This window comes from Nonomuraea sp. NPDC003754, assembly GCF_053605785.1.
This window is the reverse complement of the sequence record NZ_JBSGJX010000016.1, coordinates 1-57,671: the sequence shown is the minus strand read 5'-3', so window position 1 is coordinate 57,671 and position 57,671 is coordinate 1. Positions and strand designations below refer to the sequence as shown.

Sequence of the window (57,671 nt, the reverse complement as noted above, 5' to 3'; positions counted from 1 at the left end):
GTCGAGCTCGTCCGGTTCCTCTATGCCGACCACGGTGGGGTGATCCGCGGCAAGGCGGTGTCCCGCACCCGGCTGGGCGAGCGGCTCGCCTCCGGCATCGGTCACACGGTGGCCATGATGGCGATGAACATGCTCGACCAGCTCCAGGAGGTCGAGCAGTTCGGGCCGGTCGGTGAGGTCCGGATCATGCCGGACCCGTCGACGTTCGTTCCTCTCCCCTACTCTCCTGGCGCCGCCGCCATGGTGTCCGACCTGGTCCAGCTGGACGGCACGCCGTGGGGCGCCTGCCCCCGCACCTTCCTCAAGGAGGCGATCGCCGAGCTCGGCAGCGAAGGCTACGCGCTCGTGGCCGCCTTCGAACCCGAGTTCACCCTCGGCCGCCGCCTGCCCGACCCGGCGGGCGGGGGCGACCGGCTGGTCCCGCTCGACGACAGCCTCTGCTACTCCACCACCGGCTTCGACCTGGCCCACGACTACGCCATCACGCTGGTCCGCGCGCTGGAGACCCAGGGGCTGCGGGTGGAGCACTACCACCCCGAGCTCGGCCACGGCCAGCAGGAGCTGTCGATACGGCACGCCCCCGCGCTCAGGGCCGCCGACAACCACGTCCTCTACCGCGAGACGGTGCGCGGCGTGGCCACGCGCATGTCCCTGTGGGCGTCGCTGGCTCCCAAGCCCATCGCCGACCAGGCCGGCAACGGCGCCCACCTGCACATGTCGCTGTGGGACCCCTCCCTGCACACCAACCTGTTCGACGAGCGGCCCGAGCTGATGAGCCGCTTCGTCGGCGGGCTGCTCGCCCACATGCCCGCGCTCACGGCGCTGACCTGCGGAAGCGTCAACAGCTTCCGGCGGCTGGCGCCGCGCATGTGGTCCAGCGCCTACGCCGTCTACGGGCCCGACAACAGGGAGGCCGCGGTGCGGGTCTGCTCGCCGGTCGGCGAGGAGGGCACGGCCAACCTGGAGCTCAAGCCGTCCGACTCCTCGGCCAACCCCTACCTGTCGCTCGGCGCGGTCATCCACGCCGGCCTCGACGGGATCCGGCGGGAGCTCGACCCCGGCGACCCCGTGCTCGTCGACCCCGACACCAGGCCGGGGGCCTACCCGCGGCTGCCCGCCACCCTCGACGAGGCGCTCGACGCCCTCGAGGCCGACCCGCTGCTCATGGCGGCGCTCGGACCGCTGCGCGCCGGCGCCTACCTGGCGGTCAAGCGCTCCGAGGCGGCCGCGTTCAAGGAGCGCGACGCGGCCTTCGAGGTCGCCCGGCACATGGGCGTCTTCTAGGACGGCCGGCCGTCAGGGCGCCGGCCGTCCGCGACCGTGGGACGGCCGGCTACCTGACCGGGTGGCCGGCCTGGCGCAGGCTGTCCTTCACCTCGGAGATCTTCAGCGTGCCGAAGTGGAACACCGACGCGGCCAGCACCGCGTCGGCGCCCGCGGCGACGGCCGGCGGGAAGTGCTCCAGCCGCCCGGCGCCGCCGCTGGCGATCACCGGCACGCTGACCGCGGCCCGCACGGCGCGCAGCATCTCCAGGTCGTAGCCGTCGAGGGTGCCGTCGCCGTCCATGGAGTTGAGCAGGATCTCCCCCACACCGAGCTCCTGGCCGCGCGCCGCCCACTCGACCGCGTCGATGCCGGTGCCGCGCCGCCCGCCGTGCGTGGTGACCTCGAAGCCCGAGGGCGTGCCCGGCGCCCTGCGGGCGTCGACCGACAGCACGACGCACTGGGCGCCGAACCGCCGGGAGGCCTCGGTCAGCAGCTCCGGCCGGGCGATGGCCGCGGTGTTGAGCGACACCTTGTCCGCGCCGGCGCGCAGCAGCCTGTCGACGTCGTCGACCGAACGGACGCCGCCACCCACGGTCAGCGGGATGAAGACCTGCTCGGCGGTCCTGCGGACCACGTCGAACATCGTCTCCCGCTCCCCCGACGAGGCGGTGATGTCGAGGAAGGTCAGCTCGTCGGCGCCCTCCTCGTCGTAGCGGCGGGCCAGCTCCACCGGATCACCCGCATCGCGCAGGTTCTCGAAGTTGACGCCCTTGACCACCCGTCCCGCGTCCACGTCCAGACACGGGATGACTCGAACCGCGACAGTCATGCTCGAAACGCCTCGATCTCGATCTCCACCAGCATCCGCTTGTCGATCAGCCCGGCCACCCTGACGCCCGTGCACGCGGGCCTGACGTGCCCCAGCACCTCCGACAGCGCGGTGCCGACCGCGTCGTAGTGGCCGTCGTCGACCACGTAGTAGCGCACCATGACCACGTCCTCCCTGGTCAGCCCGGCCGCCTCCACCGCGTCGAGCGCGATGTCGAAGGCGGTCATGGCCTGCCGGTAGGGGTCGCCCTCGTGCTGCACCTCGCCGTCGACGGTGGCCGTGCAGCCGGAGACCACGACCCGCGGCCCCGCCACGACGGCGCGGGCGTAGCCGTACCTGTCCTCCCAGACGCCGCCGGAGAAGATCCTCGTCCCTTCGCGCACGCAGCCTGCCTGGCCCATCACGCGTCCCTCCCTCAGGTCCTAGCCGCGTACCGCGGCCAGGGCGTCTTCCAGCGTGAAAGCCTGCGCGTACAGTGCCTTGCCCACGATCGCGCCCTCCACGCCGTGGGGCGCGAGAGAGGAGAGGGCGACGAGGTCGTCGAGGGAGGAGACCCCTCCACTGGCGACGACGGGCTTGTCGGTTCGATCGCAGACCTGGCGCAGCAGGTCCAGGTTCGGTCCGCGTAGTGTTCCGTCCTTGGTCACGTCCGTCACCACGTACCGGGGGCAGCCGTCGGCATCGAGCCGGTCGAGCACCTCCCAGAGATCGCCGCCCTCCTCGGTCCACCCGCGGGCGGCGAGCGTGGTGCCGCGCACGTCGAGCCCGACCGCGATCTTGTCACCGTGCTCGGCGATGACGCGCCTGCACCAGTCCGGGTTCTCCAGCGCCGCGGTGCCGATGTTGACCCTGCGGCAGCCGGTGGACAGCGCCGCCGCCAGCGAGGCGTCGTCGCGGATGCCGCCGGTCAGCTCCACGTTGATGTCGAGCTTGCCGACCACGTCGGCCAGCAGTTCCCTGTTGGAGCCGCGGCCGAAGGCGGCGTCGAGGTCGACCAGATGGATCCACTCGGCGCCCGCCTCCTGCCAGGCCAGTGCCGCGGTCAGCGGGTCGCCGTAGCCCGTCTCGGTGCCGGCCTCCCCCTGCACGAGGCGTACGGCCTGGCCGTCGACGACATCCACGGCGGGCAGCAGTACGAACGACATGTTCCTCAGGTCCTCCGGTCAAAGGCGAGCGTGACGATCACAGGGACGAACAGCAGGGAGAGCACGAACACGGCCAGGCTGACCTGCCACGACGACCACAGCAGCCAGACCAGCAGCTGGGCGACGAGGAAGAGCACGGCGACGAGGCCGTTCTGCGCCCGCTGGCGGCGGGCGATGAGCCCGCCCTGCCTGGCGTAGCGGACCGGGCGCGGGACCAGCCGGGCGAGCAGGGCGCTGCGGCGCGACCTGCGCGCCATCCGCTCGGCGTTCAGCAGGGCGGCGCGCTCGCGCTCGGCCTCGCGGGCGGCCCGGCGCCGGGCCCGTTCCTTGCTCACGGCACCGCCCCCGACCTGCCGGTGGGCGGGGGCGCCATCACCGCGGCCCGTTCACAGCGTGCCGACCCAGTTCTTCAGCAGGGCCGCGCCCGCGTCCCCTGACTTCTCCGGGTGGAACTGGGTGGCCATCAGCGGGCCGTTCTCCACCGCGGCCACGAACGGCACGCCGTGCTCGGCCCAGGTGACCAGTGGTGGGGCGAAGCCCTCGCCCGGATGCAGCTCCCATTCGCGCACGCCGTAGGAGTGGACGAAGTAGAAGCGGGTGTCGGCGTCGATCCCGGCGAACAGCACGCTGCCATCGGGCGCCTTGACGGTGTTCCAGCCCATGTGCGGCAGCACGGGGGCCTCCAGGTGCTCGACCGTGCCGGGCCACTCGCCGCACCCCTCGGTGACCACGCCGTGCTCCACGCCGCGCTCGAACAGGATCTGCATGCCGACGCAGATCCCCAGCACGGGACGGCCGGCCGACAGGCGGCGGCCGATGATCCTGTCGCCGATGACGCTCTTCAGCCCCACCATGCACGCCGCGAAGGCGCCCACGCCCGGCACGACGAGGCCGTCGGCGGCCATGGCGGCGTCGTAGTCGGCGGTGACCGTCACCTGGGCGCCGGTCCTGGCCAGCGCCCGTTCGGCCGAGCGCAGGTTGCCCGAGCCGTAGTCGAGGACGACGACGTTCTTGCTCACCACCACAACACCCCCGCCACCAGCGCCATCGCGGCGCCGACGCCGCAGACCACCGCGCCGATCCGCAGGCCCTGCTTGATCAACGACACCACGCCGCCGACCAGGAAGAGGCCGATGAAGACCATCACGATCGCCGTCCAGTTGTCGCTCATGCAGCCTCCCCCCGTGCCGGCCCGGTCGTCCGGCGGCACTCGGTCACAGCACGCCCTTGGTGCTCGGGACCCCGATGGCACGCGGGTCGCGCTCGCTGGCCTCGCGCAGCGCCCTGGCCAGCGCCTTGAACTGGGCCTCGACGATGTGGTGGGCGTTGCGCCCGTACGGCACGCGCACGTGCAGGCAGACGGCCGCCTGGGCGACGAACGACTCGAGGATGTGCCGGGTCATCGTCGTGTCGTACTCGGGACCGATCATGGGGGCCATGCCGTCGGGCTCGGAGTGCACCAGGTAGGGGCGTCCGGACAGGTCGACGGTCACCTCGGCGAGCGCCTCGTCCAGCGGGCAGGACGCGTTGCCGTAGCGCCTGATGCCGGACTTGTCGCCCAGCGCCTCACGGAAGGCGGCGCCCAGTGCCAGCGCGGTGTCCTCGATGGTGTGGTGCGAGTCGATGTGCAGGTCGCCCTCGGTCTTGACGGTCAGGTCGAACAGACCGTGCTTGCCGAGCTGGGCAAGCATGTGGTCGTAGAACCCGACCCCGGTGGCGACGTCGACCACGCCGGTGCCGTCGAGGTTCACCTCGACCAGGACCGACGTCTCCTTCGTCACGCGCTCGACACGTCCGACTCGAGCGCGGCCGCCTTCGTCGGCCACCTTCGATGCCGAGCTGTGTCGATCGGTTCGCTCGCTGCGCTCACTCACAGGACCCCCTCCAGGGCTGCACGGAATGCCGTCATCTCCTCAGTGGTGCCGATCGACACCCGCAGCCACTCGGGCGGCCCGACCTCGCGGATCAGGACGCCTCGCTGGAGCAGCCCCTCCCAGATCGTGCGCCGGTCACCGAACCGGCCGAACAACACGAAGTTCGCGTCCGAATCGGCGACCGTCAAGCCCTTGCCGCGCAACCATTCGACGATGTCGTCGCGCTCGCGCCGGAGCGTGTCGACGGTGCCGAGCAGCTCGGCCCGGTGCCGCAGCGCGACCCTGGCCGTGGCCTGCGTGACCGTCGACAGGTGGTACGGCAGCCGGACCAGCAGCATCGCCTCGACCACGGCCGGGTGCGCTGCCAGGTAGCCCAGGCGGGTGCCCGCCATGGCGAACGCCTTGGACATCGTCCGCGTCACGATCAGCCGGGGGTGGTCGGCCAGCAGCGTCAGCGCCGACGGCGTGCCGGTGCGGGCGAACTCGGCGTAGGCCTCGTCCACCACGACCATGCCGGGAGCGGCCGCGGCGACCCGCGCGATGGTCTCCAGCGGCAGCGCGGTGCCGGTCGGGTTGTTGGGCGAGGTCAGGAAGACGATGTCGGGCCGGTGCTCCTCGACCGCGGCGACGGCCTTGCCGGGGTCGAGCGAGAAGTCCTCCTCGCGCGCGCCCGAGATCCACTCCGTGCTGGTGCCGGTGGTGATGATCGGGTGCATGGAGTAGGACGGCTCGAAGCCGATCGCGGTGCGCCCATGGCCGCCGAAGGCCTGCAGGATCTGCTGGAGCACCTCGTTGGAGCCGTTGGCGGCCCAGACCATGTCGCGGGTCAGCCCGTGGCCCAGGTAGTCGGCCAGGTCCTGGCGCAGGGCCAGGGCGTCCCTGTCGGGGTAGCGGTTGAGCGCCGCCGCGCCGCGCCTGATCTCCTCGGCCAGGTCGTCGACCAGCGCCTGGGAGGGCGGGTAGGGGTTCTCGTTGGTGTTGAGCTGCACCGGCACGTCGAGCTGGGGAGCGCCGTACGGCTTGCGCCCCCGCAGGTCGTCGCGGATCGGCAGGTCGTCGAACCTCATGAGGGGATCTCCCAGTCGAACCTCGCGCGGATGGCGGCGCCGTGGGCGGGCAGGTCCTCGGCGTCGGCGAGCACGCAGGTGTGCTCGGCCGCCCCGGCCAGCGCCTCGCGGGTGTAGTCGATCACGTGGATGCCGCGCAGGAACGACTGGACCGACAGCCCGCTGGAGTGGCAGGCGCACCCGCCGGTGGGCAGCACGTGGTTGGAGCCGGCGAGGTAGTCGCCCAGGCTCACCGGGCTGTAGGGACCGACGAAGATCGCGCCCGCGTTGCGCACCCTGGCCGCCACCTCGGCCGCTCCGGCCGTCTGGATCTCCAGGTGCTCGGCGGCGTAGGCGTCGACGACCCTGAGCCCGGCAGCCAGGTCGTCGACCAGCACGATGCCCGACTGCCGGCCGGCCAGCGCCTCGGAGATCCGCTCGGAGTGGCGGGTCGCGGCGACCTGTCCCGGCAGCTCCTTCTCGACCGCCTCGGCCAGCTCGACGCTGTCGGTGACCAGCACGGCCGCCGCGATGACGTCGTGCTCGGCCTGGCTGATGAGGTCGGCGGCCACGTGCCGGGGGTCGGCGGTGGCGTCGGCGAGGATGGCGATCTCGGTGGGGCCCGCCTCGGAGTCGATGCCGATGACGCCCTTGAGCAGCCGCTTGGCCGCGGCCACCCAGATGTTGCCTGGTCCGGTCACCATGGTGGCGGCCGGGCACTCCTCGGTGCCGTAGGCGAACATCGCCACGGCCTGCGCCCCGCCGACGGAGTAGACCTCGTCCACGCCGAGCAGCGCGCAGGCGGCCAGGATCGTGGGGTGCGGCAGCCCGCCGAACTCCTTCTGCGCGGGGCTGGTGACGGCCAGCGACTCGACGCCCGCCTCCTGGGCGGGGACGACGTTCATGACCACGCTGGAGGGGTAGACCGCGCGCCCGCCCGGTACGTAGAGGCCGACGCGCTCGACCGGCACCCACCGCTCGGTGACCGTGCCGCCGGGGACCACCTGGGTCGTGGTGTCGGTGCGCCGCTGGTCGCGGTGCACCTTCCTGGCCCGCGTGATCGACTCGACGAGGGCGGCCCTGACCTTGGGGTCAAGGTCGTCCAGCGCCTGCCGGATCGCCTCGGCGGGAACCCTGGCGGACGTGATCTCGACACCGTCGAACCTGGCGGTCAGCTCGCGAACGGCTGCCGCCCCGCGATGGCGCACCTCGTCGCAGATGGGCCGCACCTTCTCCAGGGCGGCCTCGACGTCGAGTTCGGCGCGGGGCAGCACGTCGCGCAGGTTCTCCGGCAGAGAGCCGCGCAGGTCGATACGGGAAATCACCCATACAGTCTACGGACAGTCTCAGGCACAACCGCTTCTGTCCATATTGCGGGACCGCCAGGGCATTCGCCGTATTTCTCCATGCATGGCGGGGCATTTCCGCAGGCACGGCGTGGCCGCCGATCCTCTACGATCGGCACCGTGAGCAAGGCGAAGAAGGGCGGGCAGGGCACCCCCGCGACGGTCGCGCTGGCCAAGGCACAGGTCGACTTCACGCTCCACCCCTACGAGCACGACGCCAACGCCCAGGCCTACGGCGAGGAGGCCGCCGACGCGCTGGGCCTGCCGTACGACAGGATCTTCAAGACGCTGGTGGCGGAGGTCGAGAGCGGGCTCGCGGTGGCGGTCGTGCCGGTGGCGGGCAAGCTCGACCTGAAGGCGTTCGCCGCGGCGCTGGGCGGCAAGCGGGCCGCGATGGCCGACGCGGCGAAGGTCGAGCGGGTCACCGGCTACGTGGTCGGCGGCATCAGCCCCCTCGGGCAGCGCAAGCGGCTGCCCACCGTGGTCGACGCCTCCGCGCTGGACTTCGAGACGATCTACTTCTCGGCCGGCAAGCGCGGCCTGCAGATCGAGACCGCGCCGGCGAACCTGGTCGCGCTCACCGGGGCGGCCACCGCGCCGATCGCCAAGACCGGTTGAGGGCCGGTCAGCTGGCAATCCTTGCCATCGCCGGGCGCGGGCGCATGCGGCAGGATCGCAAGAGTGACCGAACTGCACTACCTCACCGCCACTGAGATGGCCCGCCTGGTGCGGGCCCGCGAGGTGAGCGCCGTCGAGCTGCTCGAGGCCCACCTGGCGCGCATCGAGCAGGTCAACCCGGCCGTCAACGCCATCGTGACGCTGGTCGCCGAGCGCGCGCTCGACCAGGCCAAGGCGGCCGACGCGGGCGAGCCCCGAGGTCCGCTGCACGGCGTGCCCGTGGCCCACAAGGATCTCGTCGACACCGCGGGCATCAGGACCACGTACGGCTCGCCGCTGTTCGCCCATCACGTCCCCGGCCAGGACGACCTGCTGGTCGAGCGACTCAGGAAGGCCGGGGCGATCACGGTGGGCAAGACCAACACGCCCGAGTTCGGCACCGGCTCGCACACCGTCAACGAGGTGTTCGGCGCCACCCGCAACCCCTACGACCTGTCCAGATCCGCCGGCGGCAGCAGCGGGGGCGCCGCGGCCGCGCTGGCCACCGGGATGGTGCCGCTGGCCGACGGCTCCGACATGGGCGGCTCGCTGCGCAACCCGGCCAGCTTCTGCAACGTGGTCGGCCTGCGCCCGACGCCGGGCCGCGTTCCCGACATCTCCGACACCGCCGCCTGGTACACGCTGGCGGTCTCGGGGCCGATGGCCAGGACCGTCGAGGACCTGGAGCTCATGCTGTCGGTGATGTCCGGCTTCGACCCGCGCTCGCCGTACGCGATCACCGAGCCGTACACCCCCGACCCGGAGACCTCCGTGCGCGGCCTGCGGGTGGCCTTCAGCCCCGACCTCGGCGGCCTGCCCGTCGACCCCGAGACCGCGGCGGTCACGGAGGCGGCGGTGCGGGTGCTCGACCGGCTCGGCGCCGTCGTGGAGCGCGTGGACCTCGACCTGTCCGACGCCGACGACGCCTTCAGGACCTACCGCGCCTGGTATTACGCGCTGAGCTTCGGCGAGCTGGAGAGGCTGGGCGCCAACACCGCCTGGAACGTCGAGCAGGGCCGTACGGTGACCGGCGCCGACCTGGCCCGCGCCGAGAAGCTGCGCAGCGGCCTCTACCAGCGCATGGCCGCTTTCTTCGACACCTACGACGTGCTGGTCGCGCCGGTCAGCCAGGTGCCGCCGTTCCCCGTCGAGCGGCCCTACGTCGACGAGATCAACGGTGTGAAGCTGCCCGACTACCTGGCCTGGATGCGCTCGGCGTACTGGATCAGCGTCCTGCACGCCCCCGCGGCCTCGGTGCCGGCCGGCTTCACCTCGACGGGGCTGCCGGTGGGCGTGCAGATCGTCGGCCGGCCGTTCGCCGACGCCAGGGTGCTGCGCGTGGCCCGCGCCTTCGAGCAGGCCACCGGGTACGGCTCGCGCCGCCCCGATCTGTAGCCCGGCCTGTAGCGCGGCCTGAAGAGCGGTCTAGAGGCCCTCGATCTCCCCGTACGGCCGGCGCAGCGGCGACTCGCGGTAGGCGACCACGGCCTCCATCGTCCCGTAGAGCCCCACCGCGAGCAGCGGCCAGGCCACCAGCACGCCCTTGGCGGTCAGGACGAGCGCTCCGGCCACCACCTTCACGCCGGGCACGGCGGCGGCGGCCTCCACGGTGACCGTGCCGAAGGTGAAGGTCGTGCCGGCCCACTGCGCGACGAAGGCCGCGGCGGCGCCGCCGGCCGCCAGCCCGAGCAGCACCTCCAGGCGCCTGTCACGGGCCAGGTTCCACGCCACGACCGCGCAGACCAGCCCGATGCCACCCGTGACCACGGCGAACCAGCCGTCGGCGGCGATGAGGGCCTGGGTGGAGGGGTCGGCCAGCACCGGCCGGCCGTTGACGATCGCGTAGGGCGCCCGGGGCGCGAGCAGGGACCAGGCCAGACCCGCGGGGACGCCGAGGGCGGCCAGCGCCAGAACGGTCACCGCGAAAGCCCGCACATGCCCCACGAGGCCACTCCCCCTCACAAGTGTGTCCGAACCTGCTCGATGGTATCCCCCGGCTAGGCTCATGCCGTGATTGAAGACAAGGTCTGGCTGATCGAGCCCTCCGGTCCGCTGCGTGGCGATGTGGAGGTCCGCGGATCCAAGAACGCGGTGTCGAAGCACATGGTGGCGGCCATGCTCGGCACCGGTGAGAGCTCCATCCACAACGCCCCCGAGGTGGGTGAGGTCGGCATCACCGCGGCGATGCTGGAAGCGCTCGGCATCCACGTGGAGATCACCAAGAAGGAGATCAGGATCGCGAAGGGGCAGGAGATCCAGCCCCGTGTGCCCAACGCCTTCAGCGGCCTGAACCGCATCCCGATCCTCATGCTGGGCCCGCTGCTCCACCTGGCCGGCGAGGCGTTCGTGCCGCTGGTCGGCGGCGACCCCATCGGACGCAGGCCGGTCAACTTCCACGTCGAGGCGCTGCGCACCATGGGCGCCGAGGTCGAGGTGGGCGAGGACGGCATCCACGCCAAGGCGACCAGGTTGCGCGGCGCCAGGATCCAGCTCCCCTACCCCAGCGTCGGCGCGACCGAGACGATCCTGATGTCGGCGGTGCTCGCCGAGGGCAAGACCGTCATCAAGAACGCCGCCATGGAGCCCGAGGTGGTCGAGCTGGCGCTGTTCCTGCAGCGGATGGGCGCCAGGATCGAGCTGTCCCCCGACCGGCGGATCGTCATCGAGGGCGTGCCCGAACTGCACGGCGCGCAGACCTGGCTCGCGGGCGACCGCATCGAGGCCTTCTCCTACCTGGCGGCGGGCCTCATCACCAGGGGCGAGGTGCGCGTGCACGGCTGCCCGCAGGACCGCCTGGTCACCGCGATCACCACGCTGGCCAGGATGGGCGCCCAGTTCGACATCAACGACGACTACATCTGCGCCACCGCGCCGCCCGAGGGGCTGCGTTCGGCGGCCGTGCAGACCGACACCCATCCCGGGTTCATGACCGACTGGCAGACGCCGCTGATGGTGCTGTTCACCCAGAGCCAGGGCATGTCGGTGCTGCACGAGACGGTCTTCGAGAACCGCCTGGTCTACGTGCCCGCGCTGCAGCAGATGGGCTGCGAGATCGAGGTCTTCGACCAGTGCCTCGGTGGTCCCGCCTGCCGCTACCACGACACCAACGCCAAGCACTCGGCCGTGGTGCGCGGGGTGTCCAAGCTGCGCGGCGCCGACGTGATGCTGCCCGACATCAGGGCGGGCTTCTCGGCGGTGCTGGCCGCCGCGGTGGCCGACGGCTCCTCCAGGCTGCGCGGCGTGCACCACATCGAGCGCGGCTACCACCACCCGTTCGAGCAGTTCCGCTCGCTCGGCCTGGACCTCCACCGAGAGGGCTGACCGGGCACGGCCGTCAACCGGACAGAGGAGGCTGACCGGGCACGGCCGTTAACCGGACAGAGGGGGCCGATCGGGCGCGGCGCGCGTTCCATGAGCGCGTTTGCAGATCGCAAAGGCTGCTGAAGCAGGCGTTTGGCGCCCTCGTCCGCGTTGCAGATCATCTGAGTGACTGTGCTCAGATGCGTCGTCGGGCTCGGCATGGCGGGCGCGATCGGCGGCGTGCTGACCGCGGCGGTGGCGGTCCCGGCGGTCAGCGGGGCCGGAATCGCCGTCCGCGAAGCCGCCGCCACCTTCACCGACCTGCCGCCCGCCCCGCGCGAGGAGCCGCTGTCGCAGGTCACCACGCTGCTGGACAAGAACGGCAAGCCGTTCGCGCAGTTCTACAAGGCCAACCGGACGCCCGTGACGCTCGCCCAGGTGGCGCCGGCGATGCGCGACGCCATCGTGGCCATCGAGGACGCCCGCTTCTACGAGCACGCCGGCCTGGACATCAAGGGCACGCTGCGCGCGATCATCACCAACACCCAGGCGGGCGGCATCAAGCAGGGCGGCTCGTCGCTGACCCAGCAGCTGGTGAAGAACATCCTGGTCGAGAACGCCGACACCGAGAAGGAACGGCAGGCCGCCCGCGCGCCCAATCTGTCCCGCAAGATCAGCGAGCTGCGTTACGCCCTGGCGCTGGAGGACAAGTACCGCAAGGACGAGATCCTCGAGCGCTATCTCAACATCGCCTACTTCGGGGCGGGCGCCTACGGGGTCGAGGCGGCGGCCCGGCGCTTCTTCTCCACCACGGCCGGCAGCCTCACGCTGGCCCAGGCGGCGACGCTGGCGGGGGCGGTGCGCCTGCCGTACACCACCGATCCTTCACTGGGCCCTGAACGGCGGGCACGGCTGCTTGAGCGCCGCGACATCGTCCTGGACCGCATGGCGAGCCTGAACATGATCTCCGCCGAGACGGCGGCGGCCACCAAACGGCAGCCGCTGGACATCAGGCTGCGGCCCGAACCCGGCGGGTGCGCCGAGAGCGAGTACCCGTACTTCTGCCTCTACGTGCAGCGCGAACTGCTGACCAACCCCGTCTTCGGCGACACCACGGCCGAACGGGAGCGCCGCCTGTCCATGGGCGGGCTCGTGCTGCGCACCACGCTCGACCCCGTCGCGCAGCGCGCCGCCGAGCAGGCGATCAGGCAGCGGGTGCACCCCGTGGACACCGAGGTCGCCGCCGAGGCGATGGTCGAGCCCGGCACGGGCAGGATCAGGGCGCTGGCGGCCAGCAAGAGGTTCGGCCGCAATCCCGGCGACCGCAAGAACGGGCCCAGGACCACCTTCAACCTGCCCGCCGACGTCAAGCACGGCGGCGGGATGGGACTGCAGGCCGGCTCGACGTTCAAGGCGTTCACCCTGGCCACCGCGCTCAAACAGGGCTGGCGCTTCGACCAGGGCTTCAAGACGCCCGGCAGCTTCGTCCCCGCCGACGGCTACCGCAACTGCGCGGGCCGGCCGGTCAACGCGCCGACCACCACGATCTACAACGCCAGCGGCGAGGGCAAGGGCGGCCCGCACAGCCTGTCCACGGGCACGTGGAACTCGGTGAACATCTTCTACATGATGCTGGAGCGCAGGGTCGGCCTGTGCGAGGTGGTCAAGACGGCCAAGTCGCTGGGCATCGTCAGGGCCGACGGCACCCCGCTGCGCGAGGTGCCCACCTTCACGCTCGGTGTCAACGAGATGGACCCGCTCACCGTGGCCGCCGCCTTCGCCGCCTTCGCCGCCCGCGGGCGCTACTGCCGTCCGATGGCGCTCGTCGACATCACCGACAGCCAGGGGCTTCGCACCACCGTGCGGCCCACCTGCTCGCAGGCGTTGGAGCGGGACGTGGCCGACGCGGTCAACCACGTGCTGTCCGGGGTGTTCACCAAGGGCACGATGAAGGGGCAGGGCATCGGCAGGCCCGCGGCGGGCAAGACCGGCACCACCGACGGCTACACCGCGGCCTGGTTCGCCGGATACACCCCTGACCTCGCGGCGGCGGTGAGCGTGGGCGACATCCGCGGCTCCTACCGCTATCCGCTGCAGGGGGTGACGATCGGCGACGAGTCGTACGGCTCGGTGCAGGGCGCGTCGCTGCCGGGGCCGATCTGGGTGGCCTCGATGGAGTCGGCGCTGCGCGACACCGACGCGACGCCGTTCACCCGCCCCGACATGAGCCGCTTCGGCGGCGGACACACCCCGGGGCTGGCCAAGGCGGAGGCCGCGGCCCGGCGCGCCGAGATCCGCCGCTACGTGCAGAAGTACCGCGAGCGGTACCGCCGGTTCTACCGGTGGATGACCAGACACCAGGCCCGCCGCCGCTGACCGGAGGGGTGACGACGGCGGGCCGCCGATGCCGGTGTCAGCCGCCCAGGCAGGCGGGGCCGAGGAGTTGTTTGAGGTCGCCCATGAGGGCCGGTGAGGGTGTCACCCGCAGCCGGTCCTCCACCCGCATGACCGTGGTCTTGGGGCCGTTGTGCACCTGTAGGTGCACCTCGGAGGTGCCGGGGTGGGTGGTCAGGATCTCCTTCAGCCGGCCGACCACCGGCGGCGTGCACCGGCTCAGCGGCAGGCTGACCAGCAGCGGGCCGCCCGCCTCCTGGGTGAGGTCGGGTGCCGTCACCTCCATCGCGATGATCTTGGCCACGTCTTCGCGCTTGTCGATGCGCCCCTTGACGAAGACGATGGCGTCCTCGGCCAGGATCGTCGAGCACAGCTGGTAGGCCGACGGGAAGATCATCACCTCGATCGCGCCCTCGAGGTCCTCCAGCTGGGTCAGCACCCAGGTGTCGCCCTTCTTGGTGACCTTGCGCTGCACGCCCGACAGGATGCCGCCGACCGTCACGACCTGACCGTCGGCGCGGCTCTCGTCCTGCAGCGAGGCGATCGAGCAGTCGGCACCGGAGGCCAGGATGTGCTCCACGCCGAACAGCGGGTGGTCGGAGACGTAGAGGCCGAGCATCTCCCGCTCGAACTGCAGCAGGGTGTTCTTGTCCCACTCGCCGACCGGGATCTGCACGTCGAAGGTCTGGTCCTCGCCGCCGTCGACGGCGCCGAACAGGGAGTCCTGGCCGATGGCCTCGTTCTTCTTGATGTCGATGATCGCGTCGACGGCCTGCTCGTGCACCATGACCAGGCCCTTGCGGACGTGGCCGAGGGAGTCGAAGGCGCCCGCCTTGATCAGCGACTCGATCACCCGCTTGTTGCAGACGATCGCCGGCACCTTGCGCAGGAAGTCCTTGAAGTCGGCGTAGCGGCCCTTCTCCTTGCGGGCCGCCAGGATGCCGTCGACGACGTTGCCGCCGACGTTGCGGATGGCCGACAGGCCGAAGCGGATGTCGCTGTCGTGCGGCGTGAAGTCGAAGTCGGAGTCGTTGACGTCCGGCGGGAAGACCTTGATGCCCATGCGGCGGCACTCGTTGAGGTAGAGGGCCGACTTGTCCTTGTCGTCCTTGACCGAGGTGAGCAGCGCGGCCATGTAGGCGGCCGGGTAGTTGGCCTTGAGGTAGGCGGTCCAGTACGCGACCAGGCCGTAGCCGGCGGTGTGGGCCTTGTTGAAGGCGTAGTCGGAGAAGGGCAGCAGGATGTCCCACAGGGCCTTGATGGCAGCCGGCGAGAAGCCGTTGTCCTTCATGCCCTTCTCGAAGAACTCGTACTGCTTGTCCAGCTCGGACTTCTTCTTCTTGCCCATGGCGCGGCGCAGCAGGTCGGCGCCGCCGAGGGAGTAGCCGGCCACCCGCTGGGCGATGGCCATGACCTGCTCCTGGTAGACGATCAGGCCGTAGGTCGTGTCGAGGATGTCCTTGAGCGGCTCCTCCAGCTCCGGGTGGATCGGGGTGATCTCCTGCTGGCCGTTCTTGCGCAGCGCGTAGTTGGTGTGCGAGTTGGCGCCCATCGGGCCGGGCCGGTAGAGCGCGAGGGCGGCGGAGATGTCCTCGAAGTTGTCGGGGCGCATGAGCCGCATGAGCGAGCGCATGCCGCCGCCGTCGAGCTGGAAGATGCCGAGGGTGTCGCCGCGGGCCAGCAGCTCGTAGGTCTTGACGTCGTCGAGCGGCAGGTCGAGCAGCTCGATCTTCTCGCCGCTGGTGAGCTCGATGGCCTTCAGGCAGTCGTCGATGATCGTGAGGTTGCGCAGGCCCAGGAAGTCCATCTTCAGCAGGCCGAGCGTCTCGCAGGTCGGGTAGTCGAACTGCGTGATGATCGCGCCGTCGGAGTCGCGGCGCATGATCGGGATGTAGTCGGTGAGCACCTCGGCGGACATGATGACGCCGGCGGCGTGGACGCCGGTCTGCCTGATCAGGCCCTCCAGGCCCCTGCCGAGGTCCATCGTCGCCTTGACGTCGACGTCCTCCTCGTACAGGCGGCGCAGCTCGCCGGCCTCGGCGTAGCGGGGGTGGTCCTTGTCGAAGATGCCCGACAGCGGGATGTCCTTGCCCATCACCGCGGGCGGGAAGGCCTTGGACACCCGGTCGCCCAGCGCGTACGGGTAGCCCAGCACGCGACCGGCGTCCTTGATGGCGGCCTTCGCCTTGATGGTGCCGAACGTGGCGATCATGGCGACCTTGTCGGCGCCCCACTTCTCGGTGACGTAGCGGATCACGTCGGCCCGCCTGCGCTCGTCGAAGTCGATGTCGACGTCGGGCATGGAGACACGTTCGGGGTTGAGGAACCGCTCGAAGATCAGGCCGTGCGGGATCGGGTCGAGGTCGGTGATGCCGAGCGCGTAGGCCACCAGCGAACCGGCCGCCGAACCACGGCCGGGACCCACCCTGATGCCGTTGTTCTTGGCCCACATGATGAAGTCGGCGACCACGAGGAAGTAGCTCGGGAAGCCCATCTGGAGGATGACGCCGAGCTCGTTCTCGGCCCACGCCCGGTGCTCCTCGTCCACGCCGTCGGGGAAGCGCCGCTCCAGGCCCTTCCACACCTCCTGGCGGAAGAACTCCTCCTCGGTCATCCCGTCGGGGATGGGGAAGGTCGGCATGAGGTTCTTGTGCGTGAAGAACCCCGTCGGGTCGACCTTCTCGGCCACCAGCAGCGTGTTGCGGCAGCCCTCGGCCCACAGGTCGGAGGAGTCGACGGCGCGCATCTCGTCGGCCGACTTGATGTAGTAGCCGCTGCCGTCGAAGCGGAAGCGGTCGGGGTCGGACAGCTGCTTGCCGGTCTGGATGCACAGCAGGGCGTCATGGGAGGCGGCGTCGGACTCGTAGGTGTAGTGCGAGTCGTTGGTGACCAGCGGGGGGATGCCCAGTTCCTTGCTGATCCTGGTCAGCCCGTCGCGGACCCTGCGCTCGATGTCGAGCCCGTGATCCATGATCTCCAGGAAGTAGTTGTCCTTGCCGAAGATGTCCTGGAACCTCGCGGCGGCCTTGACGGCCTCGTCGTACTGGCCGAGGCGCAGCCTGGTCTGCACCTCGCCGGAGGGGCAGCCGGTGGTGGCCATCAGGCCGTCGGCGTGCTCGGCGAGGATCTCGGCGTCCATGCGCGCCCACTTGCGCACGAAACCCTCGGTGTAGGCGCGCGACGACAGGCGCATCAGGTTGTGCAGGCCCGCCCTGTTGCGCGCCCAGATCGTCATGTGGGTGTAGTAGCCACCCGCGGAGACGTCGTCCTTCTTCTGGTGCGGCTCGCCCCAGAGCACCGGCCGCTTGTTGTGGCGCAGCTCGGGGGCGACGTAGGCCTCGATGCCGATGATCGGCTTGATGTCGGCTGCGGTCGCCTGCCTGTAGAAGTCGTAGGCGCCGTGCATGTTGCCGTGGTCGGTGATGGCGATGGCGGGCATGCCCAGCTCGCCGACCTGTTTGAACATCTGCTTGAGGCGCGCGGCCCCGTCCAGCATGGAGTACTCGGTGTGTACGTGCAGGTGTACGAACGAGTCGCTGGACGACATGGAGCGGCGCCTCCTCGATCGAGAGCGGATGTGCAGGCTTCGAGCCTAGTGCTCCGCACCGACTTTTCCGGCCGTCGGCGCCACCGTCTGACGAGGTGTACGGCCTCGGCTACAGGTTGCCCGGCGAGCCCTCGCGAACCCTTCCAGCCTGCGCATATATCGTTCTTGTGACGAAGGAGACACGGTGTGCGCGCAGCTGGAAGAGGGGTACTCCCACGCGCTGGGCAACCGCCAGGTGCAGATGATCGCGATCGGCGGTGCCATCGGCGTCGGGCTGTTCCTCGGCGCGGGCGGGCGTCTGGCCGCGGCGGGGCCCGCGCTCGTGCTGTCGTACGCGGTGGCCGGCCTGGCCGCCTTCTTCGTCATGCGGGCGCTCGGCGAGCTGGTGCTCTACCGGGCGACCTCGGGCTCCTTCGTGGAGTACGCGGCCGAGTTCATCGGACCGTGGGCCGCCTTCACCAGCGGCTGGATGTACTGGATCAACTGGGCCTTCACCGGCATCGCCGAGCTGACGGCGGTCGCCACCTACGTCCACTACTGGGCGCCGCGCTTCCCGCAGTGGCTGACCGCGCTGATCGCGCTGGGCTTCGTGCTGACGGTCAACCTGCTGTCGGTCCGCGTCTTCGGCGAGCTGGAGTTCTGGTTCGCCCTGCTGAAGGTGCTGGCCATCTGCGCCTTCCTGGTCGCCGGCCTGTTCCTGGTGATCACCGGCGCGAACGTGGGCGGCACCCAGGCCGGCGCGGCCAACCTCGTGGCCCACGGCGGGTTCTTCCCCAACGGCTTCCCCGTCGTGCTGATGAGCCTGCAGGCGGTCGTCTTCGCCTACGCCTCGATCGAGCTGGTGGGCATCGCGGCGGGTGAGACCAAGAACCCCCGGCAGGTCATGCCGAGGGCGATCAACGGCGTGGTGTGGCGCATCGCGGTCTTCTACGTGGGCTCGATCCTGCTGCTGGCCATGGTGCTGCCGTGGACGGCCTACAGCGCCGACGAGTCACCGTTCGTCACGGTCTTCGACCACCTGGGGGTGCCCTGGGTGGCCGACGCGATGAACCTCGTCGTCATCACGGCGGCCACCTCCTCCTTGAACTCGGGCCTGTACTCGACCGGGCGCATCGTGCGAGCCATGGCGCTGAAGGGCGAGGCGCCGCACTTCACCGGCAACCTGAGCTCCCGCCACGTCCCCTACGGGGGGATCCTGATGACCGCGGCGGTCTTCCTCGCGGGGGTCGTGCTGTTCTACTTCCTCCCCGAGCGGGCCTTCGCCATCGCCACCGCCGTCGCCTCGCTCGGCGTGATCACCACGTGGGGCACCCTGGTGTACTGCCAGTTGCTGCTGCGGCGTACCGGGCACCGCTCGAGCTTCCCGATGCCGGGCTCGCCGTACGCCAACTGGTTCACGCTGGGCTTCCTGGCGCTGGTGGTGGTGCTGATGGCCTTCGCCGACCAGGACCAGCGGGTGGCCTTCTTCCTCATCCCCGTGCTCGCCGCGGCCATCGCCCTCGGGTGGAAGGTGGTCAGCTCTCCTCGGCGAGGTGCAGGCCCGCTTCGATGACCGCGTTCATGATCGGGGCGAGGCGCTCGACGCCGAGCCTGGGCGCGCGCTCGGCCATCCTGGCCACCAGCTGACGTTCCCGCTCCATGTCGCGGCCGGCGAACCCGCCGACGGGCTTGAGCGACTGGATGACACCGGCCAGCTCGGCCCGCCGTTCGAGGAGGGTGGCGAGGGCGGCGTCCACCCTGTCGACGGCGGCGCGGGCCTCGGCCAGGGTCTCGGGGGTGTCGTGGCGCGCCAGCGCGCCGAAGAGCGTGGCCGCCTCGCGCGCCTGGGCGACCTCCTCGTCGGCGGCCGAGGGCGACAGCAGCAGGCCGTCGGCGCCCGCCGCGACGGCGGCGCCGGCCAGGGAGGGGTCGGCGGAGACCTCGGCCAGCACCGGCCGTCCCGAGCGGGCCTTGGCGGCGCGCAGCAGCGACAGGTCGAGGGCCAGGTGCCCGGCGGGGGTCTGACCGCCGCTCTCGCACAGGGCCACCTGGTCGTTGCCCTCGGCCGCGCAGGAGTCGGCGACGGCCAGCCACTCCTCCAGGGTCGCGGCGTGGCCGCGCTGGACGATCACCGGCAGGCCGAGCCTGGCCGCCGCCCGCACCAGCGGGAGGTCCCGCATCCAGGCCGCCCCCACCACCACGCCCGCGGCGCGCTCGGCGATGGCGGGCAGGTCGTCGGCCGAGGACGGCTCGACGTACACCGGGCCGTCGAGCACGTCCTCCACCCGCACCCGCCCGTGGTGCGGGCGCAGGCTGATCCATCGGGTGACGGCGGGACGCTTTTCGAGGGTGGAAGACATCTCGATCCCAACGCTCAAGCCGGTCCGTGCGGAGCCGGCGGTCTCCAGGAAAGAAAAAGGGCAGAGACCCGAGGTCTCTGCCTGTCGCCGGCTCCAGGTGGTCGCTACCGCATGACCGGCCCTCCGGGAGCCGGCTCGATAAACGTGTAGCGAGGAGTCATGGATCTAAGACTACACGGGTCGCTGCTACCCGATCCCTATGGGAGTATTTCTAGGCTTAGAAGGGGGTTTGAGGCCGTTGATGTCGGATGGACAGCAGCACGCCGGACGCCGCGTCGCCGGCCGGTACCACCTGAAGGAGCCCATCGGGCGCGGCGGCATGGGCATCGTCTGGCGCGCCCATGACGAGCTGCTCGACCGCGAGGTCGCGGTCAAGGAGGTCCGCTACGCGGCCGTGCTGGGCGACGAGGTGCAGCTGCTCAACCGGCGCACCATGCGCGAGGCGCGCGCGGCGGCCCGGTTCACCCATCCGAACGTGATCGTCGTCCACGACGTGATCGAGGAGGACGACCGGCCGTGGATCGTCATGCAGCTGGTCCCCTCCCGCTCGCTGGGCCAGGCGATCAAGACCGAGGGGCCGCTCCCGCCCCGGCGGGTGGCTGAGATCGGCCTGGCCGTCCTGGAGGCGCTCAAGGGCGCCCACGACGCAGGAGTCCTGCACCGCGACGTCAAGCCCGAGAACGTGCTGCTGGCCGAGGACGGCAGGGTCGTCCTGACCGACTTCGGCATCGCCACGCTGGAGACCGAGACCGCGCTGACCATGACGGGCCTGGCCGGCACGCCCGCGTTCATCGCGCCCGAGCGGCTCAAGGGCCTGCCCGCCCGGCGAGAGTCGGACCTGTGGTCGCTGGGCGCCACGCTCTACACCGCGGTCGAGGGCAAGGCCCCGCACGAGCGCGGCATGGCGATGGCGACCATGATGGCGGTGCTCAACGACGACCCCGCGCCCGCCGCCAAGGCAGGGCCGCTCGAGCCGGTCCTGGACGGCCTGCTGGCCAAGGAGCCGGTCCAGCGGCTGTCCGTCGACGAGACGGCCAGGATGCTGCGCAGGATCATCGAGCAGACCCCGAACGAGACCGTCAGGGTCGCGCGCCCGCCCGCCGTACCCGACGTGGACGACACCCCCACCGACCCCAGCCTGCCCGCTATCGAGCCGCCCGCCAGAGCCAAACCCGCCGCCGCGAAGTCTTCCCCGCCCAAGACCGCGCGGGACAGGACGGCCACGAACAGGCCGGCCGCGCCCAAGCGCCCCGCACCGGCCGGCTCCGGCGCGGCCGCCGCCAGGACCGGATCTGCGCCAGCCAAGGCGGGGACACCCACCGCCAAGCCCGCCAGGCCCACGGCGCACACCGCGCCCACCGGCTCCGCCACGTCCGCCAGGGCCGCCGGTGCCGCCGGGTCCGCCGGGGCCGCGCCCGAGGCTCCCCCGCCCACCGCGGCGCTGCCGGCCGCGTCCGACTCGCCGGCCGAGCTGTTCGAGACGGGCATGCGCCTGCCCGAGACGCCCACGGTCGTCCCCGAGCCGGCGACGCCGGCCCGCCGCGTGCTCCCTTTCGTCGCCGTGGCCATCGCCATCCTGGTCGTCGGCGGTGTGGCCGGCCTGCTCGGGCTGCGCTCCGCCGAGAACGAATCCCCCCGCACCTCGCAGGAGCCGGCCCAGAAGGTGACCACCACGGTCACCGCGACGGCGACGACGACCACCGCCGCCGCGCCCTCGGCGGCGGCGACCCCGCCTGCCACCCCTGCCCCGACGCCCTCGGCCACCGCGGAGGCGCTTCCGGAGGGCTGGCGGATGTACAAGGACGAGGAGATGGGCTTCTCGATCGGCATGCCCCCCGAGTGGAAGAGCTACCAGCGCAAGGGCAACCAGGTCTACTTCCGCGGACCGGGCGCCTCGTCCAACTCCTACGTCATGATCGAGGAGGCGACCAACCCCGGCGACGATCCCCTGGGCGACTGGAAGAAGCAGGAGCCGAGCGCCAAGTACAACTTCGGCGGCTACAAGCTGCTCCGCATCAAGAAGGTCGACTACATGAAGGCCGCGGCCGACTGGGAGTTCACCTGGAACACCAACACCGGCAAGACCAGGGTGCGCAACCGCGGCTTCGTCACCGACAACGGCCGCGGCTACGCGATCTACTGGCACACCCTTGACGAGAACTGGAAGCGTGACCTGCGTTTCTTCGACGCCTTCGCGGCGAGTTTCAAACCCGCCAAGTAGGCTTCGGTGGTGCGAGTCGGCAACAGGTACCGCCTGATCGAACCCATCGGCGAGGGCGGGATGGGCATCGTGTGGCGCGCCTACGACGACCTGCTCGACCGGACGGTGGCGATCAAGGAGGTCCGCTACACCGGGATCGGCGAGCAGAAACGCGCACAGCTCAACGAGCGCACCATCAGGGAGGCGCGCGCGGCGGGCCGGCTCGACCATCCCAACGTGATCGTCATCCACGACGTGATCGAGGAGGACGGCCGGCCCTGGATCGTGATGCAGCTGGTGCGCTCGCGGTCGCTTGCCGAGGTGATCAGGCAGCGGGGTCCGCTGCCCGTGCCGGAGGCGGCCAGGGTCGGCGGCGCCGTGCTCGGCGCGCTGCGGGCCGCGCACGCGGCCGGCGTGCTGCACCGCGACGTCAAACCGGAGAACGTGCTGCTGGCCGAGGACGGCCGGGTGGTGCTGACCGACTTCGGCATCGCCGCCGTCGACGCCGAGGCGGGCCTGACCGCCACCGGCAACCTGGTCGGCACGCCCGCCTACATGCCCCCGGAGCGGCTCAACGGCCTGCCCGCCACCCCGGCCTCCGACCTGTGGTCGCTGGGCGCCATGCTGCACACGGCGGTGGAGGGCGACGCGCCGTACCGGCGGGACTCGTGGGCGGCGACGGTGGCGGCGGTCCTGCGTGACCCGCCCGAGCCGCCGCGCCTGGCCGGCCCGCTCACTCCCGTGATCACGGGGCTGCTGCGACGTGACCCTGCGGCGCGGATGGGCGCCCATGAGGTGGCCGCGAGGCTCGCGGCGCTGGAGCCCCCCGCCCGGCCGCCGGGACTGGAGCCCGCCGCGCCGTACGGCCTGCACCCCGCCGGACCGCAGAGCCTCCACCCCGCCGGACCGCAGGACGGCCAGCCCGCCGGACCGCAGGACGTCAACCCCGCCGGGCCGCGGGGCGTCCAGCCCGCCATGCAGCGGGGGCTCGAGAACGCCGCCGGGCCGCCCGCGACCCGGCCGCCCGCCACGCTCACCGAGCCCGGGACCGGGCAGGCCGGCCACGCGCCGCGCACCCCTCCGGCGGCCCGCGACGCCGCCACGACCACGCGGCCGGCCAGGCGGCGCTCGCCGCTGCTGTGGGCCGTCCCGAGCGCCGTGCTGGCCGCCGCGCTGGCCGGTGGCGGCGTCTGGCTGGCGATGCGGCCCGACGCTTCACCCCCCTCACCCACCGCGCGCCCCACGCCGACCAGCGGTACGCCGACCTCCTCCAGCACTCCCTCCGCCACCGGCAGTCCGTCGGCCGGCCCCGGCTGGCGCGAGCTGACCAGCAAGCTGGGCCGCTTCTCCGTCTCGGTGCCCGCCGGGTGGACCGCGAAGAAGACCCCCGGCCGCGACAGCGTGAGCGTGACGGGTCCCGGCGCTCCCGGCACGCTGATCATCGAGTGGACCGAGGCGGACGACCCGGTGCGCGACCCCGTCGAGGCATGGCAGCGCCTGGAGAAGGAGATCCGCGCCAAGGGGCAGTTCGCGGGCTACCGGCGACTGGACATCCGGCCGCTCACCTACCTCGGGGTGTCCGCCGCCGACTGGGAGTTCACCAGGATCAGGGACGGCGAGACCATCCACGTGGTCAACCGCGGGTTCAGGCTCGAGGACGGCCGGCCGTACGCGATCTACTGGGAGACGCCGGAGGCTTCGTGGCGGAAGGGCCTGGCGTTCTTCGACACGTTCGTGAAGACCTTCCAGCCCACGTGAGCTCCGGCAATTACGGGGTAGTCCGTCCTTCATGTCCGAATCCTCGGAGATCATCGGCGGACGCTATCGCCTCCTCAAGACCATCGGCCGCGGCGGCATGGGGACGGTGTGGCAGGCCCACGACGAGGTCCTCGGCCGCGACGTGGCGGTCAAGGAGGTGGTGCCGCCGCCTGATCTGCCGGGGCCGGAGCGCGAGGTCTTCACGGTGCGCACCCTGCGCGAGGCCAGGGCCGCCGGCAGGGTCGCCCATCCAGGAGTGGCCACCGTCTACGACGTGGTCGAGGACGCGGGCCACCCCTGGATCGTGATGGAGCTGGTCCGCTCGCGCACGCTGGGCGCCATGGTGCGCGACGCGGGGCCGCTCGAGCCCGCCAGGGTGGCGGCCATCGGGGTGGAGCTCCTGGGGGCGCTGCGGGCCGCGCACGCGGTGGGCGTGCTGCACCGCGACGTCAAACCGGACAACGTGCTGCTGGCCGAGGACGGCAGGGCGGTGCTGACCGACTTCGGCATCGCCACCACCGAGGACGACGTCCCCGTGACCAGGACGGGGGTCCTGGTCGGCACCCCGGCCTACATCGCGCCCGAGCGGGCCGCCGGCGGCTCCGCGCTTCCCGCCTCGGATCTGTGGTCGCTGGGGGTCACGCTCTACACGGTCGTGGAGGGGCACTCGCCCTTCCAGCGCGGCCACCCGCTGGCCACGATGGCGGCCGTCATGCACGAGGAGCCGCTGCCGATGTCGACGGCGGGGCCACTGGCTCCGGTGATCTCCGGGCTGCTGCGCAAGGACCCGGCCGAGCGGATGGGCCTGGACGAGGCCGAGCGGCGCATGCGCATGATCGTGCTGGGCATCGCGCCCGAGTCGACCGCGCCGGTCGCGATGGCGGCGGACATGATGGCGGCGGACACGGCCTCGCGGCCGGCCGTACCGGCTGTCACGCGGGCCGGAGCGGGCCAGGGCGGCCGCTTGCCCGCCCGGCGCCGGCCCCCGCTGGTCGCGCTCGCCGCGGCGGCGGTCGCGGTGGCGCTGGCCGCCGGCGGGATGGCCTGGATGTCGAGCCGTGACCCCGGCCCCCAACGGCAGCAGCCGAAGCCGGCCTCCGTGCCGCTCATCGTCTCCACGCCCACGGCGACCGCCGCGCCGGTGCCGGCGCCCGCGCGGACCCGCTCGGTGTCAGAGGACCGCCGGAGCACGGGCACCTACGACGAGCGGCGGGACCCGCCCGCCACGAGCGACGCCTCGCCCGAGGCGCCGCCCGACAGCCGCTCCAGCCCGTCCGACGCCGACCGGCCGTCACCGACGAAGTCGAAGGAGAAGACCTCCGCGCCACCCGCCGAGACGCGGACGCAGGAGCCGTCGGACAGCGCTCCCGGCCAGGTGGAGCCCGACGAGGGCCTGGGCGGCATGGCCCGCAGGACCCAGGACAGGGGTCACGCCAAGGACAGGAGCACGACCAAGGACGGCGCCAAGGCCACTGACAAGACCACTGACAAGGCAAAGGACAAGGACAGGGACAGGGCCTAGGACTCCGCCCGCACGGTGTCGAGCGCCTTCTGCAGGTCGTCGGGGTAGTCGCTGCTGAAGGACATCCACTCGCCGCTCGACGGGTGCTCGAAGCCGAGCGAGACCGCGTGCAGCCACTGCCTGGTCATCCCGAGCCGGGCCGCGAGCGTGGGGTCGGCGCCGTACAGCAGGTCGCCGACGCACGGGTGGCGCAGCGCGGCCATGTGGACGCGGATCTGGTGGGTGCGCCCCGTCTCCAGCTTGATGTCGAGCAGCGACGCCGCCCTGAACGCCTCGACGGTGTCGTAGTGGGTCACCGACGGCTTGCCGCCGGCCACCACCGCGAACCTGCCGTCGCCCGACGGGTGGCGGTCGATGGGCGCGTCGACCGTGCCCCTGAAGGGGTCGGGGTGGCCCTGCACCAGCGCGTGGTAGCGCTTGTCGACGGTGCGCTCCTTGAAGGCGCGCTTGAGCACGGAGTAGGCGTGCTCGCTCTTGGCCACGACCATCGCGCCGGTGGTGTTGGCGTCGAGGCGGTGCACGATGCCCTGGCGTTCGGCCGCGCCGCTGGTGGCCACCCGGTGGCCGGTGCCGAGCAGGCCGCCGATCACCGTCGGGCCCGTCCAGCCCACGGTGGGATGGGCGGCGACGCCGATCGGCTTGTTGACCACGACGATGTCGTCGTCCTCGTAGATGATCGTCATGCCGGGGACGGGCTCGGCCACGGGCATGGGCGTGGTCGGCGGGGGCGGCAGCGTGACGTCGAGCCACGCGCCGGCGTGCACCCGGTCGGACTTGGCGGCCGTGGCGCCGTCGACCAGGACGTCGCCCGAGCCGATCAGTTCGGCGGCCCGGGTGCGGGAGAAGCCGAACAGCCGCGACAGGGCCGCGTCGAGGCGTTCTCCTTCGAGCCCGTCGGGGACGGGCAGGCTGCGCTGTTCAGCCATTCTTGCCGGACACCTCCCTGGTGCCGTCGATCTGGTAGCCGCGCCAGGCCAGGAAGACCGCCAGGATGCCGCCGCACACGATCATCGAGTCGGCGACGTTCCAGACGGGGAAGTACCCGGGGAAGGTCTCGATGAAGTCGACCACGTGGCCCTGCAGCTGGCCGGCGGCGGGACGGCCGAAGCCGGCGGGGTAGCGCAGCAGCCGGTCGGTGAGGTTGCCGAGCGCCCCGCCGAGCAGCATGCCCAGCGTGATCGCCCACGGCAGGCTGCGCAGCTTGCGCGCGGTGCGCAGGATGGCGATGACCACGCCGGAGGCGACGAGGGTGAAGACGAAGGTCATCCCGGTGCCGATGCTGAAGGCGGCCCCCGAGTTGAAGATGACCCTGAACTGCAGCAGGTCGGGGATGATCACCAGCGGCGGGCCGCCTTCCAGCGACCGCAGCACCAGCGTCTTGGTGAGCAGGTCGAGGGCGTAGATCACGACCGCGATCAACGCGAGAAGGCCGATCAGGCGTCGCCCGACCGGCCTTCCGCTCGTCTCACCATCGGCCTTCAGCGGCGCTCCTCCCGCTGCTTGCACGACACGCACAGCGTCGCCCTCGGGAACGCCTGCAGGCGTTCCTTGCCGATCGGCTTGTGGCACGATTCGCACACTCCATAGGTTCCGGCGTCGATCCTGGCGATCGCACGTTCGTTCTGCGCGACCAGGTCGCGTGTGTTCAGGGTAAGGGCGATCTCGCGTTCGCGCTCATAGGTCTTGGCCCCGGCGTCGGCCTGGTCGTCACCGGCGCCCTGCGTCACATCTCCAGAGGCGATCTCGGACTCGTGCCGCAGGATGTCCGCCTCGAGATCGGCGATCTCCTGCGCGAGCGCCTCGCGCACCTCGGCCAGCTCCTCTGCCGACCACATCGCAGGGGTCGCGGTCTGCGTGACTGCCGCCATGGCTGCCTCCATGCTGATCAAGGCTCAAACGGTGCGGGCAGCATAGGCCGTCGATAACGACCCGGCAAACGACCCGCCGTACGGATTACCCCTCCCGTACTATCCCGCCTCGACCAATCAACTCCTCACCATAAGCATCCATTCCCGGTTCTTTGTCGCCATTTGCTGCGCTGCACAAACGGGAAGCAGGCAGCCTCCACTCTGCGTTATGGTTTTAGCCTGCGAGGCGTTGACGGAGCCCTGTGGTCCACATCACAGGGGCATCACTCCCGAGCCGCCGGAAGAACGGCTCGCCAGAGCTCACTAGAACCGGCAGCAGACCAAATGAAGTGGGTCCCTGCGGGGGTCAAGAGGGGTGGTACCGCGGAGCCGTACGGCTTCGTCCCTTCACACCGTCACCGAGCCTGACACGTGGAGGTCCCGCCCGAGATGTCCCACTATTTCCGCTCTCTACCCGCGCAGGTCGACCTGCCCGCGCTCGAGCGTGAGGTCCTCGACCGGTGGCGGGACGGGAAGATCTTCGAGCGCTCCGTCGAGCAGAACGAAGGCGCCCCCACCTGGGTCTTCTACGAGGGCCCGCCCACCGCCAACGGCCTGCCGGGCGTCCACCACGTCGAGGCGCGCGTCTTCAAGGACCTCTTCCCCCGGTACAAGACCATGCGTGGCTTCAGCGTGCCCCGCAAGGCCGGATGGGACTGCCACGGCCTGCCCGTCGAGGTGGGCATCGAGAAGGAACTCGGCCTCACGGGCAAGAAGGACATCGAGGCGTACGGCATCGCCGAGTTCAACGCCAAGTGCCGCGAGTCGGTGCTGCGCCACGTCGACGCCTTCGAAGAGCTGACCGAGCGGATGGGCTACTGGATCGACCTGTCCACGGCCTACCGCACGATGGACCCCGACTACGTCGAGTCCGTCTGGTGGTCGCTCAAGGTCATCTTCGACAAGGGCCTGCTGTTCCGCGACTTCCGCATCACGCCGTACTGCCCGCGCTGCGGCACCGGCCTGTCCGACCACGAGCTGGGCCAGCCCGGCGGCTACGAGACGATCTCCTCCCCGTCGGTCTACGTCAGGATGCCCGTCACCTCCGGCCCGCTGGCCGAGCTGAACGCCTCCCTGCTGATCTGGACCACCACGCCGTGGACGCTGGTGTCCAACACGGCGGTGGCCGTTCACCCCGAGGTGACCTACGTCGCCGCCCGCACCGCCGACGGCGAGGTGCTGGTCGTCGCCGAGCCGCTGCTGGCGCAGGTGCTCGGCGAGGGCTACACCGAGGTCGCCCGCTTCAGCGGGCGCGAGCTGGAGCGCACGTCCTACTCCCGGCCGTTCGACCTGGTCGACATCCCCGGTGCGCACTACGTCGTGCTCGGCGACTACGTGACCGTCGAGGACGGCACCGGCCTGGTCCACCAGGCGCCCGCCTTCGGCGCCGACGACATGACCGTCTGCAAGACGTACGGCATGCCGATCGTCAACCCGATCGGCCCCGACGGCCGCTTCCTGCCCGACGTCCCCATGGTGGGCGGCCGGTTCTTCAAGGACGCCGACGAGGAGCTCACCGCCGACCTGCGCGCCCGCGGCCTGCTGTTCCGCGGCGGCCACTTCGAGCACAGCTACCCGCACTGCTGGCGCTGCCACACCGCGCTGCTCTACTACGCCCTGCCCGCCTGGTACATCCGCACCACCGCGGTCAAGGACCGGATGCTCGAGGAGAACGAGAAGACCAACTGGTTCCCCGAGACCATCAAGTGGGGCCGCTTCGGCGAGTGGCTGCGCAACAACGTCGACTGGTCGCTGTCGCGCTCCCGCTACTGGGGCACGCCGCTCCCCCTGTGGGTGTGCTCGGCCGACGAGTCGCACGTCACCTGCGTCGGCTCGCTCGAGGAGCTGGGCTCGTACGCGGGGCAGGAGCTGTCGGCCCTCGACCCGCACCGCCCCTTCGTCGACGACATCACCTTCGCCTGCCCCACCTGCGGTGCCGAGGCGCGCAGGGTGCCCGACGTGATCGACGCCTGGTACGACTCGGGCTCGATGCCGTTCGCCCAGTGGGGCGCCAAGGGCAAGCCGGAGGGCGTCTACCCGGCCCAGTTCATCTGCGAGGCGACCGACCAGACCCGCGGCTGGTTCTACTCGCTGATGGCGGTCGGCACGCTGGTCTTCGACCAGTCCTCCTACGAGAACGTGCTCTGCCTCGGCCTCATCCTGGCCGAGGACGGCCGCAAGATGAGCAAGCACCTGGGCAACGTGCTGGAGCCCATCCCGCTGATGGACCAGCACGGCGCCGACGCCCTGCGCTGGTTCATGGCCGCCTCCGGCTCGCCGTGGGCGGCGCGCCGCGTCGGCCACCACGCGCTGGAGGAGATCGTCAGGAAGGTCCTGCTGACCTACTGGAACACCGCCTCCTTCTTCACCCTGTACGCCAACGCCGAGTCGTGGTCGCCCGCGCTGGCCGCCGAGGCGCCGCCCGTCGCCGAGCGCCCGCTCATCGACAGGTGGGCGCTGGCCGAGCTGCACCGGACGGTCGCCGAGGTGTCGGCCGCGCTCGACTCCTTCGACACCGTACGGGCCGGCCGCAGGCTCGCCGACTTCCTCGACGACCTGTCCAACTGGTACGTCAGGCGCTCGCGCCGCCGCTTCTGGCAGGGCTCGCGCGAGGCGTTCGCCACGCTGTACGAGTGCCTGGAGACCGTCACCAGGCTCATGGCGCCGATCACCCCGTTCATCACCGACTACCTGTGGGACGTGCTGCGCGGCGTCGACGCGCCGTCGTCTGTCCACCTGGCCGGCTGGCCGCAGGTGAAGGACGACCTGCTCGACCCCGAGCTGTCGGCCCAGATGGCGCTGGTGCGCCGGCTGGTCGAGCTGGGCCGCTCGGCCCGCGCCACCTCGGGCGTCAAGACGCGGCAGCCGCTCGGCAGGGCCCTCGTGGGCGCGCCGGGCTGGGCGGGGCTCACCGCCGAGCTGCGCGACCTGATCGCCGACGAGCTGAACGTGCAGGCGCTGGAAGACCTGTCCGGCTTCAGCTCGGACCTGGTGTCCTTCACCGTCAAGCCCAACTTCAGGGCGCTCGGCAAGCGGTTCGGCTCGCAGACCAAGCTGGTCGCCGCGGCCGTCTCGGCCGCCGACCCCGCCACGCTGGCGGCCTCGCTCCGCTCCGGGTCGGCCGTCTCGGTCGAGGCGGGCGAGCTCGGCGCGGTGTCGCTCACGGCGGACGAGGTGATCGTCACCGAGCAGCCCAAGTCGGGCTGGGCCGTGGAGACCGGCGCGGTCGACACCGGCACCGGCGAGACGGTCGCGCTCGACCTGACCATCACCGATGAACTGCGCAGGGCCGGACTGATCCGCGAGGTGATCCGCCTGGTCCAGGACGCCCGCAAGTCCACGGGGCTGTCCATCACCGACCGGATCGAGCTGTGGTGGGCGGCCTCGTCGCCCGAGCTGGCCGAGGCGCTGCGCGCGGACGGCTCGCAGGTCGCCGAGGAGGTCCTCGCCACCAGCCTGGCCGAGGGGCAGATCGACGGCCTGCCCGTCCTGTCCGACGCCGACCTGGGGCTGACCTTCCAGCTGCGGCGCGCCTGACAAGTAAGGAGAGCGCGGCCCCCTCTCCCGGGGGCCGCGCTCTTCGCATTCCCGTGACCCCACCCGTCCGCGAACCCCGACCCCGGGGTCCGGTGTCCACCCGACCACGAAACCCGACCCCAGATCCCACCCGACCACGAACGCGACCCCGGAGTTCCGCCCGATCACGAACCTCGACCCGGGGTCCACCCGGCCACGAAACGGGACCTCAGGTCCCACCCGACCACGGAACCGACGCCGGGGTCCACCCGTCCGCGAAGACCGATCCCAGGTACGGCCAGCCTGCCCGACCCGCGTTGATCGTCCGGCACGGCCCGCCACCGGGTGGCACGACCCTTTCGGCCGGCCATGCTGATCGCCTGACACGGTGGCCCTCAGAACTGGCGCCGACCGCCGCTCCCGTTCTGAGGCGATTCCGCTCCCGGCGGGCCCGTCCCGTCCCGGTCACGTCCCCGCACCCGGCGCCCCTTGCCCGCATCCCACCCCACGCCGGATCGCCCCGGCTCACCGCGTTCTCACCGCGTCGCACCTGAAGAGGGGCCCGCACTCGGTATCCGGCATCCACTAATGTCCGGCATCCAGAGTCAGACAACCGGCATCCGACATCCGACATCCGACACCCGGCATCCGACACCCGGCATCCGACACCCGGCGTCCGGCGTCCGGTATCCAGCTCCAGGCACCCGACATCCGGCGTCAGGCACCGGGCGTCGGGCACTGGGCGCCAGGTATCTGACGTCAGGCACCGGCCGTCAGGCACCGGCCGTCAGGCACCGGGCGCCCGACATCCGGCGTCCGGCTCTGCCCGGCATCTGGCATATGGCAACCGGCATATGGCAACTGGCAGCCGACCCCCGGTAGCCGGTATCGGGGCGAGCCTGGCTCGTCCTGTCCAGGAAACGGCGCCGCCGCCCGGGGAAGGTCCCGCGGGCGGCGGCGCGAAGGCGTCTCAGGCCGGGATCAGCCGACGGTCTGGTGCTCGTGCATGCACACCGAGCACGGGGTGAGGCCCTTCGCCTCGGCCTCCGCGCGCGGCATCGACAGCACGCCACTCGCCTCGGCGGCCCGCACCAGCGGGCAGGAGGAGTTGTGGAAGCGCTTGGTGCCGCCGATCACCTTGACGATGCCGGGCCGGTCGAGCCTGACGGTGTCGTTCGCGCTCTCGCCCTTCTCGGCGCCGCCTGCCGTACCGGGGGCGGGTGGGGTGGGACCGGAGGCGACCGGAGGCCCGGCGCGCCCGGGTGCGGTCACCTCCGGCTCCACCGGCTCCTGGGCCATGGACTCGGGGCGGTCGAACCATCCTCCGCGGGAGGTCGCGGACTTGCCGCCGGGGCGCTCGGCCTCGGGCTCCGACTCCGGCTCAGGGCCGGAGGAGGCGGCACCGGCGGGCGGACACAGCCGCTGGGTCTGCTGGGTGGCGGTGTCCTCGTCGGCCGCCTGCTCCTCCTGGACGGCGGGCTTGCGCTGGGCGGAGCCTGGAACGCCCGCTACGAGCCTGCCCGGCATGGCCGGTGGCAGGGGAAGGCCACCCGGCGCCGTGTCGCGCTCGTCGTCCTCAGCCTCGGCTGGAGCACTCTGAGCGGCCTTCCCCGACGGCTGCGGACGGCCGGCGGCACCGGCCGCCTTGCCGTCGGCCGGCCCGGCCTTCTCGGCGGCACTCCCGACCTTGTCGGCGGACGTCTCAACCTTGTCGGCGGACGTCCCGACCTTGCCAGCGGGGGTCCCGACCTTCTCGGTGGGCGTCTTCGCCTTGCCCGGGGACGGCTCCTCATCGCCACCAGGGGCGAACTCCGCGCCACCGGACGTTCCGGGCTTGCCGGCCGACGTCGCGGGCCTGCCGCCGGGCGTCGCAGGCTTGCCGACCGACGCGGCGGGCTCGGCGCTCGCCGCCTCCGCCTTGCCGCCCGATGCCGCAGACGCGCCGTCCGACGCCGCAGAAGTGCCGCCGGAGGTCGCAGACGTGCCGCCGGAGGTCGCGGACGTGCCGTGCGAAGCCGTAGACGTGCTGTCCGAGGTCGCGGACGTGTCGTCCGAGGTCGTGGATCCGGCGGTGGGCGTCGCCTGCGTGCTCGCAGCGGTCTCCGGCGCGCCGGCGGAAGGGGTGCTCGTGGGCTTGGCACCGGCCGGACGGCCCTGTGGGCTGTCCTTGTCGTCGGTGGATGCCGGTGCGCCGGGCCCGCCCGCTGGGGGGCGAGAGCCGGTCTGCGCCGCGCTCTCACGCTCGCGGGCCGGAGCGGCCTCGGCCGGCGAGGCGGCTTCGACGGGTGAGGCGGCGCCGGCAGGTGAGACGGCTCCGGCAGGTGAAGCGGCTCCGGCGGGCGGAGCGGAGGAGGCGGGACGGCCTGCGGGCGCGGTGTCCCTGGGACCCTGGGCGGCCGTGTAGGGGGCGCGACCGGCGGGCTGGCCCTGCCGCGGCTCGGCGGCAGGTGGTACCTGCCGCCCTCCGAGCGCGGCGTCGGGCAGGCACGTCGTGCAGGGCGTGAAGCCCTCCTCGCGTGCCTCCTCGAAGGTGAGTTCTTCGTACTCCCGCCCGGCCAGCTGGCGGCAACCGGCCACGTGGTAGCGCTTGCGACCGGGAATCACCAGCACGATCGCGTCGGGCGAGATCCCTCTCGGCGCTCCCGCCGCGGGCCGGGGCGGCGCCCCGGGGGCGGTCGCCGGCCGCGGCCCCATCCCCGAGGGGACGGGCGATGCGGGGGTGAGCGGCCTGGGGGGCTGCTGGTGCGGCATCGTGGGCGCCGTGGCCGCCCCCGCGGGCGTGATCGCCGTGGGGGTGACCATCGGGGCGTTCGCCTGCGGAGTCTTCGCCCCGGCACCACCGCCGCCGGGGAAGAGCTCGTGACGCCGCAGGAACGCCCCGATCACGAGGAAGAGCGCGGACAGCACGCTGACCACGATCGACCACATGATCAGGAACGGTTCAGCCATGATGAAGCCCGCGATCAGCAACACGACCGCAGCGAGCACCAGACCAGCGCTGATGAGGATCACAGGGGGCTCTTTCGAGTGACGGACCAGAAGCGAACCTGACCCGTTACCTTACCGGCGTTAGCGACGGTCGTTGTGCGGTCCGTCGGCGCCCTGGAAGGCACCCTGGTGCTGCGACTGGTCGCCGCCGAACGGGCTGGGCGCGCCGGGCAGGGGCTGCTGTCCGCCCTGCGGGACCGCGTGGGTCATGGCGGGGGCGCCACCCATCGGGCCGCTGGGGATGACGGGGAAGCCGCCGCTGCCGCCCTCCGCGGAGACGGTCAGCTCGGCGAGCTGGTTCTCCAGGTAGAGCTTGAGCCTGCTGCGGTACTCGCGCTCGAAGCTGCGCAGCTCCTCGACCTTGCGCTCGAGCTCGTCACGGGTCTGCACGAGGGAACCCATCGCCTGGCGGTGCCGCTCCTGGGCGTCGCGCTCGAGCGTCTCGGCGCGGGCGCGGGCGTCGCCGATGACCTGCTCGGCCTGGCGGCGGGCCTTGGTGAGGATGTCGTCGGCCTCGCGGCGGGCGCGGGTGACGGTCTCGTCGGCCTCGCGGCGCGCGTCGGCGATCGCCTGGTCGGCGGTCTGCTGCGCGAGGGCGAGCACGCGGGCCGCGGTGTCCATGTTGTCCTCGGCGGGAGGCATGCTCATGGCCACGGGAACCGGCTGCGGCGGCGGCGGAGCCTGCATGGGCTCCGGCTGCGGGGGCGCCATCATCTCCGGCTTGGGCTGCTCCTGCACGGGGGCGGAGGCCATCGGCATGTTCATGCCGCCGGGCACCTTGCCACGCAGGCACTCGGCCAGCTTGGCGCGGAGCTCCTCGTTCTCTTGGATCAGGCGGTCAAGCTCAGCCTCGACCTCGTCGAGGAAGGCATCCACCTCTTCCTCGTCGTAGCCCGGCCGCAGCCGGGTGGTACTGAATTGCTTGTTCCGCACATCAGCGGGCGTCAGCGGCATCTTTTTGGTCTCCTTGGCGCGCTTGGAGTCTGTCCGGAGGGACGGTACCCGATCACTACAGCGCGGACACGAGTTGGATCATGACCAAGACCACAATGAAAAGCACTGTGAAGCTTAGGTCAAAGGCCACCGTACCCAACCGGAGGGGAGGAATGAAACGGCGGAGAAACTTGAGAGGTGGGTCGGTTGCGGTGTATGTGGCCTCGGCGAGCACCAGGACGAATCCCGATGGACGCCACTGCCGGGCGAACGCCTGCACCGTCTCAAAGATCATTCTGCCGATGAGCAACACCAGATACAGAGACAGGACAACGACCAAGATCTCGCCTACGATCCCCACGGTCCGGCCGCGCCTCCACTTCTAGGTGCCCCTCCCGGCCTCGGTGAGACCAGGGTCGGGTCGATAGACATACACAGACTCTAACTCTGGTTGAAGAACCCGCGTTCCGCGATTCGGGCCTTGTCCTCGGCGGTCACCTCGACATTGGCTGGGGACAACAGGAACACCTTGTTGGTAACACGTTCGATGCTCCCGTGTAGGCCAAAGACCAGACCTGCCGCGAAATCGACAAGCCGCTTGGCGTCGGAGTCAACCATCTCGGTCAGGTTCATGATGACGGGAGTGCCGTCGCGGAAGTGCTCGCCGATGGTGCGCGCCTCGTTGTAGGTGCGCGGGTGGAGCGTGGTGATGCGCGCCAGATCGGTCGTGCGGCGCTCCAGGACAGTCGTGGCCGGCCGGGGCGCGGGCACACCGGGGTCGGAGTCGTCGTCACGGTCGTGGGAGGCCGCCGGACGGTCCTGCTCGGTCCGGCGCGACTCCTCCTCGTACTCGTAGTCGTCGTCGGTGTAGGTCTCGTACCTCTCGTAGCGGTCGTCCTCCACGAGACCGAGGTAGACCGCCATCTTGCGCATCGCGCCGGCCATCGCTACGTCGTCCTCCTGCTCATGGTCGCACTCGCTCGGGCCTTCCGCCGGGGTGCGTGTCGGCGGCCGGGCCGAGGCGGTAGCCGTACCCCCTTGGAGCTCACCGCTGATCGACCTCTACTTCTGCCGCGGACCTCACGATCCGCTGGAGGGGACATTACCTGACGAAGGGCTTGCGACGACCGAGCAACGCCGTACCGACGCGCACGTGTGTCGCGCCGTGCGCGATTGCCTGCGCCAGATCGCCGCTCATCCCCGCCGAGATTATGGTCGCACCAGGATGCCCGGCCTGTACGGCCAGTGCCAGTTCCCGCAGCCGGGCGAACGACTTGCCCGGTTCCTCCCCCAGCGGGGCGACGGCCATGACGCCGCCGAGCCTGAGCCCGTCGGTGGCCGCGATCTCGTCGGCCAGTGCCGGCACGTCGACGGGGCGGACCCCGCCCCGGTCAGGATCGTCGTCAAGGGCGACCTGCACCAGGCAGCCGATCCGCCTGCCCGCCCTGACGGCCTCGCGCCCGAGCGCGGCGACCAGCCGCGAGCGGTCGACGGAGTGGACCACGTCGGCGTACCCGGCCACCGAGCGCACCTTGTTGGTCTGCAGCTGGCCGACAAAGTGCCAGGTCAACGGCAGGTCGGCGCACTCGCGGGCCTTGAGGGAGGCCTCCTGGTCGCGGTTCTCCCCGATCTCCCGCACGCCGAGCCCAGCCAGGATCCTGACGTCGGCGGCGGGGTAGGTCTTGGTGACCGCGATGAGCGTGACCTCGTCACGGGCGCGACCGGCGGCCGCACAGGCCTCGGCGATGCGCGCCTCGACCTCCGCCAGGCCCGCCGCTATCTGCGATGTGCGTGTTACGTCCACAAGGCATCCATCGTGCACCGTTCCTACCGTTCCCGCGAACCGGGGTCAGGGCCGGCGAGTCGTCGCCGGCTCCGAACGCACCGAACCCCCACCGCGACGGCCCATGAGCCTCGCAGCGGGGGTGTGATCCCCTCCCCCGGCCTCACCGGGTGAGGAATCTCACTTCAGGAAGTCGGGTACGTCCAGCTCTTCCTCTTGCTCCTCGAAGACCACCCTGGGCCGCCTGGGCGGCTCCGACATGCGGGAGGAGATCGGGGTCGGCGGGTTGGTCACCTCGGGCGCGGGGCGCGGGATCGACACCGGCGGAGGCGGCTCCTCCTCCGGCGCGACGACCGCCGGGGGCGGCGGCGTCTCCACCGCGCGCACCGGCTCGGGGCGCGGCTCCGGCCTCGGCTCGGGACGGATCTCGGCACGCGGCTCGGGACGGGGCTCCGCACGCAGCTCGGGCCGCAGGTCGGAGCGCGGCTCGGCGCGCAGCTCGGGCCGCGGGGGCTCGGGCCTGACCTCGACGCGGGGCTCGACGCGCGGCGGCTCGGCCTTCACGCTCGGCGCCGGGGCGGGCGCGGGCCGTACGGGGGCCGAGACGGCGGGCGCGGCCTGGGACGTGCCGGCCGCGGGCCTGGGCTGCTGGCGGGTCTGCTGCAGCATGGGCTTGTCGGCCGGGGCCAGCTCGTCGAAGCCCGCGGCGATGACGGTGACGCGCACCTCGTCGCCGAGCGCGTCGTCGATGACCGTGCCGAAGATGATGTTGGCGTCGGGCGCGGCGGCGTTCGAGACCAGCTGGGCCGCCTCGTTGATCTCGAACAGGCCCAGGTCGGACCCGCCCGCGATCGACAGCAGCACGCCGTGGGCGCCGTCGATGGAGGCCTCCAGCAGCGGGCTGGAGACGGCCATCTCGGCGGCGGCCACCGAGCGGTCGTCGCCGCGCGCGTGGCCGATGCCCATCAGCGCCGAGCCCGCTCCGGACATGACCGACTTCACGTCGGCGAAGTCGAGGTTGATCAGACCGGGCGTGGTGATCAGGTCGGTGATGCCCTGGACACCCGACAGCAGCACCTGGTCGGCCGCCTTGAAGGCGTCCAGCACGCTGACCTGCCGGTCGGAGATCGACAGCAGCCTGTCGTTGGGGATCACGATGAGGGTGTCGACCTCGTCGCGCAGGGTCTCGATGCCCGCCTCGGCCTGCATGGCGCGGCGGCGGCCCTCGAAGCTGAAGGGCCTGGTGACCACACCGATGGTCAGCGCGCCGAGGGAGCGCGCGATGTTGGCGACGACGGGGGCGCCGCCGGTGCCCGTGCCGCCGCCCTCGCCGGCCGTGACGAAGACCATGTCGGCCCCCTTGAGGACCTCCTCGATCTCCTCACGGTGGTCCTCGGCCGCCTTGCGGCCCACATCCGGGTTGGCGCCGGCCCCGAGGCCGCGCGTGAGCTCCCTGCCCACGTCGAGTTTGACGTCGGCGTCACTCATCAGCAGCGCCTGGGCGTCGGTGTTTATCGCGATGAACTCGACGCCCTTGAGTCCCTCCTCGATCATCCGGTTGACGGCGTTGACTCCGCCGCCGCCGATGCCGACGACCTTGATGACCGCGAGGTAGTTCTGCGGTGCTGCCACGACGAGGGGCCTTTCCGCTCGTTGACTTGCCATTTCAGCTGTTCGAAAAACTCTCAACCTCAAGTTGAGATTCAGATTTATGTCAACCTGAGGATTGATACGGACAGTAGGAGTCGCCTACCGGGCGGGTCAACTAACCGCGCCGCAAGGCCGTCCGGCGTGTCGCGCGCTGTCCCATTCGCGACCACCATCTCATTTCATCGACACCACGTCGGGCGAACTGACGTCATACACCGTCGCCGTGCGCCGGAGCAGCGTTTCGAGCACCCGGACCTTGTCCGCGATCCGGTCGGCGCCGCCCCAGACGACCGTGCGGCCGTTGGTCAGCCGGAAGGAGATGCCCTCGGGCGACGTGGCCCGCACCTCGTCGATGCGCGCCAGCAGGCTGTCGGGCAACTCCCCGATCACCTTGATCGCCGCCACGGTCGAGGGGTCGGCGGGACCTGGCCGGTCCACCCGCAGGACGGGCAGCTGGGGCGGGGCGATCACGCGCACCTCGGTCACGAAGCCCTTGCGGTCGATCAGCGCCGCCTTGCCGCCGTACGGCACGACGGCGACGGGCCGGCGCTCGACCACCTCGATGGTGAGCGTGCTCGGCCACATCCGCTCGACCTTCGCCGAGGCCAGCTGCCTGATCTGCAGCACCCTGCCCTGGACCGCGTCGAGGTCGACGGTGGCCAGCGGATGCAGCTCGGCGACCGCGGCCTGTTTCCTGATCTGGTCGGCGGGGACTGTGAGATTTCCCACGATCTCCACCGACCGTACGCCCAGGACCGGCGAGAAGAACACCAGCCACACCGTCGAGCCCACCACGCCCGCGGTGAGCAACGCCACGAACGCCTGACGCGCTCTCACCTGGCTGACAGCTCCGCCACGATCCTCGGGCCGAGTTCGGTCACGTCGCCCGCGCCCATCGTGAGCACCACGTCGCCGGGCCTGGCCAGCGCGGCCACCAGGGCGGGCACGGCGGCCTTGTCGGGGGCGTAGGTCACGCTGCCCTCGGGCAACGGCACCCGGGAGGCCACCATGGCCCCTGAGACGCCGGGCTCGGGGTCTTCGCGCGCTCCGTAGACGTCGAGCACCACGGCCTGGTCCGCCAGGCCGAGCGCCACGCCGAACTCGTCGGCGAAGAACCTGGTGCGCGAGTAGAGGTGCGGCTGGAAGACCGCGATCACCCTGCCGTCGCCGGAGTAGGAGGCGACCACGTCATGCGCGGCGCGCAGGTCGGCGACCAGCTCGGTCGGATGGTGGGCGTAGCTGTCGAAGACGGCCACGCCGCCGGCCTCGCCCTTGGCCTCGAAGCGCCGCTTGGCCCCTGTGAAGGCCGACAGGCCCATTCTGATGTCCTCGAACGGCAGGCCCAGCTCGTCGGCCACGGCGATGACCGACGCGGCGTTGAGCGCGTTGTGGGCGCCCGGGACCGACAACCTGACCTCGCCCCTGCCTGCGACCTCAAAGACGACGCCGAAGCCGTCGGGGCGCACGCCGGTGATCCGGTAGTCGGCGTCGCCCGCCACGCCGTAGGTGACCACCTTGAGGCCCGCCTGGCGTGCCGGCTCGGCCAGCGCCGCGGCGCCCGGGTCGTCGACGCACAGCACCAGCGTGCGGCGCACCCGCTCGACGAAGCGGGCGAAGCTGTCGTGGACCGCCCGCGGGTCGCCGTAGTTGTCGAGATGGTCGGCCTCGACGTTGGTGACGACCGCGATGTCGGGGGCGAGCATGAGGAAGGAGCCGTCGCTCTCGTCGGCCTCGGCCACGAACACCTCGCCCGACCCCTCGTCGGCGCCGAGGCCCGTGGTGACGAGCTGGCCGCCCACGCAGTAGGAGGGGTCGGCGCCGCACTTCTGCAACGCGACCGTGAGCATCGAGGTCGTGGTGGTCTTGCCGTGGGTGCCCGCGATGGCCACGCCGGAGCGCCCGGCCATGACCGAGGCGAGCGCGGCGGCCCTCGGGATGATCCGCACGCCCTGCTTGATCGCCTCGCCGAGCTCGGGGTTGGAGTCGCGGATGGCGGTGGAGACCACGACGGTGTCGACGTTCTTGATGTGGGAGGCGGCGTGGCCGATGTGGACGGTGGCGCCCAGCTCACGCAGCTCCGTCACCAGCTCCGAGCTGCGCGCGTCGCTGCCGGAGACGCTGACGCCGCGCTTGAGCAGGATGCGGGCGATCCCCGACATGCCCGCGCCGCCGATGCCGATGAAGTGGACCCTGCCGAGGTCTTCGGCGGCCACCGGGTCGACCAGCCGCACCAGGTTCATGAGCGGCCTCCCGCGATCTCGAGCACCTTGCGGGCCAGGGCGACGTCGGCGTCCCTTCGCCCCATCGAGGCGGCGGCCTCCGACATCGTGGCGACCCGCTCGGGGTCGCGGAGGATGGGCAGCACGTTCTGGATGATCCAATCAGGTGAAAGGTCGGAGTCGTCGATCATGAGGCCGCCGCCCCCCTGCACGATCGGGGTGGCGTTGAGCTGCTGCTCGCCGTTGCCGTGCGGCAGCGGAACGTAGGCGGCCGGCAGCCCGACGGCGGTCAGCTCGGCGCAGGTGAGCGCGCCGCTCCTGCAGAGCGCGAAGTCGGCGGCGGCGTAGGCGAGGTCCATGCGGTCGACGTAGGGCAGCACGACGTACTGCGGGTCGCCCGGCGGAGGCTCCTCCTCCAGGGCGTTCTTCGGGCCCAGCACGTGCAGCACCTGCACGCCGGCCCGGCGCAGGGTGGGACCGGCCGCCAGCGCCGCCTGGTTGAGCGAGCGGGCGCCCTGCGAGCCGCCGAAGACCAGCAGCGTCGGCAGGTCGGTGCGCAGCCCGAACCACGAGCGGGCCTTGTCGCCCATGGAGAGCCGGTCGAGCTCGACGATCTGCCGGCGCAGCGGGATGCCGATGTACTCGGCCTTGGCCATGGTGCTCTGGGTGTGGCCCGTGAAGACGTGGTCGGTCAGCCGCGCGCCCAGCCGGTTGGCCAGGCCGGGGCGCGCGTTGGCCTCGTGGACCACGATCGGCAGCCCGCGCCGCCTGGCCGCCAGGTAGGCGGGGGTGGCCACGTAGCCGCCGAAGCCGACCAGGATGTCGGCCTGGACCTTGTCCATGACACCGGCGGCCGCGTTGATGGCGCCCGCCAGCCGTCCAGGGACGGTCAGCAGCTGCGGGGTCAGCGCCCTCGGGAGTGGTACGGCCGGCACCAGCTGCAGGTCGTAACCCCTGGCCGGGACGAGCGTGGTCTCCAGGCCCCGCTCCGTGCCGAGACAGGTGACGCCGACGCCGGGCACGAGCCTGCGCAGCGCGTCACCCAGGGCCAGAGCCGGCTCGATGTGGCCGGCCGTCCCGCCACCGGCGAGGACCACCCTCATGTCGGTTTACTCCCTACTGATGAGAAACGTGCCGCCTTAACGTTCCGCATCTGGCCTGACTCGTCCAGTCGGCACATTCCTTGTTGGTCGTCTCGGTCGGCCCCGTTGCGCACCCCCCAGGCCCAGCCAGCTTAGAGCCCTCGCGGCCGGTCCGGGGCCACGCGCGGCCAGAGCCTCCTTGGCGCCAGGTTCGCGTTTGGCGAAAGACAGCAACATGCCGAGCGCGGCGAGCGTCGGCAACAACGCCGAACCGCCGTAGGAGACCAGCGGGAGCGGGATGCCGGTGATGGGCAGCACGCCGATCACGGCGCCGATGTTGACGATCGCCTGCCCGGCGACCCAGGCGACCACGGCCGCGGCCGCCAGCCTGATGAAGGCGTCGTTGACGCGCATCGCCACCCGCAGGCCCGCGTAGCCGAGCAGGCCGAACAGCGCCATCACCGACAGCGTGCCCATCAGCCCCAGCTCCTCGCCGAGGATGGAGAAGATGAAGTCGCTCTCCGCGTGGGGGATCCAGCTCCACTTGCCCCTGCTGCTGCCGAGCCCGAGGCCGAACCAGCCGCCGGAGCCCATCGCGATCTGCCCCTGCACGGCCTGGTAGCCGGCGCCCTGGGCGTGGCCCCACGGGTCGAGCCAGCCGGTGATGCGGTCGGACCGGTAGCCCTCAGTCGTGATCATGAAGACGGTGGCGACCGTCATCATCGCGATGATGCCGCCGAACAGCTTCAGCGGCGCTCCCACCACCCACAGCAGCGCGAGGAAGATGAGCATCAGCACGAGCGTGGTGCCGAGGTCGCGGCCCAGCATGACCATGACGGCCAGGATCGCGGTGCCGGGCAGCAGCGGGATCAGCAGGTGGCGCCATTCGATGCGGCCCCCACGCGCCTTGCGGGCCAGCAGGTCGGCTCCCCACAGCGCCAGCCCGAGCTTGGCCGGCTCGGACGGCTGCAGGTAGATGGGCCCGATGTCGATCCAGCGCTGCGCGCCCAGCTGCGACTCGCCCGCGAAGATCACGATGCCCAGACCGATGATCGACAGCGCCATGAGCGGGTAGCCGGCCCAGCGGAAGAACCGGTGCGGCAGCCGCGAGCAGATCCACATCACGGGCACGCCGAGCGCGGCCGACATCGACTGCTTGACGAACCAGTAGAACGGGTCGCCGGTCTTCTGCAGCGCCTCGATGCTGGAGGCCGACAGCACCATCATCAGGCCGAGCGCCAGCAGCAGCGCGCTGCACCCGATGATCAGATAGTAGGTGGTCAGCGGCCGGTCGAGCAGCTCCTTGAGCCCGGCGGCCTGCTCCCTGACCCAGCCGGTCGGGCGGTCGACGGGGTTGTCGGCCGTCGTGCTCACGAACGCTCCCCCAGCTTGCCCACGGCGCGCGCGAAGGCCTCCCCCCGGGCCGGATAGTTGGCGAACATGTCGAGGGAGGCGGCGGCGGGAGCCAGCAGCACGGTGTCCCCGGGGGCGGCGAGCCTGGCGGCTTCGGTGACGACACGGTCCATCACCCCAGTGTCGCGATCGGCGAGGTCCACCACGGGGACATCCGGGGCGTGTCGCGCGAGCGCGCCGGCGATCGCGGCCCGGTCGACGCCGATGAGCACCGCGCCGCGCAGCCTGGGCGCGGCCCGTCGGACCAGGTCGTCGACGTCGGCGCCCTTGAGCTGCCCGCCGGCCACCCACACGATCGACGGGTAGGCGGCCAGCGAGGCGGCGGCCGCGTGGGGGTTGGTGGCCTTGGAGTCGTCGACGTAGTCGACCTCGCCGACCCTGCCGACGTGGGCCATGCGGTGCGGGTCGGGCACGAAGTCACGCAGGCCCTGGCGGACGGCCTCGGCCGGCACCCCGACCGTGCGGGCCAGGGCGGCGGCGGCCAGGGCGTTGGCGACGTTGTGCGGGGCGAAGGGGCGCACGTCGTCGAGCGTGGCCAGCTCCTCGGCCTGCCGTACCGGATCGGCGACGAAGGCGCGGTCGACCAGCAGGTCCTCCACCACGCCCAGCTGACCGGGCCGGGGCACCTGGAGGGTGAAGCCCACCGCCGGCCGGTACGGCTCGGCCAGCGCGCAGGCGATCGGGTCGTCGGCGTTGTAGACGACCGTGCCCGCCCGCTCGAAGATGCGGCCCTTGGCCCTGGCGTACTCCTCCAGCGAGCCGTGCCAGTCGAGGTGGTCGGGCGCGACGTTGAGGATCGCGGCGGCGTGCGGCGCGAGGGAGCCGGACCAGTGCAGCTGGAAGCTGGACAGCTCCACGGCCAGCACGTCGTACGGCCCGCCGACCGCCTCCACCACGGGCACCCCGACGTTGCCCACCGCCAGCGCCTTGCGGCCGGCCGCCAGCAGCATCGAGGTCAGCATGCGCACCACGGTCGTCTTGCCGTTGGTGCCGGTGAGCGCCAGCCACGGCGCGGCCTGCGCGGACCGCAGCCGCCACGCCAGCTCCACCTCACCGATCACCTCGACGCCCGCCGCGAGGGCGGCGGCGATCAGCGGATGGTGCGGCGCCCAGCCGGTGGTGACCAGCTCGCCCGCCTCCGCGGGCAGCTCCATGGAGCCGAAGCGCACCTCGACGCCGAGCCTGGCCAGCTCTCCCGCCACGACGCGCTGCCGCTCGCCGTCGACCGCCTCCAGCACCACCACGCGCTCGCCGCGGGCGGCCAGCACCCGCGCCGCGGCGGTGCCGGAGACGCCGAGTCCCGCTACGACGATCATGGCTTGGGCATCCACTCCACGTAGAACAGGCCGAGACCCACGGCCGCGCACAGACCCGCGATCAGCCAGAACCTGATCACGATCGTGGTCTCCGCCCATCCTTTCAGCTCGAAGTGGTGCTGGAGCGGAGCCATGCGGAAGACGCGTTTGCCGGTCATCTTGAAGAAGCCGACCTGGATGATCACCGACACCGTGATGATGACGCACATCCCGGCCAGGATCGCCAGCAGGAGCTGGGTGCGGGTGGTGATGGCCAGGCCGGCCAGCACGCCGCCGAGCGCGAGCGAGCCGGTGTCGCCCATGAAGATGCGGGCGGGCGGGGCGTTCCACCACAGGAAGCCGATGAGCCCGCCGAGCACGGCGGCCGCCACGACCGCGAGGTCGAGCGGGTCGCGTACCCAGTAGCAGTTGGGCCCGAGGTTGTCGATGCAGTTGTTGCGCAGCTGCCAGTTGCCGATCAGCACGTAGGCGCCGAGCACGGTGGCGGTGGCGCCGGAGGCCAGGCCGTCGAGGCCGTCGGTCAGGTTCACCGCGTTGGAGAAGCCGACGATCATGAAGATGACCCACGCGGCGAAGAGCACGATGGGGATCGACGGGCCGAAGTCGCGCAGGAACGACAGCTTCGTCTGCGCCGGCGTGATGCCGTAGACGTTGGGGAAGCGCACGACCAGGACGGCGAAGACGGCGCCGACGATGAGCTGGCCGAGCGCCTTGGCGCCGCTGCGCAGACCCAGGCTGCGCTGCTTGTAGATCTTGATGAAGTCGTCGAGGAAGCCCACCATGCCCAGGCCGGTCATGAGGAACAGCACCAGCAGGCCGGACACGGTCGGCGGTTCGAGCATGGCCAGGTGGGAGGCGGCGTAGGCCATGAGCGCGGCCAGCACGAAGACGGTGCCGCCCATGGTGGGCGTGCCCTTCTTGCTGAGGTGGGCCTCGGGGCCGTCGTCGCGGACCTCCTGGCCGTAGCCGCGCCGGGAGAAGAGCCTGATGGCCAGGGGGGTGCCGAGCATCGACAGGATCAGGCCCACCGCGCCGGCGATGATGATGTTGGTCACTTGGTGACCCTCCCGAGGACCAGCTCGGCGGTGCGCTGGAGGTCCATCGCGCGCGGCCCCTTCACCAGCACGGCGTCGCCCGGCCGCAGCCACTCGGCCAGCAGGGCGCCCGCGGCCTCGGCGTCCGGCACGTGCGCGATCGGTGGCTCGCCAGGTCCGCCGCGCGCGGCCGACTCCGCCGCTCCCGCGGCCGCTCCGCGCAGGACGGGTTCGGCGTCGGGGCCCGCCACGATCAGCCCGGACAGGCCCGCCAAGCCCGCCGTACGGCCGACGCCCTCGTTCAGCGCCTCGCTCTCCTCGCCGAGCTCGCGCAGCGAGGCGATGACGGCGAAGCGGCGCCGGCCCTTGCCGAGGACGGCGAGCGCCTCGAAGGCGGCGCGCATGGAGTCGGGGTTGGCGTTGTAGGCGTCGTTGATCACGGTGACGCCGTCGGCGCGGTCGGTGACCTCCATGCGCCACCGGCTGCGCGGCTCGGCCTGCGACAGCTCGTCGGCGATGGTGGTCAGCGGCAGGCCGAGCTCGTAGGCGGTGGCCGCGGCGGCCAGCGCGTTCTCCACGGCGTGCGCGCCGTGGAGCCTGAGCGCCACGTGGGCGGCGCCCGAGGGGGTGCGCAGCGTGAACGAGGCGCGTCCGCGCTCGTCGACGGTGACGTCATCGGCGCGGACGGCGGCGTCCTCGGCCTGGCCGAAGAGCGTGACCCGGGCCCTGGTAAGGCCGGCCATCTCGCGCACCAGCGGGTCGTCGGCGTTGAGCACCGCGACGCCGTCGGCGGGCAGCCCCTCGACCAGTTCGCCCTTGGCGGCGGCGATGGCCTGCTTGCCGCCGAACACGCCCAGGTGCGCGGTGCCGACGTTGAGCACCACGCCGATGCGGGGCGGGGCGATGCGGACCAGGTCGGCGATGTGGCCCGCGTGGCGGGCGCCCATCTCCAGGACCAGGAAGCGGGTCTCGTGCTCGGCCCGCAGCACGGTCAGCGGGTGGCCGATCTCGTTGTTGAAGTTGCCGGCCGGCGCGATCGAGGGGCCCATGCGGGCGGTCAGCCTGGCCAGCAGGTCCTTGGTGGTGGTCTTGCCCGCCGAGCCGGTGAGGCCGATCACGGTGGCGGACGGCAGCGCGCCTGCCACGGCCCTCGCCAGGTCGGCCAGCGCCCGCACCGGGTCGGCCACGACGACCGAGGGCGCCGCCAGCGGCCTGGTGGCCAGCACGGCCACGGCGCCGGCCGCCATCGCCTGGTCGGCGAAGTCGTGGCCGTCGACGCGGGCGCCCTTGATGGCCACGAACAGCGATCCCGGCTCGACGGCCCGCGAGTCGATCACGACGGGGCCGCGCACCACCGCGCGTGGGTCCGTCATGCCTGACAGGGCGCCGGAGGTTATCTCGGCGATCCTGGCCAGCGGCATCGGGATCATAGGTTCTTCCTGCTTTCCTTGCGTGCGTCGATCGCCTCGGCGACCACGGCCCTGTCGTCGAAGGGGATCACGTCGCCTGAGATGTACTGGCCCTGCTCGTGGCCCTTGCCCGCCACGACGAGCACGTCGCCGCGCTCGGCCGTCTCGACCGCCAGCCTGATCGCCGCGGCCCTGTCGGGCTCGACGATCACGTGGGCGCGTCGCTCGCGCGGCACCTGGAGCGCTCCGTCCATCATCGCCGCCAGGATGGCCAGCGGGTCCTCCGAGCGCGGATTGTCGCTGGTGAAAATCGCCACATCGGCCAGCCTCGCGGCGGCCTCCCCCATGAGGCGACGCTTGCCCTTGTCACGGTCGCCGCCGCAGCCGAGCACGACCGTCAGCCTGCCGGTGGTCACCGACCGCAGCGAGGTCAGGACCGACTCGACGGCGCCGGGTTTGTGCGCGTAGTCGACGATCGCCTGGAACTCCTCGCCCGGTGAGGTGACGCGCTGCATCCGGCCGGGCACGCCCGTCATGGCGCCCACGCCGTGCGCGGCGGTGCGCACCGGGACGCCCGCCTCGACCAGCGTCACGATGGCGCCGAGGGCGTTGGCGACGTTGAACGGGCCGGGCAGCGAGATCGCCACGTCCTCCTCGACGCCGCCGGGCCCGACGACCCTGAAGGCGCTGCCGTCGGAGCCGAACCTGACGTCGAAGGCGCGCCAGTCGGCGGCGGGGTCGCCGGTGGCGGAGAACGTGGTCATCGGGATCTTGGCCAGCTGGAGCAGCTCGCGCCCGTGGGGGTCGTCGAGGTTGGTCACGCCCGTCCTGCTGAACTCGGGCTGGAACAGTCTCACCTTGGTGGCGAAGTAGTCGTCGAAGTCCTTGTGGAAGTCGAGGTGGTCCTGCGACAGGTTGGTGAAGAGCGCCACGTCGTAGAAGACGCCGTCGACCCTGCCCAGGGCGAGGGCGTGGCTGGAGACCTCCATCGCGGCCGCCGTGACGCCGCGCTCGCGCATGAGCGCGAACAGGCCGTGCAGGTCGGAGGCCTCCGGCGTGGTCAGCTTGGGCTGGATGACCAGGTCGCCGGCGTGGATCTCGACGCCACCCACCAGGCCCGTGGTGTGGCCGGCCGCGCGCAGCCCCGCCTCCAGCAGGAACGTGGTGGTCGACTTGCCGCTGGTGCCGGTCACGCCCAGGACGCAGATGTCGTGACTGGGCTGGCCGTACACCCAGGAGGAGATCTGGCCGAGCAGGGAGCGCGGCTCGGAGACGACCAGCACCGGCAGGCCGGTGGCGACGGCGGCGTCGCGGCCGGCCGGATCCGTCAGGACGGCGACCGCCCCTCGCGCCATCGCCTGGGCGGAGAAGTCGGCGCCGTGGGCGGTGTTGCCGGGCAGCGCGACGTAGAGGTCGCCCTGCCCGACCTGGCGGGAGTCGATGGTGACGCCGGTCACCGCGGCCAGCGGTGAGCGGGAGCTGCCTGACGGAGCGTCAAGCATGGTGGCCAGCCCGCTCAGCGGTCGAGGCGGGCTGGACGTGGGACGCATAGACGACGGGGGACGCACGGCGGCAGCGTACCCTCCCTGTTCACTGTCCGGTGCCGATCCGCGCGGGCGACGCGGTCGGGGCTGTGGGCGGAATCTTCCTGCTCTTGATGGCGAACGTCATCACGTCCTTGAACACAGGGGCCGCGATGTGCCCGCCGTAGATGTCCTTGGCCGGCTTCTGCACCACCGCGAGGACCACGAGCTCGGGTTTGTCCGCGGGAGCGAAACCGACGAAGGAGGCGGTGTAGCCGTTGTAACGGCCCAACTGCTGATCGTATCGGTTGGCGGTGCCTGTCTTGCCCGCCACCCGGTAGCCCGGGATGGCCGCCAGCGTACCCGTGCCCTCGGCGCTGACGGCACCCTCCAGCATGGAGGCGATCTCGCCGGCGGTCTGCTCGCTCACCACCCTGGTCTGCTTGCCGGGCTTGGCGGGGACGAACCTGCCGTGCTCGTCGGTCTCCCCCGCCACGATCTGCGGCTGCACCCTGACCCCGCCGTTGGCGATGGTCTGGTAGACGCTGGCGGTCTGCAGGGCGGTCACCGACACGCCCTGGCCGTAGGCGACCGTGCAGCGCTGGGTGCCCGACCAGCCCTTGTAGTCGGGCAGCAGGCCCGCCTCCTCGCCCGGCAGGCCGACCCCCGGCCGGACGCCGAAGCCGAAGCCCTTGAGCATCTCGAACAGCCGCTGGTCGCCGACCCTGCGCGCGGCCTGGATGGTGCCGACGTTGCTGGAGGTCTCCACGACCTTCTTGAACGTCATCGTCTCCGTCTTGTGCGGGTGGGAGTCGCGCAGCGTCTGGTCGGCGCACCTGATGTGGTCGGCGACGCGGAAGGTGGTGTCCGGACGTACGGCTCCCGCCTCGATCGCGGCCGCGGCGGTGATGACCTTGTTGGTGCTGCCCGGCTCGAACACTTCGGCCACGGCCCGGTTGACGTAGGAGGTGTCGGACGCCTTCTGCCAGTTGTTCAGGTCGAGCTCGGGCGCGTTGGCCATGGCGATGATCTGGGCGGTCCTGACGTCCATGACGATCGCGGTGCCGCTGATCGCGCCGCTGGCGGCGACCTGCTCGGTGATGGCCTTCTGGGCGGCCCACTGGATGTCGCGGTCGATGGTCAGGCGCACGTCGCGACCGGCGACCGGGGCCTGGCGCTGGCTGCGGGTCATCGGGATGCGCTGGCCGTCGCGGCCCTGCTCCACGCTCTGCTTGCCGTCCTGGCCCGCCAGCCGGGAGTCGCGCATCCGCTCGACGCCCTCGAGCCCGGCGCCGTCGTCGCCGACGAAGCCGATGAGCGTGCCGGCCAAGTCGCCTGCCGGGTAGGTCCTGCGGTAGGTCTTCTTCGTGGTGACGGCCGGCAGCCCGTGGTCGAGGACCCTGTCGGCGACCACGGGGTCGACGTCACGGGCGATGAGCTCGTAGCGCGAGGTGGTCCTGGCCAGCTTGGCCAGGATGTCGGCCTCGGGCTTGCCCAGTTCCCTGGCCAGCACCGAGGTCACCTTGGCGTACTGCTCGGGACGGACCTTGCTCGGGTCGATCGCGATCTCTCGTGCCTCGACCGTGACGGCGAGCTCGTGGCCGTTGACGTCGGTGATGGAGCCGCGCTTGGCGGGGATGACCTCGCTGATCACCCGCTGGTCGGCGGCCTTGGCCTCGTAGATCTTGGAGTCGAGGCCCTGCAGCTGGATGAGCCGCCCGGCGAAGATCGACAGGATGAAGGTCATGCCGATCAGGCCGATGTTGAGGCGCCGGCGGGGGTTGCCCAGGCGCAGCACCAGCGGCGGGCGTGGCGGCCTCGGTGGGGGCGGCGGCCTGCGCGGCTGCCGGCGCGGGCCCTGCGGCTGGCCCTGGGACCCGCCCGGAAGCCGGCCGGAGGTCCTGCCGTGCGGCGGGCGGGGTTCGCGACGCTGCTCGCCTCGGGGGCCGGGCACGGTGGCCTCGCCGCGGCCGCGCCTGGCGTCCCTGGCGTCGGCTCCGGTCAGGCCGCGCGGCAGCTCGAAAGGGTCGTTCCCGCGCCGGTTGGACCCGCCCGGACCTCCGGGCTCGGCGCCGGCCGGTCGGGGACGGCCGTCCTGGCCCGATCTCCGGTCGGAGGGCGTGCGGTTCTCACCCGCTCGCCGGTCGGACGGCGTGCGGTTCTCACCACCCGGACGGTCGGCCGGCCCCGGGCGCCCGTCGGCGTCGCCACGGCGGGGCCGGCCCGGCTCGCCGTCCCTGCGGCGGGGCGGCTCGTCGCGCGGCCCTTCGGAGCGTCCGGATCCGGTGCCGCCCTGCCGTCCCGATCGTCCGGGACCGCCCGGCGTACGACGAACGGCGCCGGGCCCTCCCTGAGAGCCGGCGCCGCCACCACCGCGGCCGGGGCCCTGACCCCTGCCGCCTGTCTCTCTCACCTGTCCGCGCCCGACTTACCCGGGTAGAGAACGTTGACGTCGGGGTCGGACACCTGCCCCTGCCGCTCCGCGGCCTCGGCGAGGCTGCCGGGCTGCTCCAGCTCGGCGATCTTCCGCTTGGCGCTGTCGGACTGCCGCTGCATCTCGGCGATCTGCTCGCGCAGCTCGCTGGCGGTGAAGGAGTCGCGAGCCAGGACGGTGTTGAGCAGCAGCAGGCTGACCAGGCCACCGCACAGCAGGCCGACGACGAGCAGCACGAAGGGGGCGCGCTGCTTGCGCGGCATCGGCCGCCGCACGCGCACCGGCGCGCCGTCCTGCGCCGGGGCCGGCCGCTGACCGATCGGCCGGTCAACGGCCGGCCTGGGCGCGCGCGAAGCGTCCTGCTCGCGCACGCCGGTCCTCGCCGGAGCGGTCCTGGGCACGCCGCCCCTGACGGGCGCACCCCGCCTGATCTCCTGCTCAGTCCTCGTCAACACGGATCCTCTCTGCCGCCCGCAGCCGGGCCGAGGCCGCCCGCGGATTGCGGGCGAGCTCTTCGTCAGTCGGGAGCTCTGCTCCCCTCGTCAGGAGGCGGAACCGCGGCTGGTGAGCCGGCAGCGGGACGGGCAGCCCCGGGGGGCTGGTGTCCCTGGTTCGCGCCGCGAGCACCTGCTTGGTCAGCCGGTCCTCGAGGGAGTGGTAGGAGAGCACGACGACTCTCCCACCGAGCGCCAGCGCGTCGAGGGCCGCGGGAAGCGCCGCCTCGAAGGCGGTCAGCTCCGCGTTGACCTCGATACGCAGCGCCTGAAAAGTCCTTTTAGCGGGGTTGCCACCGGTGCGTCGGGTAGCGGCGGGAATCGCCGCGCGAACGATGTCCGCGAGCCGCTTAGTCGACGTTATGGCTTCCCTGGCCCTTTCCTTGACAATGAGCCCCGCGACACGCGGTGCGAACCTTTCCTCTCCGTAATCTCGGAGGATGCGGGTCAGCTCGGCCGCGGAGTAGGTGTTGACCACTTCCTCGGCCGTGAGCGCCTGCTCGGTGTCCATCCGCATGTCAAGGGGAGCGTCGTAGGAGTAGGCGAAGCCCCGTTCGCCCTCGTCGAGCTGGGGCGAGGAGACGCCCAGGTCGAACAGGACCCCGTCGACCACCGGCCGGCCCGCCTTCGCCAACACCGAGGCCAGCTCGTCGGACGAGGCGTGGACCAGCGTGACGCGGTCGGCGAAGGGCGCGAGCCTGCGCGTGGAGAAGTCGATGGCGAAGGGATCGCGGTCGATCCCGACCAGGTGCAGCGCCGGATGCGCGGCCAGCAGCGCCTCGGAGTGACCGCCGAGGCCGAGGTTGGCGTCGACGACCACCGGCGCCGGGCCCGCCAGCGCGGGGGCGAGGAGTTCCAGGACCCGCTCGAGCATCACGGGAACGTGACCACCCGTGCCCGCAGCGTTGCCTTCCACGTGCATTGCTGAAACCCCCCTCCAACTAAGAATGCGTCCATACTCGCGGATGACGCTAAGGCTCGATCCCGGTGCCCCGTCGCCAGGTCCCCACCCGTAGCCGCCCGGCCAGGTCCCCATCCGCACCCGCTTCGTGGACGCCTGCCATCTGACACCGGGGAAGGTGCATCAGCTGGCGGGCGAGTGGTTGCGGGTGGAGACCTCGCCGAACGACATCACCGACGGATCGGCCGTGACTAGAGAATCCCTGGCAGCACCTCCTCCGACAGATCGGCGAAAGCCTGCTCCTGGTCGGCCAGATAGGTCTCCCAGGCCTGCTGGGCCCAGATCTCCAGCCGGGTGTTGGCGCCGATGACCACGCAGTCACGCTCCAGACCCGCATATGCCCTCAGGGCCTGGGGAATCGTGATGCGCCCCTGCTTGTCCGGAGTCTCGTCGGACGCGCTGGCGAAGAAGACGCGGCTGTAGTCCCGGACCGCCTTGGCGGTGACCGGGGCGGTGCTGAGAGCCTCGGTAATGCGCTGGAACTCCCCCACGGGAAAGACGTAGAGGCATCGCTCCTGGCCTTTGGTGATCACAAGACCCTCCGCCAGCTCCTCACGGTACTTAGCCGGCAGGAACAGCCGTCCCTTGTCGTCCAGACGCGGTTGATGGGTGCCGAGGAACACCGGCCCCACCTCCCGTGCCTCGTGAAGCGCTCAGTGCTGGTGCACCTGCCCTCCACTGCGCACCACCATACTCCACTTCTCCCCACCGTCAACTGATTCGAACCCTCTTCGGTCGCCATTCGATCAGCGTTTACGCAGGTCAGAGCGGTGGAGCGGGGTGGGGGGCGGCGGACGGCCCGCGGGCGGCGCGGGCGTGTCGAACGCCGAAAGGGTCGGTGAATACCGCATGGCGGGGCGGCCCGTGGGGAAAGTGGAGGGCCGTGTCACCGGATTCGCACCACTATGCGACAAGAACCGGATGGACCACCTGAACACTGTGGCTGTTCCCCGATATCCGTAAAAGTCGCCCAAGGATGCCCGCCGTCGTAGGGTCGTACGCACAATGAAAAGGAATGGCAAGGCGCCCCAAAAGCACCTTCGCCCGGGGAAGCCGTTGCACTTCTCTCATGGAGGCCTGGTGGCAGTAACCCATGACGTCCCTCGCCAGCTCGACGAGCTGGTCTCCACCGCACACCGGATCCGGCAGGCGATCGAGTCGGTGATCGAGGGCAAGAGCGATGCCGTCCGGCTGACAGTGACCGTCCTGCTCGCGGAGGGACACCTTCTGATCGAAGACGTCCCCGGCGTGGGCAAGACGATGCTCGCCAAGGCGCTGGCCCGGTCCATCGACTGTCCCGTACGGCGGGTGCAGTTCACCCCCGACCTGTTGCCGAGCGACATCACCGGAGTGAGCGCCTACAACCAGCAGACGCGGGAGTTCGAGTTCAAACCGGGCCCGGTCTTCGCCAACATCGTGGTCGGTGACGAGATCAACCGGGCCTCGCCCAAGACCCAGTCGGCGTTGCTGGAGTGCATGGAGGAGCACCAGGTGACGGTCGACGGCGTCACCTACGGACTTGACGCCCCCTTCATGGTCATCGCCACCCAGAACCCGATCGAGATGGAGGGCACCTATCCCCTCCCCGAGGCGCAGCGCGACCGTTTCACCGCGCGGGTGGCGATGGGCTACCCCGAGCCGGCCGCCGAGCTGGAGATGCTCGACGTGCACGGCGGCACCTCGCCGCTGGACAAGCTCGAGCCGGTCGCGACCACCGCGGAGGTGCGCGCGCTCATCGAGGCCGTGCGCGGCGTCTACGTCTCCCAGCCGGTCAAGAAGTACGCCATCGACCTGGTGACGGCCACCCGCCACACCCCGGACCTGCGGCTCGGCGCCTCGCCCCGGTCGACGCTGCAGCTGGTGCGCGCCGCCAGGGCCCACGCCGCGCTGTCCGGCCGCGACTACGTGATCCCCGACGACCTGCAGGAGCTGGCCGTTCCCGTGCTCGCCCACCGGCTGCTGCCGAGCATCGAGGCGCAGGGCCAGCGCCGGATGCCCGAGCAGGTCGTCACCGAGCTCGTCAGGCGAGTGCCCGTGCCGGAGGCTCGGGCGTCGTGATCGCGGGACTGCGGGCGCTCACCTCCAGGGGCCGGTCGTTCCTGGCATCGGGTGTGGCCGCGCTGCTGATGGCGCTGCTGCTGGGCGAGCACGACCTGCTCAGGATCGGCGTGCTGATCATCGCGTTGCCGCTGCTGGCCGCCCTGGTCGTGGCACGGACCCGCTACCGGCTGGCCTGCGCCCGGCGCCTCGACCCGCCCAGGACGGAGGTGGGCGGCGAGGCGACGGTCACCCTGCGGCTGGAGAACGTCACGCGGCTGCCGACCGGGCTGCTGCTCATCGAGGACACCGTCCCCTACGCGCTCGGCGCCCGGCCCAGGTTCGTGCTGGACCGGGTGGAGTCGAGGGGGATCAGGGAGGTCGACTACCGGGTCAGGTCCGACCTGCGCGGCCGCTACACCATCGGCCCCCTGTCGGTACGGATCACCGACCCGTTCGGCCTGGTCGAACTGACCCGGTCCTTCACCATCGCCGACACGCTCGTGGTGACCCCGCACGTCGAGGCGCTGCCGCACGTGCGGCTGTCTGGCGAGTGGACGGGCGGGGGCGAGAGCCGTACCAGGAGCGTGGCGGCGGCCGGTGACGACGACGTCGCGCCGCGCGAGTACCGGCAGGGCGACGACCTGCGGCGGGTGCACTGGCGCTCCACCGCGCGTCACGGCGAGCTGATGGTGCGCCGTGAGGAGCAGCAGTGGCAGAGCCGCGGCGCGCTCCTGCTCGACACCCGACGGCACGCCCACCGGGGTGAAGGGCCCCGCTCCTCCTTCGAGGTGGCCGTCTCGGCCGCCGCCTCCATCGGCCTGCACCTGGCGCGTGAGGGGCTGGGCCTGCGCCTGGTCACCGACCAGGGGCCCGAGCACCTGAGCGACACCGGGGTGAGCTGGTCGCTGCTCGACACGCTCGCCGTCGTGCGCACCAGCCCGGCCCGCTCGCTGGAGCTCGGCATCACCGCGCTGCGCCAGGGCGGCGGTGACGGCCTGATCGTCGCGGTGGTCGGCGCGATGGACGCCGAGGAGGCCAGGGAACTGGCCAAGGTCAGGCACGGCAGCGCCACCGGCGTGGCCGTCCTGCTGGACGTGGAGGGCTGGGAGGTCAAGGACTACGGCTCCACCGAGCGCAGGCAGGCGGTCGAGGCGGTGCTGACCGGATCGGGCTGGCGGATCGTCACCCTGCCCGCGGCCACGCCGCTGGCTGCGGTCTGGCAGAGCGCGGGCGTCAAGTCCCGCTTCTCCGTGGGAGGTGCGGCATGAGGCTGTCGATCTGGTCGGGTGTGGCCACCCTCGCGGTCTCGCTCACGCTCTACCCGTTGTTCGACGGCGGCGCGTGGCTGTGGGGCTCGCTCGGCGCGGTGATCGCCGTCACCGCGGCGGGGGTGATCGCCAGCAGGCTCACCCTGCCCGGCTGGGCCGCGCCGCTGCTCGGCCTGACGGCGCTCGGCATCTACCTGACCGCCGCCTACACCGGTGACAAGGCCTGGGCGCTGCTCGTGCCGACCAAGGAGTCGGCGCTGGCCCTGGTCAAACTGCTGACCACCGGCTTCGCCGACATCCAGCGCTATGCCGCGCCGGTGCCGGACGACCCGCCGATCGCCATGCTCACCACCGCGGGCGTCGGGGTCATCGCGATCGTCGTGGACCTGTTCGTGACCAGGCTGCGGAGGGCGGCGCTGGCCGGGCTGCCGCTGCTGGCGCTGTTCACGGTGCCGGCCGCCGTGCTGCCCGACCCGATCGGCTGGGCCGCGTTCATCCTCGGCGCGCTCGGGTTCACCAGCCTGCTGATCGCCGACGGCCGCGAGCGCGTCGGCCACTGGGGCCGGGCGGTCCTGGTACGGCGCAGCCGCGCCGCCGCCGGCACGGACGCCGACGAGTCGGCCGACACGCGCGGGCTGCGCCTGTCGGGCAAGCGCATCGGGTTCACCGCGATCGCGCTGGCCGTGGCGTTGCCGGCACTGCTGCCGACGCTCGAGCCTGACCCGCTGTTCGGGTTCGGGGTGGGCGGCTCGGGCAAGGGCCGGGGCGACTCCATCAGCATCCCCGACCCCGTCGCCGACCTGAAGGGGCGGCTGCAGCTGCCGGAGAACAACACCGTTCTCTCCTACACCAGCAGCGACGACGCCCCGCGCTATCTCAGGATCTACTCCCTCGACGTCTTCGACGGCCAGCGCTGGACGATGAAGTCGAAGGGCAGCCCGGAGAACAGGGTGGACCAGGGTCCGCTGCCGCCGCCGCCGGGGCTCGCCCCGACGACGAAGACCACGCGGGTCGAGACCGACATCCAGGTCAGCGAGGACATCACGCAGCTGCAGTTCCTGCCGCTGCCGTACCCGCCCCAGCTGGTGCGGGCGGAGGGCGACTGGCGCGCGGACGTCGACTCCCTGATGGTCTTCTCCCCCGGCGACCTGGCGGGCGGCCTGCGCTACCAGGTGGTCAGCACCGAGCCTGACGCGAGCGCCGACCAGCTGGAGGCCGCCCCGAGGACCGTCGACCCGGCGGTCGGCGAGCGCTACCTGAAGCTGCCCGACCTGCCGCCGCAGATCAGGCAGCTGGCGCAGCGGGTGACCAAGGACAGCGAGTCCCCGTACGAGGCGGCGGTGAACCTGCAGCGGTTCTTCACCACCACGGGCGGCTTCACCTACAGCCTGGCCACGCAGGGCCACGACACCGAGGCGCTGACGAACTTCCTGGAGCAGACCAGAGCCGGCTACTGCGAGCAGTTCGCCTCGGCGATGGCGGTGCTGGCCAGGTCGATCGGCATCCCGGCCAGGGTCGCCATCGGCTACACGGGCGGCACCAAGCTGGAGGGTCGCTGGGAGGTCCGCACCCACGACTCCCACGCCTGGCCCGAGCTCTACTTCGAGGGCGTCGGCTGGCTGGCCTTCGAGCCGACCCCCGCCGGCAGCGCGGGACAGGGCACCGCCCGCGTCCCCGACTACACGCTGCCCAGGCCGGCCGAGAGCACGCCGAGCAGCGACCCGAGCACGAGCGCCGCCGAGAGCGGCGACGGCCCGACCGCCGCGCCCAACAGCAGGGACAGGCTGAGGGAGCTCGACCCCGAGGGCATCTACAGCGGTCCCGTCACGTCGGTGGAGACCACCCCGCTGTGGGTGTGGATCGCGCTGGCCGTGGCAGGAGTGCTGGTGATCCTGCTCATCCCCGCCCTGCTGCGGCTGGTGATCAGGAACCGCAGGGTGCGGACGCTGAGCTGGAAGGTCTCAGGGCCGTCCGACGAGGTCACGGCGAGAGCCGGGCGGGTGGACACCTCGGTGGCCGCGGCCTGGGCCGAACTCGACGACGTGCTGTACGACTACGGGATGGCGCGGCTGCCGAGCGAGACCCCGCGGGCGCTGGCGCGCAGGCTCACCGAGCAGTACGAGTTCGGCGCCGAGGCGGGCGCGGCGATCGCCGTCATCGCCTCAGCGGTGGAGCGGCTGCTGTTCGCGCGCGACCCGGGGGAGATCGCCCCGATGAAGAGGGAGCTGCGGACGATACGGCGGGCGCTGGCGGCCAGCGTCTCGCGCGGCACGCGCCTGCGCGCGGCGCTGCTGCCGCCCTCGGCCCTGCGGCGGATCAGGGGCATGGGCGAGGGAATCCTGGACGGTTTCGACCGGCTGGAGAACATCAGGCTCTGGACGCGGGCAGCCCGCAGGAGCTCCTGACCAGTGAACCGTGCGGCCGCTCCTCACAGGAGCGGCCCCCCGAGGGGGGTGGGGCAGAAGGGAGCACGCGCGA

46 protein-coding genes and 1 pseudogene (1 of these 47 running past the window's edge) are annotated in these 57,671 nt (G+C 71.6%); 13 read left to right on the top strand and 34 right to left on the bottom strand.

What is annotated here, in order from left to right; translation table 11 throughout:
* Positions 1-1,284, top strand: the 3' portion of a protein-coding gene (locus tag ACWEVS_RS21040; protein WP_449920947.1) for a glutamine synthetase family protein. The gene continues 45 nt to the left of window position 1, outside the view; the window shows 1,284 of its 1,329 coding nt (coding positions 46-1,329); its start codon lies off the left edge, out of view; the stop codon is at positions 1,282-1,284.
* Between the two features lie 49 nt (positions 1,285-1,333).
* On the opposite strand, the gene hisF is transcribed toward ACWEVS_RS21040, so the two are convergent.
* Genes hisF through hisD form a run of 9 tightly spaced genes read right to left on the bottom strand, consistent with a single transcriptional unit; the run spans position 1,334 to position 7,485 of the window.
* On the bottom strand, positions 1,334-2,095 hold the full coding sequence (gene hisF / locus ACWEVS_RS21035; RefSeq protein WP_354910403.1) for an imidazole glycerol phosphate synthase subunit HisF: 762 nt from the start codon (positions 2,093-2,095) through the stop codon (positions 1,334-1,336).
* A complete protein-coding gene (locus ACWEVS_RS21030) occupies positions 2,092-2,496 on the bottom strand; it encodes a Rid family hydrolase (RefSeq protein ID WP_354910537.1) in 405 nt (134 codons plus the stop codon). Before ACWEVS_RS21030 ends, hisF begins: the two co-directional genes overlap by 4 nt.
* A 21-nt stretch (positions 2,497-2,517) precedes the next feature.
* Positions 2,518-3,240 (bottom strand): bifunctional 1-(5-phosphoribosyl)-5-((5-phosphoribosylamino)methylideneamino)imidazole-4-carboxamide isomerase/phosphoribosylanthranilate isomerase PriA, encoded by a 723-nt coding sequence (priA, locus tag ACWEVS_RS21025; RefSeq protein ID WP_354910400.1) that lies wholly within the window; start codon positions 3,238-3,240, stop codon positions 2,518-2,520.
* A 5-nt stretch (positions 3,241-3,245) separates the two neighbouring features.
* Positions 3,246-3,575, bottom strand: a complete 330-nt coding sequence (locus tag ACWEVS_RS21020) for a hypothetical protein (protein WP_449920951.1) — start codon at positions 3,573-3,575, stop codon at positions 3,246-3,248.
* A gap of 51 nt (positions 3,576-3,626) precedes the next feature.
* The gene (gene hisH / locus ACWEVS_RS21015) at positions 3,627-4,259 is read right to left on the bottom strand and encodes an imidazole glycerol phosphate synthase subunit HisH (RefSeq protein WP_452552871.1); all 633 of its coding nucleotides are present in this window, start codon (positions 4,257-4,259) and stop codon (positions 3,627-3,629) included.
* A complete protein-coding gene (locus ACWEVS_RS21010) occupies positions 4,256-4,411 on the bottom strand; it encodes a hypothetical protein (RefSeq protein WP_354910395.1) in 156 nt (51 codons plus the stop codon). The genes hisH and ACWEVS_RS21010 overlap by 4 nt, the downstream gene beginning before the upstream one ends.
* A 43-nt stretch (positions 4,412-4,454) precedes the next feature.
* Positions 4,455-5,066: an imidazoleglycerol-phosphate dehydratase HisB gene (hisB, locus tag ACWEVS_RS21005; protein ID WP_354910535.1), complete on the bottom strand. Its 612-nt coding sequence runs from the start codon at positions 5,064-5,066 to the stop codon at positions 4,455-4,457.
* Between the two features lie 44 nt (positions 5,067-5,110).
* Complete coding sequence (locus tag ACWEVS_RS21000) at positions 5,111-6,181, bottom strand: histidinol-phosphate transaminase (protein ID WP_449920954.1); 1,071 nt, start codon at positions 6,179-6,181, stop codon at positions 5,111-5,113.
* Positions 6,178-7,485, bottom strand: a complete 1,308-nt coding sequence (gene hisD, locus ACWEVS_RS20995; RefSeq protein WP_452552869.1) for a histidinol dehydrogenase — start codon at positions 7,483-7,485, stop codon at positions 6,178-6,180. Before hisD ends, ACWEVS_RS21000 begins: the two co-directional genes overlap by 4 nt.
* Positions 7,486-7,626: 141 nt before the next feature.
* Between hisD and ybaK the strand changes: the two genes are divergently transcribed.
* Together ybaK and ACWEVS_RS20985 are read left to right on the top strand one after the other, a co-directional pair.
* Entirely contained in the window at positions 7,627-8,124 is a 498-nt protein-coding gene (gene ybaK, locus ACWEVS_RS20990) for a Cys-tRNA(Pro) deacylase (protein ID WP_452552867.1), read from the top strand.
* Between the two features lie 63 nt (positions 8,125-8,187).
* Positions 8,188-9,558 (top strand): amidase, encoded by a 1,371-nt coding sequence (locus tag ACWEVS_RS20985; RefSeq protein ID WP_452552866.1) that lies wholly within the window; start codon positions 8,188-8,190, stop codon positions 9,556-9,558.
* Between the two features lie 30 nt (positions 9,559-9,588).
* On the opposite strand, the gene ACWEVS_RS20980 is transcribed toward ACWEVS_RS20985, so the two are convergent.
* Positions 9,589-10,107 (bottom strand): hypothetical protein, encoded by a 519-nt coding sequence (locus ACWEVS_RS20980; protein ID WP_452552864.1) that lies wholly within the window; start codon positions 10,105-10,107, stop codon positions 9,589-9,591.
* Positions 10,108-10,173: 66 nt separating this feature from the next.
* Here ACWEVS_RS20980 and murA point away from each other — a divergent pair, with 66 nt between their 5' ends.
* Both murA and ACWEVS_RS20970 read left to right on the top strand, forming a co-directional pair.
* Positions 10,174-11,484, top strand: coding sequence for a UDP-N-acetylglucosamine 1-carboxyvinyltransferase (gene murA, locus ACWEVS_RS20975; protein ID WP_452552862.1), 1,311 nt, complete (start codon positions 10,174-10,176; stop codon positions 11,482-11,484).
* A 165-nt stretch (positions 11,485-11,649) separates the two neighbouring features.
* On the top strand, positions 11,650-13,839 hold the full coding sequence (locus ACWEVS_RS20970) for a transglycosylase domain-containing protein (RefSeq protein WP_452552860.1): 2,190 nt from the start codon (positions 11,650-11,652) through the stop codon (positions 13,837-13,839).
* A gap of 37 nt (positions 13,840-13,876) precedes the next feature.
* On the opposite strand, the gene dnaE is transcribed toward ACWEVS_RS20970, so the two are convergent.
* Positions 13,877-17,404, bottom strand: a complete 3,528-nt coding sequence (gene dnaE, locus ACWEVS_RS20965; RefSeq protein WP_452552858.1) for a DNA polymerase III subunit alpha — start codon at positions 17,402-17,404, stop codon at positions 13,877-13,879.
* Positions 17,405-17,588: 184 nt separating this feature from the next.
* On the opposite strand from dnaE, the gene ACWEVS_RS20960 reads away from it, so the two are divergent.
* Complete coding sequence (locus tag ACWEVS_RS20960; RefSeq protein WP_354910373.1) at positions 17,589-18,956, top strand: amino acid permease; 1,368 nt, start codon at positions 17,589-17,591, stop codon at positions 18,954-18,956.
* On the opposite strand, the gene ACWEVS_RS20955 is transcribed toward ACWEVS_RS20960, so the two are convergent.
* Together ACWEVS_RS20955 and ACWEVS_RS20950 are read right to left on the bottom strand one after the other, a co-directional pair.
* Positions 18,919-19,197 (bottom strand): chorismate mutase, encoded by a 279-nt coding sequence (locus ACWEVS_RS20955; protein WP_449921437.1) that lies wholly within the window; start codon positions 19,195-19,197, stop codon positions 18,919-18,921. The genes ACWEVS_RS20960 and ACWEVS_RS20955 overlap by 38 nt on opposite strands.
* A 129-nt stretch (positions 19,198-19,326) precedes the next feature.
* Positions 19,327-19,743, bottom strand: a pseudogene (locus ACWEVS_RS20950) (chorismate mutase); the annotation flags it as partial.
* A 241-nt stretch (positions 19,744-19,984) separates the two neighbouring features.
* Here ACWEVS_RS20950 and ACWEVS_RS20945 point away from each other — a divergent pair.
* The 3 genes from ACWEVS_RS20945 to ACWEVS_RS20935 are packed head-to-tail and all read left to right on the top strand — an operon-like array spanning position 19,985 to position 25,223.
* On the top strand, positions 19,985-21,964 hold the full coding sequence (locus ACWEVS_RS20945) for a serine/threonine-protein kinase (RefSeq protein ID WP_452552856.1): 1,980 nt from the start codon (positions 19,985-19,987) through the stop codon (positions 21,962-21,964).
* A gap of 9 nt (positions 21,965-21,973) precedes the next feature.
* Complete coding sequence (locus ACWEVS_RS20940) at positions 21,974-23,701, top strand: protein kinase domain-containing protein (protein WP_452552854.1); 1,728 nt, start codon at positions 21,974-21,976, stop codon at positions 23,699-23,701.
* 31 nt (positions 23,702-23,732) lie between these two features.
* Positions 23,733-25,223 carry a serine/threonine-protein kinase gene (locus tag ACWEVS_RS20935; RefSeq protein WP_452552852.1) on the top strand — a complete coding sequence of 497 codons (1,491 nt, stop codon included), beginning with the start codon at positions 23,733-23,735 and terminating at the stop codon, positions 25,221-25,223.
* Here the strand turns inward: ACWEVS_RS20935 and ACWEVS_RS20930 are convergent.
* Genes ACWEVS_RS20930 through ACWEVS_RS20920 form a run of 3 tightly spaced genes read right to left on the bottom strand, consistent with a single transcriptional unit; the run spans position 25,220 to position 27,091 of the window.
* A complete protein-coding gene (locus tag ACWEVS_RS20930) occupies positions 25,220-26,149 on the bottom strand; it encodes an RluA family pseudouridine synthase (protein WP_354910362.1) in 930 nt (309 codons plus the stop codon). The genes ACWEVS_RS20935 and ACWEVS_RS20930 overlap by 4 nt on opposite strands.
* The gene (lspA, locus tag ACWEVS_RS20925; protein ID WP_452552851.1) at positions 26,142-26,642 is read right to left on the bottom strand and encodes a signal peptidase II; all 501 of its coding nucleotides are present in this window, start codon (positions 26,640-26,642) and stop codon (positions 26,142-26,144) included. Before lspA ends, ACWEVS_RS20930 begins: the two co-directional genes overlap by 8 nt.
* A 59-nt stretch (positions 26,643-26,701) precedes the next feature.
* Entirely contained in the window at positions 26,702-27,091 is a 390-nt protein-coding gene (locus ACWEVS_RS20920; protein WP_449920982.1) for a TraR/DksA family transcriptional regulator, read from the bottom strand.
* 429 nt (positions 27,092-27,520) lie between these two features.
* Between ACWEVS_RS20920 and ileS the strand changes: the two genes are divergently transcribed.
* On the top strand, positions 27,521-30,667 hold the full coding sequence (ileS, locus tag ACWEVS_RS20915) for an isoleucine--tRNA ligase (protein WP_452552849.1): 3,147 nt from the start codon (positions 27,521-27,523) through the stop codon (positions 30,665-30,667).
* A 960-nt stretch (positions 30,668-31,627) separates the two neighbouring features.
* On the opposite strand, the gene ACWEVS_RS20910 is transcribed toward ileS, so the two are convergent.
* The 18 genes from ACWEVS_RS20910 to mraZ all read right to left on the bottom strand — a co-directional run bounded on the left by ACWEVS_RS20910 (position 31,628) and on the right by mraZ (position 52,508).
* Complete coding sequence (locus tag ACWEVS_RS20910; protein WP_452552847.1) at positions 31,628-33,658, bottom strand: hypothetical protein; 2,031 nt, start codon at positions 33,656-33,658, stop codon at positions 31,628-31,630.
* Positions 33,659-33,715: 57 nt separating this feature from the next.
* On the bottom strand, positions 33,716-34,588 hold the full coding sequence (locus ACWEVS_RS20905; protein ID WP_354910351.1) for a DivIVA domain-containing protein: 873 nt from the start codon (positions 34,586-34,588) through the stop codon (positions 33,716-33,718).
* A gap of 55 nt (positions 34,589-34,643) precedes the next feature.
* On the bottom strand, positions 34,644-34,928 hold the full coding sequence (locus ACWEVS_RS20900; protein WP_183659086.1) for a YggT family protein: 285 nt from the start codon (positions 34,926-34,928) through the stop codon (positions 34,644-34,646).
* Between the two features lie 80 nt (positions 34,929-35,008).
* Entirely contained in the window at positions 35,009-35,512 is a 504-nt protein-coding gene (locus ACWEVS_RS20895; RefSeq protein ID WP_449920989.1) for a cell division protein SepF, read from the bottom strand.
* 157 nt (positions 35,513-35,669) lie between these two features.
* Positions 35,670-36,371 carry a YggS family pyridoxal phosphate-dependent enzyme gene (locus ACWEVS_RS20890; RefSeq protein WP_449920992.1) on the bottom strand — a complete coding sequence of 234 codons (702 nt, stop codon included), beginning with the start codon at positions 36,369-36,371 and terminating at the stop codon, positions 35,670-35,672.
* Positions 36,372-36,530: 159 nt separating this feature from the next.
* A complete protein-coding gene (gene ftsZ / locus ACWEVS_RS20885) occupies positions 36,531-37,982 on the bottom strand; it encodes a cell division protein FtsZ (protein ID WP_452415695.1) in 1,452 nt (483 codons plus the stop codon).
* 192 nt (positions 37,983-38,174) lie between these two features.
* Complete coding sequence (locus ACWEVS_RS20880; protein ID WP_354910345.1) at positions 38,175-38,837, bottom strand: cell division protein FtsQ/DivIB; 663 nt, start codon at positions 38,835-38,837, stop codon at positions 38,175-38,177.
* Entirely contained in the window at positions 38,834-40,240 is a 1,407-nt protein-coding gene (murC, locus tag ACWEVS_RS20875) for a UDP-N-acetylmuramate--L-alanine ligase (protein ID WP_354910343.1), read from the bottom strand. Before murC ends, ACWEVS_RS20880 begins: the two co-directional genes overlap by 4 nt.
* Positions 40,237-41,322, bottom strand: a complete 1,086-nt coding sequence (gene murG / locus ACWEVS_RS20870; protein WP_449920999.1) for an undecaprenyldiphospho-muramoylpentapeptide beta-N-acetylglucosaminyltransferase — start codon at positions 41,320-41,322, stop codon at positions 40,237-40,239. Before murG ends, murC begins: the two co-directional genes overlap by 4 nt.
* A 36-nt stretch (positions 41,323-41,358) precedes the next feature.
* Positions 41,359-42,675: a putative lipid II flippase FtsW gene (ftsW, locus tag ACWEVS_RS20865; protein ID WP_449921001.1), complete on the bottom strand. Its 1,317-nt coding sequence runs from the start codon at positions 42,673-42,675 to the stop codon at positions 41,359-41,361.
* Positions 42,672-44,030, bottom strand: a complete 1,359-nt coding sequence (murD, locus tag ACWEVS_RS20860; protein WP_449921003.1) for a UDP-N-acetylmuramoyl-L-alanine--D-glutamate ligase — start codon at positions 44,028-44,030, stop codon at positions 42,672-42,674. The genes ftsW and murD overlap by 4 nt, the downstream gene beginning before the upstream one ends.
* Entirely contained in the window at positions 44,027-45,085 is a 1,059-nt protein-coding gene (mraY, locus tag ACWEVS_RS20855; protein ID WP_354910333.1) for a phospho-N-acetylmuramoyl-pentapeptide-transferase, read from the bottom strand. The genes murD and mraY overlap by 4 nt, the downstream gene beginning before the upstream one ends.
* Positions 45,082-46,494, bottom strand: coding sequence for a UDP-N-acetylmuramoyl-tripeptide--D-alanyl-D-alanine ligase (locus ACWEVS_RS20850; protein ID WP_452415696.1), 1,413 nt, complete (start codon positions 46,492-46,494; stop codon positions 45,082-45,084). The genes mraY and ACWEVS_RS20850 overlap by 4 nt, the downstream gene beginning before the upstream one ends.
* The gene (locus tag ACWEVS_RS20845; RefSeq protein WP_452415697.1) at positions 46,491-48,023 is read right to left on the bottom strand and encodes a UDP-N-acetylmuramoyl-L-alanyl-D-glutamate--2,6-diaminopimelate ligase; all 1,533 of its coding nucleotides are present in this window, start codon (positions 48,021-48,023) and stop codon (positions 46,491-46,493) included. Before ACWEVS_RS20845 ends, ACWEVS_RS20850 begins: the two co-directional genes overlap by 4 nt.
* A gap of 40 nt (positions 48,024-48,063) precedes the next feature.
* The gene (locus ACWEVS_RS20840) at positions 48,064-49,794 is read right to left on the bottom strand and encodes a peptidoglycan D,D-transpeptidase FtsI family protein (protein WP_452415698.1); all 1,731 of its coding nucleotides are present in this window, start codon (positions 49,792-49,794) and stop codon (positions 48,064-48,066) included.
* A gap of 611 nt (positions 49,795-50,405) precedes the next feature.
* Positions 50,406-50,882 carry a hypothetical protein gene (locus ACWEVS_RS20835; RefSeq protein WP_449921011.1) on the bottom strand — a complete coding sequence of 159 codons (477 nt, stop codon included), beginning with the start codon at positions 50,880-50,882 and terminating at the stop codon, positions 50,406-50,408.
* Positions 50,869-51,798, bottom strand: a complete 930-nt coding sequence (gene rsmH / locus ACWEVS_RS20830) for a 16S rRNA (cytosine(1402)-N(4))-methyltransferase RsmH (RefSeq protein WP_449921014.1) — start codon at positions 51,796-51,798, stop codon at positions 50,869-50,871. Before rsmH ends, ACWEVS_RS20835 begins: the two co-directional genes overlap by 14 nt.
* Before the next feature lie 278 nt (positions 51,799-52,076).
* The gene (gene mraZ, locus ACWEVS_RS20825; RefSeq protein WP_354910317.1) at positions 52,077-52,508 is read right to left on the bottom strand and encodes a division/cell wall cluster transcriptional repressor MraZ; all 432 of its coding nucleotides are present in this window, start codon (positions 52,506-52,508) and stop codon (positions 52,077-52,079) included.
* Between the two features lie 457 nt (positions 52,509-52,965).
* On the opposite strand from mraZ, the gene ACWEVS_RS20820 reads away from it, so the two are divergent.
* The 3 genes from ACWEVS_RS20820 to ACWEVS_RS20810 are packed head-to-tail and all read left to right on the top strand — an operon-like array spanning position 52,966 to position 57,598.
* Positions 52,966-53,943: an AAA family ATPase gene (locus ACWEVS_RS20820; protein WP_354910315.1), complete on the top strand. Its 978-nt coding sequence runs from the start codon at positions 52,966-52,968 to the stop codon at positions 53,941-53,943.
* Positions 53,940-55,193, top strand: a complete 1,254-nt coding sequence (locus tag ACWEVS_RS20815; protein WP_449921020.1) for a DUF58 domain-containing protein — start codon at positions 53,940-53,942, stop codon at positions 55,191-55,193. Before ACWEVS_RS20820 ends, ACWEVS_RS20815 begins: the two co-directional genes overlap by 4 nt.
* On the top strand, positions 55,190-57,598 hold the full coding sequence (locus ACWEVS_RS20810; RefSeq protein WP_452552844.1) for a transglutaminase family protein: 2,409 nt from the start codon (positions 55,190-55,192) through the stop codon (positions 57,596-57,598). Before ACWEVS_RS20815 ends, ACWEVS_RS20810 begins: the two co-directional genes overlap by 4 nt.
* The last annotated feature ends 73 nt before the right edge of the window (positions 57,599-57,671 follow it).

Bases quoted from the DNA above. Each gene is read 5' to 3' on its own strand.
- dnaE (WP_452552858.1), bottom strand. From the start codon at position 17,404: ATGTCGTCCAGCGACTCGTTCGTACACCTGCACGTACACACCGAGTAC.
- hisF (WP_354910403.1), bottom strand. From the start codon at position 2,095: ATGACTGTCGCGGTTCGAGTCATCCCGTGTCTGGACGTGGACGCGGGA.
- ACWEVS_RS21000 (WP_449920954.1), bottom strand. From the start codon at position 6,181: ATGAGGTTCGACGACCTGCCGATCCGCGACGACCTGCGGGGGCGCAAG.
- ACWEVS_RS20945 (WP_452552856.1), top strand. From the start codon at position 19,985: ATGTCGGATGGACAGCAGCACGCCGGACGCCGCGTCGCCGGCCGGTAC.
- ACWEVS_RS20895 (WP_449920989.1), bottom strand. From the start codon at position 35,512: ATGGCCGGCGCGATGCGCAAGATGGCGGTCTACCTCGGTCTCGTGGAG.
- ACWEVS_RS20810 (WP_452552844.1), top strand. From the start codon at position 55,190: ATGAGGCTGTCGATCTGGTCGGGTGTGGCCACCCTCGCGGTCTCGCTC.
- ACWEVS_RS20850 (WP_452415696.1), bottom strand. From the start codon at position 46,494: ATGATCCCGATGCCGCTGGCCAGGATCGCCGAGATAACCTCCGGCGCC.
- murG (WP_449920999.1), bottom strand. From the start codon at position 41,322: ATGAGGGTGGTCCTCGCCGGTGGCGGGACGGCCGGCCACATCGAGCCG.
- ACWEVS_RS21030 (WP_354910537.1), bottom strand. From the start codon at position 2,496: ATGGGCCAGGCAGGCTGCGTGCGCGAAGGGACGAGGATCTTCTCCGGC.
- murC (WP_354910343.1), bottom strand. From the start codon at position 40,240: ATGAACCTGGTGCGGCTGGTCGACCCGGTGGCCGCCGAAGACCTCGGC.
- ACWEVS_RS20905 (WP_354910351.1), bottom strand. From the start codon at position 34,588: ATGCCGCTGACGCCCGCTGATGTGCGGAACAAGCAATTCAGTACCACC.
- ACWEVS_RS20920 (WP_449920982.1), bottom strand. From the start codon at position 27,091: ATGGCGGCAGTCACGCAGACCGCGACCCCTGCGATGTGGTCGGCAGAG.
- ileS (WP_452552849.1), top strand. From the start codon at position 27,521: ATGTCCCACTATTTCCGCTCTCTACCCGCGCAGGTCGACCTGCCCGCG.
- ACWEVS_RS20935 (WP_452552852.1), top strand. From the start codon at position 23,733: ATGTCCGAATCCTCGGAGATCATCGGCGGACGCTATCGCCTCCTCAAG.
- ACWEVS_RS20930 (WP_354910362.1), bottom strand. From the start codon at position 26,149: ATGGCTGAACAGCGCAGCCTGCCCGTCCCCGACGGGCTCGAAGGAGAA.
- ACWEVS_RS20845 (WP_452415697.1), bottom strand. From the start codon at position 48,023: ATGCGTCCCACGTCCAGCCCGCCTCGACCGCTGAGCGGGCTGGCCACC.
- ACWEVS_RS21010 (WP_354910395.1), bottom strand. From the start codon at position 4,411: ATGAGCGACAACTGGACGGCGATCGTGATGGTCTTCATCGGCCTCTTC.
- murD (WP_449921003.1), bottom strand. From the start codon at position 44,030: ATGATCGTCGTAGCGGGACTCGGCGTCTCCGGCACCGCCGCGGCGCGG.
- priA (WP_354910400.1), bottom strand. From the start codon at position 3,240: ATGTCGTTCGTACTGCTGCCCGCCGTGGATGTCGTCGACGGCCAGGCC.
- rsmH (WP_449921014.1), bottom strand. From the start codon at position 51,798: ATGCTCGAGCGGGTCCTGGAACTCCTCGCCCCCGCGCTGGCGGGCCCG.